The sequence below is a fragment of the Gardnerella nova genome, assembly GCF_049244055.1.
Taxonomy (GTDB): domain Bacteria; phylum Actinomycetota; class Actinomycetes; order Actinomycetales; family Bifidobacteriaceae; genus Bifidobacterium; species Bifidobacterium vaginale_H.
The window spans coordinates 576,235-633,905 of sequence record NZ_CP058369.1; the positions used below are offsets into that span (position 1 = coordinate 576,235).

Sequence of the window (57,671 nt, forward strand, 5' to 3'; positions counted from 1 at the left end):
ATTTACCTCTCGTTTATTAGCTTAGGCTTGCCTGATGCCCTTTTAGGATCTGCTTGGCCAACTATGAGCCGCGATATTGGCGCGCAAATTTCTTGGGCTGGCGGCATTTCCATGGTTATTTCCGCCGGGACTATTATTTCTGCATTGCTATCCGATAGGCTTACGCATAAGTTTGGTCCAGGAAAAGTCACTTTGGTATCGGTTGCGCTGACGGCGTTGGCATTGCTCGGTTTTTCGTTTGCGCCAAATTATCTTGTACTTATTATGCTAGCTATCCCATACGGTTTGGGTGCTGGTGGTGTGGATGCTGCATTGAATAATTATGTTGCCGTGCATTATGAAAGCTGGCATATGAGTTGGCTTCACTGCATGTGGGGTATTGGCGCATCTACTGGTCCGTACGTTATGGGTTTTGCGCTTTCGCACGGTCAGCGTTGGCCTGCGGGCTACCAGTATATTGCTGTCATACAAATTGTTTTAACTTTTGTTTTATTCGCAAGTTTGCCATTGTGGGGAAGAAAGAAAGCGCAAGAATCGTCTGAAAAAATTCAGGCGTCGCCGCAATCTTACAAAACTTTATCTTATGCAGAAGTTTTGCGTATCCCTGGAGCGCTGAACATTCTTATTATGTTCTTTTGCTATTGCGCGCTTGAACAAACCGCAGGATTGTGGGCTAGTAGTTACATGGTGTTACATGGGGGAGTAAACCGTGTTGTTGCGGCCAGTTGGGCGAGCCTGTTTTATGTTGGCATTACAGTTGGTCGTTTTATAAGCGGATTTTTAACTATGCGATTAAATGATGCAACAATGATTCGTATTGGCCAGTGTGTAATTCTTGCTGGTATCGCCGTGCTGTTGTTGCCTTTGCCAAATCACATTGCGTTGGTTATAGGTTTTGTGATTATTGGTCTCGGTTGTGCTCCGGTATATCCGTGTATTATTCACTCAACCCCGCAATATTTTGGTGCAGATAAGTCGCAGGCTATTGTTGGTATGCAAATGGCAAGTGCGTACATTGGTTCTATGCTTGTGCCTGCGATTTTTGGTGTGCTTGGTCAGAACATATCTATGGCTTTGCTGCCAGCGTATCTGCTTGTGCTGTTGGCATTAATGACTTTTATGCACATACGTTTGCTTCGCGTGTGCGCAAGTCGCGCATAGATTGTTTGTGAGCTACATCACATTTATCATATTGATATAAGGTTATTTGTACAATATAGATGTACGCTGCTTGCGATGCTGCGAGAGCAGAGTGCGTAAGTTTTTATTGAATGAGTTGTGTTTTTGCTAAAAAGAGGGAAAAATGAACAAGAGAACTATGCTTGTTTTGTCGACGACGATGATGAGTATTGCTACAGCTGCTTGTGCTTTTTGCGTTGCGCAGAGTGCGAATGCGGCTGAGGCTTCTACTCCTACTATTTCTGGTGTTTCTACTGCAAAAGTCACTACCCCCCCCCCAGTTGTAAATAGCGATTCTCAAGAAACAGATGCTTCTGGGAAGAATGCCATAAAGTCTTCTGATTCTTCCGATTCTTCTGACAAAGATAATGTAAAACCTGAAACGGATTCGAAATCAAATTCTGATACAAAAACTGAACCAAAGCTTGAAACTGAGAGTAGTGTAAAGTCTGATGTCAAGCTTGATACAAAGACTAAGGGTAAGGAAGACTCAGTTTCTCCAACGATTTTTAATCAAGCGCTTTTTACTAGCGGTAAGCCAGATCCTAATAAGCCAAATCCTCAAACACAAACGACTGAGCTTAAAGTAAGCCTTTGCTGGGAAACTATGAACGGCGATAACAAAAACGCGTTTATTACAGAAAATAGCGATTTTGGTCAATTGAATTTTGAGAATTGGGACTTTGGCTCTACGCTAGACTCAAGTAGACAAGACGTAAAGGACGCGTTTAAGAAAATTCAGTTTCAGATAAAAGATATAACCGATAACAAGGTAGTAGCAACGACTGCTGGCACTTATGATCCTAATACTGCTACATATGCAACTAAAAGCTTGGGTAGCTATGATTCAAGCCATACATACATAGTGTCAGTGGTAAACAGCACAGTTCCAAGCCCGTATTACGTGACGTACAATAATGTTTCTACTAATGAAGACGAAGCTTTTGATCCCGATGCCACATACTTTACTTGGACTCCATCTAAAGGGTCTGATAAAAAGTCTCAAAACAAATATTTCCGTTTGAACGCCTTGGAAATTGTTTATGCCAAGGATGAGGATGTAGCAGCTAAGTGTTTTTCATATACTCAGCCTCAAAACGCTAATAAAGAGTATCAATCTGATGGCGATTGGAAGTTTACTTACACAAAGGAAAATATTTTTGAGCGTATTCGTGTAAGAGATAATGCTATTCAGTTCCCGAAAACTAATCCTAAAAAAGTGGGTTACAAGTTTGCTGGCTGGCAGTTCTATGTTGCTAGAAAAGCAACAAATAAACGTCCATATACATCATATGACCGTATGTTTGATGACGATAAAAAGATAATAGATAACACAACTGTTGACTATGTACCATTTAACGAACAAACTACTAACTACCCATATTTATTTGCTGTGATTAGAGATAGCAAGGGTGTAAATACGTTTGGAAGTAAACTAGGTACACAATATTGCACTACAAACCACACTTTCGTTGTGTTCCCGAAGTGGAAAAAAGAAGCTGGTTATACAGTTACTTTTATGAATGAAGGTACTCAGTATGCACATGTAAAAGTGCAAGAGGGTAAGTCGATCGATAGCGATGATTTAACTGACCAGTCTATGCCTGCTAATCCTTCGAAGTATGGGCATTCTTTTATGGGGTGGAATACTAAAGCTGATGGATTGGGTTCAGCGTTTCTTGCTAGCACTCCAGTAAAAAACGATATGACGGTGTATGCGATTTATACGAATTATCCGCCAACGCTTACTTTACAAGATAAGACAATCACTGAAGGCGATTCGTTTGATTTGAATAGTCTTATCGTGTCTGCAACTGATTCTGAAGATGGTGACTTAACCAGTAAAGTAAAACTCACTAATAATGGTGGTTTTGATAATACGAAAGTTGGCTCGTATAAGATTACGTTTAGCGTAACGGATAATGGCGGTGCTAGTGCAACAGCGTCTGCTACTGTTACGGTTGCGAAGAAACCAGTGCTGCTTACCAAACTTAATATCGCGCCAACGCTTACTTTACAAGATAAGACAATCACTGAAGGCGACTTGTTGGATTTGAATAGTCTTATCGTTTCTGCAACTGACCCGGAGGATGGTGACTTAACTAGTAAGGTAAAGCTCACTGATAATGGTGGTTTTGATAATACGAAAGTTGGTTCGTATAAGGTTACGTTTAGTGTTACTGATAGTGGTAAGGCTAGTGTGGTGAAGTCTGCTACTGTTACGGTTGCGAAGAAACCAGTGCAGCCGACGCCTGAGGAGCCTATTCCGGATATTGATTGGGATGATATACCAACACCGGATACAACGCCGGATACTGAGCCAATCCCAACCCTAACCCCAATTCCAACGCCGACGCCGGTTCCTGTTCCACAGTTAACTCCTGCTCCCGCAACACCAACCCCAGAGCAGCCTGAGCAGCCGACTCAGCCTTTTTCGCATACTCCTGCGCATGCGGCTAAGCATCTTCTTCAAACAGGCGCTTCCACGGCTTCCATCCTGGCTGCCGCAATCGCCTCACTCTTCGCTGGGGTTACAGCGCTTTCGGCAACGACTAAACGCAAGCGCAGAAACTAGACTTTGTGTGTTGTGAATGTTTTGCACAATTGCTAGTAATTTTCCCCTGTTGTGTTTATGCCAGCAGGGGAAAATTCTTATTTAGCGTGTTACTTGCTTGAAAACATGTCTTGCGCATACTGGCGAATGTCGTCTGGGTTTATCATATTGTATTTTTCTTTTATTTTCGTAAAATATTCGCCGATTATATTTTTGCTGATTATTTTATTTGATGAATCACCAGTTTTTAGATTGCCGCGAGTAAGTATCCAAGGTTCCTCATGGTGCGTGAATCGTTCAAGTTCTTTACCGCTATAGCAGCAAAGATTGTCAATCACACCATCGCATACTGCTTTTTCCGTAGCAGATAGTGTAGTTGTTAGTTCTGCTGTAAGTCGTGTGATATCGCTTTTTTGAGCGTATTTGTAATCAGCTAATTTTTCTGATGATTTAATTCCTGATATTTCTGTTGCTGGCGAATCGATTGGACTAAAAGTGTAGTCTTTATAGCGCAAATAGATATCTTTATATACAGGTCCATGAACCCAAGCCTGACAATCGTCAGTAAATAAGAACGATTTATAGAAGGCAAAGTGAAAACCTTGTATGTAGTACAACGATTTTTGCAAGGCTAGAGGAGTAATGTCCTCACATTTTACGAGTAAGTATTGTATTACATCGTTTATTTTTCGACTTGAATCTGCACTAATATGATCGTTACTTTTTGAAGCATTGTTGGACTTAAGTAATAGTTCCTGGGTTGCCTTATAGCTTTTCTCATAGCTAAGCGCGGATTTAAGATTATTCTTATTGCTTATTAGCAATTGCAAGTAATATTCTGGGTCATTATAAATGCGTTGCAAAGTGTCAGAATATTGTTTTGAAGGAATGTCTCCGTCTGCAAATCTAGAAAATGTTTGTTCGCCCCAGCCAAGTAGTAGCGAAAGTGGGCGCTTACCTATTGCGTATTTAGTAGGTATTTCGTTGATTTCATCAAGCGGAATAATATTGTTTTCTTTGCGATATTCGTCATACAATGCTCGAAGATTCGTGTCTATAATTTCGGGTACATATACGGCAGAACCGCATTCTTTGCAGCGTGCTTCTGTGCCAGTGTAGGAATACTGTTTTCCTTTAATAGTTGCGGTCATTGGAACGGAGTTTGCTGAGTACTCAACATCATTCCTACATTCTTCGCAAAATGTTTTATTATCTTTCATTATGAGCCTTTTATTGAGAATTAGCAGATTTATTATTTTTGAGTTGTTTATTAGATTATTTAAATAAATAATCTATCTGTTTATTTGCTTTATGGAACGAAATAACAACTGTTCTATTTTGCTGAGAAATAGTAATGATATTAAACTTCGTGTAAATGTTTACCATCTCACATTTACCTACGTGTGATAGTTTTACTCGTGGTGCGAATACGTAAAGCGTTTCATATTCATAGCCTCTTTTTTTGTTTTTTAACGAATGACAAAAATCTTCCACTTCTATGTTGAGAAGTATATCTTTCTGAATATCTGATCGTATGTTGTATTCTCGAATGAAGTTTATGTTTTCTTGACGATTGTCGTTTAATGAGATGGTAAAACGGCCATTTTTTATGCAGTCTTTTATCTTTGCAAGTATTGCTGAAATTTCTTCTTTTGTGTAATTCTGATTATAATGCTTGTTCATATACCACCTCCACTCTTATGATACAAAAAATAGGTGCATTTATCAAGAAAAATGCATCTATTAATGCATAAATAGTTTTATATAGATTTTGGAATAAAATCTATTAGTGCAGTATTTTTGTTTGATTTGTTTTTATCCTTTAAGATTATCTTCAAGAAAATGTAAATTGAAAACTTTTATTTAGTATAAATAAGATGTTCATCATTTGGTTATTTACAGTATTGCTTATGCTGTTGAATATTGTATTATTTTTTTATTATTGCTATTTTGTCTTTACTGGTAACACATATTTGCAGTAGGAGGGTTGTATGCCTGATTTAGATGCTATTTCTGATCTATCTACAACAGATTGTGCTCTTTGCAAGAAATATCATATTCCTAATGCTGATACGCTTGCTGCATTTGAAGAAGCTAAGCAAATGAAATATGATCCTAATGTGAAAACATACAGTTCATTTGCTGAGTTGTTGAAAGATATTGAAGATGAATGATAATAAGCAAGAGGTCTTTGACAAAGATAAGCTTGATTTTGCAATATTTTGTATTGAAAATGTTGCTAAGAAGCTTAATCAAAACCCTCGCGATACGTATGATGCTTTGACTAAGAAAAGTAATATTCTTATGTCTTATATTGTGCCATCTTATGATGTTTTGCACACTCAAGGCAAAGAGTATATTACGAATGACATTATTTCCTTCATGCGCGAAAAAGGTGTGACAAGTTTTTAGGGGAGTGATGGATTTTGAAGGCGAATCCTGTTTTGTTGCAAAAGAAGTATGCGAGGGTTGTAAGTCTTCTTGCTGAGCGTGCTGGGTTGAGTTATGAGCAGGCGCTTGACGTGTTTTATCATTCTGTTACTTACGATTTGATGCGTAATGGTATTTCGGATATGCATTGCATGAGTGATGAATATTTAGTGCAAGATCTGTTAGAAGAAATGCAATGCGGACGACTTTGATTGTTCCAAAATAGATACCTGATTTTGTTATAATTTTGCACCCTTACAATACTGCCCTTTGCTAAAGCCTTAGAAATAGCATGGTTTTTTTGAGCAACCTACGCAACCGACTACTCAGCCAACGCAGCCGGGTTCGCATACTCCTGAGCATGCGGCTAAGCATCTTCCTCAAACAGGTGCTTCCATGGCTTCCATCTTGGCCGCCGCAATCGCCTCACTCTTCGCAGGGGTTACAGCGCTTTCGGCAACGACTAAACGCAAGCGCAGAAACTAGTTGTAAGTTGTAAGTAATACGTAGTTTTAATTGCTTACGTTTTAATAATTAAGGCTTCTGAGTAAATGTTTTATAGCATAAAGTCAGAAGCCTTAATTTATATGCGATTTTAAACTATATTCTGCAAATCATTCAAACGATATTGGCAAATTATAAGGTTTTTGCATTGTGAAAATCCGACCAATTAACCGGATTTTCAACTTTGTAGTAAGCGTTGTCATCATCTGGCGCAGGAGCAAAAGGTATTGCCTTATGTTTTTTGGTTGGAACAAATGGGCTTGTATCATTATCTGGTCCAGGCTCCCTATCATCAGGAATAGGAATCTCTGTCTTGCTATAAAGCTTTGGATCTCTACGCAAAATAAACGGACGATTTAAATCTGGAGTATGCTTACCAGTACCTCTAAAGTAGCCACTTTTTTCAAGTTCTTCTAGTTTAGCGTTGACTGGTATTAATACGAAGAAATCTTGCATTCTGTAAACTAAACCAGTGCCAATATCGTCTTGAGAACCCAGATATTGGCCATTCTCATCAAATTGGTCAGGATTATCCGTTATATTGACAAATTTACCATGAACGCAGAAAGCAGCAGGCGCTCCCGCAAATCCATTTACTTTTCCACAAGACGGTAAATCAGATCCTTCATAAAATTCGGCCGCTCCAGTATCTCCAGATAGCAAATGATTTTTCATCATATCATCTTCTGGAACTTTAGGATCAAATAAAATTGCTCCAGATATGTCTTGTGAGAAATTAGTAAGTGATAGATCTTCGTCATTAATGCGAGTTTTTTCTGGTAATTCATCAACACTGCGAAGTTTCATGGGATGATCTTCTAGTAAAACGTCTGAATATGAATGATTGTCGTTATTCGGATAATATTCATTCAAATATATGCATTTCCCAGAATTTGTACACCATTCTCCGGCCATTGGTCCAAGATTATTTGCTAGACGCGTGCTTGGCGGTAAATCTGATGAATCCCAATTAGTACCTGTTATAGGTGTTGTAAGAGAGTTCTTAGTATCTTTAGCATCAATACCATAATATAGTGTAACTTTTTCGTTTTCTTCTGTAACCTCGCTACCCAAAGCAGGGTAGGAGGCCACAATTTTACCAATAAGTTTTCGAGAAGAGAATCTTGGCTTAAACTCAATATTATTTATGCCATAATTTGCAAGTTTATTTTTTGCTTCATCTTTACTTCTACCGAAAATATCAACAGGAATAACGTTCTTATCACTGTGTACGCCTACCGCAATGCGCATTGCATCATCGTCACCAGATTTTTCAAAAGCCTGACCAGGCAAAGGATAGGTTGCAACAACGGTACCTGGTTTTGAAGTTGCAGCAACTTCGTACACTTTTACAGGCAAGTCCATAGCTTTTACTTCGCTGGTGATACTTTCTAAAGTTTTTCCAACAACGTCTTTAGGCATTCCAGGACCGAGAGATTCAACGACGGTTACAGTAGTGGAAGACTTGACTTGCGTACCGGATTTAACACCTTTTAATGATACAAAGGATCCTTTTTTGCGTCGATTTGGTTCTTGCACAACTCGCACCGTGAAACCTGTTGCGCGTAATTTTGTTGCTGCTTCTTGAGCATTTGCAACTTTGATTACTGGAACTGTAATCATATTTGAACGTGAGTTTACTTGGGTAAAGTAGTAAATTACTCCAGCGGTAACAGCTATAGCGGCAATAATTACTGTGCAAATAATATGTACAATTAAAGCCGTTTTGTTATGCTTCTTTTCCTCGTTTTTATCTACTGTATCTGCGCTACCTACGCTATTATCCCTATATTCTTCCTTAACTACTTGCTCGTTACTATTAATCTGTTCTTGCCAACTATTCTGATTGTTAGTCGTATCTTCAGTAAGAATTGGCTGCTGTGCAAAAGTATCCTGCTTAATATTTAGAACAAGTGTTTCTTCTGGTTGTTGTGTTGCATACGTTTCATTACTATTTTCTGAGTAATTTTGCGCTTGTTCACCTGAGTAATTTTGCACTTGTTCGTTTACTTGAGTTTGTATAGACCTATTTTCGTACAGTTCGTTAGGTGAACCGCAATGTTCGCAAAACTTTGCGTCATCCTTTATACTGTTGCCACAATTAGTGCAAAATGCCATAATCGCTCCCTCTCACTTTCCTTTATAAAATTTATTGTTTATTATATTACGGTTTATATTCATATCGGTTTATTTATATTCGTCTTGTTTGATTAATTCAAAAGCAAGGCGTCTAACCAATATGTGCAATTGGAGACACAAGCTCGGTGCCGGAACCATCTCTGCGCATATCTGGTTTAGGCAATTCCACTCGGTTTCCTTTAGCAGTAACAGCCTGAAGCGGATAATACCCAACGTATGCGTGAATCAGTGTATCTTGTCCTTTGAGGAAGCGCTGCGAGCGCACGCCGCCGGTTCCACGTCCCTTTGTTGGGTACATGTCGAAAGGTGTAAGTTTTGCAGCACCATTTTCGGTACCAGGCAGTGCCTCACTGTCTCCAGCTACGGTGAACACGACTGTGCCAGATGCGGAGAAAAGCCCGTTTTCTCCTTCTTCATAATGCCATTCAATATCTTCGTGTGGCACTACTGCAAACGCTGCCACGCTTTCGCCTTCTGCTAAGCGAATGCCAGCCATACCGCCTGCGGTGCGACCTTGTGGGCGAACTTGTTTCGCTTCAAAAGTGAGCAGCGAAGAATCAGTACTAATAAACACGAGCCTATCGTCGTCTCGTGCCGGCGCTGCCGAAACTACTGTATCGCCATCTTTAAGATCAATAATGCTCCAAGAATCCATAGTTGTTGGTGATTCACCATTCCAACGTTTTACTACGCCATTGCTGGTTCCTAAAGCTAGTGGAGTAGGAGATTCGGCAGTGTCTAATGGCATTGCTGAAATAACACGCTCGTTTGCAACTGGTTCAGTACTTTCTGTTGAAGCGAGGAGTTCTTGCGCTATTACGCCGCGCGTAAGCAAGGCTGGTTTTCCTTCTTCAACATTGATCTGGGGGAGATCTGCAACGTGTGCAAGAACTAAGCGTCCTGCTGAAGTAATAAGAGCGTATGTTGAGCGAGTGGTTGTGGCGAACATTGATGCGCAAGGAGTGTCGAATACGTTGTCTCTATGCTCTTTCCAATGTTCTAATATTTCCACGCTTGTTCGCGCAATGACTCCTGAAGTACTTAATGCTACGGCACAAGGTTCGTCACTTAACTGTAGTGCTACGGAAGCAGCTTCCGTTTCCCCGGCTTTAAGGGCTGCGTTTGCTGCTGCAATGTCTGCCTGTGCTGAAGTTAGCTTGTTTGCTGATTGTACAGCTTTCAACGCTACTTCTTCATTGTGCTTACTTCCCTTGGTTTCTACGGGTACGAAACTACCGTCTTCTGTTTCGTCTAGGAGGACTGTTCTGCGCGGAGTACCCCATTGACGCACCGCCTCATTCATATCTGCTATAACAACGCGGTCAAGTTCCGCTTCAGATCCTAAGATTTGGTTGAGTTCGTCGATTTTTTTCAGTAAATCTTCCCGTTCGCTTTCGAGTTCGATGCGACTCATTTTAGTAAGTCTGCGCAAACGTAAATCGAGAATGTACTGGGCTTGAATATCGTCAAGATCAAATACTGTTATCAGCTTAGCTTTGGCTGCGTCCGCATCATCTGAGGATCGGATAACTTGAATAACTTCATCAATATCGAGTAATGCGAGTAGCAAACCGTCTACTAAGTGCAGTCGTTCTTGAGCTTTGGTGCGTCTGAATTCGCTGCGCCTGCGAACTACGGTCCTGCGGTGTGCTATCCACACGTCGAGTAGTTCTTTTAGTCCCATAGTGCGAGGCCTGCCGTCTACTAGCGCAACGTTGTTAATTGTGAAGCTTTCCTGCAGTGGAGTGTGCTTAAATAATTGTGCGAGTACGGCATTAGGGTCGAAGCCTGTTTTAATTTCTATGACGAGACGTGTGCCGTTATGCCTGTCGGTGAGGTCGATTGCACCTGAGATGCCGTCAAGTTTTCTAGCTTTTATGCCTTGGGAAATACGTTCGAGGACTCGTTCGGGACCTACCATAAACGGAAGTTCAGTAACAATAATTGCTTTTTTGCGAGCGGTAATATTTTCAATATGCGTGGTTGAACGGGTAGTGAAAGCTCCTCGTCCTGTTTCGTATGCTTCGCGGATTCCGCTTCGTCCAATAATAATGCCTCCGCCCGGCCAGTCTGGTCCTGGTACCAATTTCATGAGGTCGTCGAGGGTGGCGTTAGGATGTTTCATCACGTATTGTGCTGCTGCAACAACTTCGCCAAGATTGTGCGTTGCCATGTTGGTGGCCATGCCAACGGCAATACCGGAAGCGCCATTTACCAGCAGGTTTGGTATCGCAGCTGGCAGTACTGTTGGCTCCTTGAGTTTGTTGTCGTAGTTTGGGGTAAAGTCAACCGTATTTTCGTTAATATCAGCATTCATGCCAAGTGCTGCTGGAGCTAAACGTGCTTCCGTGTATCGAGAGGCTGCAGGACCGTCGTCAAGCGAACCGAAGTTACCGTGGCCGTCAACTAACGGCAATCGCAATGAAAAAGGTTGCGCCAAACGCACCATGGCCTCATATATTGCTGAGTCTCCGTGAGGGTGCAGTTTACCCATAACTTCGCCAACAACGCGAGCAGATTTCATATACGCGTGTTCCGGAGTAAGGTTCATGTTGCCCATTTGGTACACGATGCGTCGTTGCACTGGTTTCATGCCATCTCTAGCGTCTGGTAGCGCTCGCGCGTAAATAACAGAGTAAGCGTATTCGAGGAACGATTTGCTCATTTCCTCATTTAATGGTGTTTCAACAATATGCTCTTTTACTTTTCTAGGGTCGAAAGCTGGTTGCGTTGTATGACGGCGTGAAGGCATATTCTGAACTCCTTGAATGACTTTACGGCTCTCAATACTAGCAATTTCTATGCACAATCGCATGTGACAGGTGATATTTGCGCGGGCTTGCTCGCTTATTTTGTGTTGCTGAGCAGTAATGATTCATTGTTGTGTCGTTTGCGATGCGGTGTCAGTGGTTCAATAGTGAGTATGAGTGTTGATGTGCCGTCAAAAAAAGAGCTGTTTCAGTTTGTAGATAACGTTACCTACGGTGATTTTTGTGATGTTGAAGTTTCTCAAATTTCTGAAGATTCGCATCGAAATCATGCGTCAAATCCTATACAGCAGCGAGGTGGCGCGCTTCATATTTCTTCTCTTCTTCCTGCGCTTAGTGATGTTATCGGCGCTCCGGTGAGCACTGCTGTACACAAGAATCCGGGTTTCCTTCGCGAATCTCTCGGCATTCCGAAAGCTCGTGCCGCAATTGTTGTACTTGTTGACGGCTTGGGTTACTGGAATATTCTTATGCGTCAGGGGCACGCCCCTTATCTGCGTTCTTTGCTTAACGAACCAATCAATCAGCGTCCTATTAGCACGTGTGTACCGAGCACTACGGTTGCAGCGATGGCCACTTTTGGTACTGGCACTTGCCCAGGTCTTACATGTATGACTGGTTATACGCAGAAAAATGCGCAGACTGGTAATCTTGCTCAGTTGATTCAGTTTAAGGATGCGCCGGATCCTCTAGTTTTGCAGCAGCAGCCTACTCTTTTTGAAAGTCTTGTTGCTCAAGGTGTTCGTGTAGACAGTGTGAGCTTAGCGAAGTTTGAACATTCTCCGCTTACTCAGGCTGCTTTTCGTGGCGCTCACTATGTTACGGCTGGCACACCTCGAGCTCGTATTATGAAGGCTGCGGCAAGTACGAAATCGCCTGGGCTGACCTACTTGTATTTGCGTGATACAGATAAAGTTGGTCACAATTATGGTTGGGATTCTGAGCAGTGGGTTGCGGCTTTTGAGCAGGTTGATGAGCAGTTGCGTTTGCTGCAGCGCAATTGCGCTCCTGGTACCGTCATTGTTATTGCTGCCGACCATGGGATGATTCAAACGGATCCTGATGCTTGCGTTGACATTGCTAAGCAGGCTGATTTGATGCGTGATGTTGCCATGATTGGGGGAGAGCCGCGTTCGGTAATGGTGTATGTGAAGGATGGTGTTGAGGTAGAGGAAGTAGCTAACCGGTGGAATACCGTCCTAGGGGACCGTGCTTTAGTGAGGACTAAGAAGGAAGCCATTGCGGATGGAGTTTTTGGTTGCGTTTGTGAGCGCGCTGAGGCTGTATTAGGTGACGTTTTGGTGCAGGCCCGAGGCGCTTGCACTATTGTTGATTCGCGTACGCAAACTGAAAAAGCTATGAGTCTTCCAAGTGTTCACGGATCTCTAACGCATTTGGAGATGGATATTCCGTGCTTGGTTGATTTAGTTTGATTTAGTTTGATTTAGTTTGATTGTGTTTAATTTGGTTTGATTAGAGAATTAACCCGTAATTTGGTTGATTTTCCCGAAATATAATTGTGTGGCACCCAAAGTGAGGATGCCACACAACAATTGTTATAGCGAAAATTGTTATAGCTAGAGAACAAACGTTTTTCGAAAGGGTACTTACTCAGCCTTCTCCAAATAGGATTTCATCCCAACTTGGTACGGCAGCCCTCCCGCTTTTACGTTTGGTGTGTTCGCTAGAAGATTTTTCGTTTGACGGCGCTTCCTGAACGCGGTCAGCATTTTTTGCTGATATTTGAGACGTTGAAACAGTACGGTCGCTCGTTGCTTCTTTTTCTTTTTTCTCACGGCGAGCGTCAGCTTGTTCTGCTTGCTGCACTTTTTGTGCTAGCGACTGTTGTGCCGCGTTACTTTGGGCAGCGAGTGCGCTTTGCTTCGCGCGTTCAGCTTCTTGCGATGGTACGTCACCTTGTTCAGCATTGTTAGCGGCTTGTTTTTCGGTTTTGCTTTCCGTCAAAGGAGATGCTGTGCGAGCAGTTTTGACGTCAGTTTCAACGGCACTGTTTTCTTCTTGCAGATCATTGCGCTGCTCGTATGCTGGAGTGTTTTGCTGAATTTCAGAAAGTTTATCACTGTTTCTAAGTTCCCACTGTGATACAGCGCGTTCGATTCGTGCCGAACGAATTGAATTTCCAGGTAGCTCTTCGCTAGTAAATGGGAAATTAATGCTTACAGTATCACGGTAGTTTCCACCGTAAGCTGCTTGCTTAGCAGCCTCTGAAGCGTTGGCGTCTTCTCCCAGAAGAAGTCTTGAAGAAGGATTAGCACACGTCACCGTGTTGTCATGCATATTCCACGTCCACTCAGCTTTGATAGTGCGAGTTGCGGTTTTGAAGGTAGCTGTTATACGCCATGGTTCTAATCCGCGTCGTGTTGCACGCCAAGTGACGGTTTCCATTCCTATGTGAGCTTTAGCAAGCGTTCTTTCAATGAGATCGGCAAGCGTACGCATATTGCTTTGCTTTGGTGCAGGAACGAGAAGGAATTGTTCTATAGCATACTGTTTTTCTGTTTCAACGCCGGCAGAAAAACGTCGAACCTGCGCCTCACTGACGTTGTAGCGTTGCGCAACATGTGAAGGGTCCACGCCTGCGCGAATCAACGCTTGAATTTGTGAAATCGGCAAAGTCGCCGTAACTGGCGTAGCAGACGCGTGAGAATTTGTCTCATTGTGTTCATCGCCGTTCTTACGAATAATCTGTTGAGATTCAGCGATAGCGCGTTCCAGCGTGTCGTCCACCTGAACACGTAACGGCGTGTTTTCGCAAATAAAAATTAAATCGCCGTTCGCGTCCACATGATCGAAACTCGCCTCTTTTGGCGGATTTTCAAGCATTGTGCACCACTTTCTTCGCTTGTAACAATACCATGTATATACTTTAGTCCATACACTGCATTCTGTACCATTCTAAATAGGATAAAAAGAGAGTATTCTATGCGGGGTGGCGTTCATGTATGCTATGCGCGTAGGTAGCTTTAATAAACGAAAGGACCATAATGGCACAGGATTATGATTCTCCTCGTAGCAAGGATGAGGATGAGGAGTCGTTGGAGGCTTTGAGTAAAAGCTCCCAGAGTACATCCAATGACATTGATGATGATGAAAACGCTATTGCTGAAGATTACGAATTGCCGGGTGCTGATTTAAGTAACGAAGATGCTTCAGTAACCGTGATTCCTATGCAGGGCGACGAATTTATTTGTTCCGAATGCTTCTTAGTGAAGCATCGTAGTCAGTTGGCTGAAACTACTGCTGACGGACAGCCGGTTTGCAAGGAGTGCGCAGCTTAAATGGCATACGACGAGACCTACACTGGCCCCGAACAGGTTGAGGTGCTTATTCGGTATCTCGATAATGAAACGCCTACACTGCCACCGCTTTGTTATGCTCACGCTGGAGATGCTGGTGCCGACTTACGCACTACTGAGGATGTTACGTTGCGTCCTTTTGAGCGTGCTTTAGTGCCAACGGGTGTTGCCGTTGCACTACCTGCTGGCTACGTTGCTTTAGTGCACCCTCGTTCTGGTCTTGCTGCCAAACAGGGCGTCACTGTGTTGAACGCTCCTGGAACCGTCGATGCAGGTTATCGAGGAGAAATTAAAGTTCCTCTTATTAATCTTGATCCTGAACATACCGTGCAATTCCACCGTGGTGATCGTATTGCACAAATGGTAATTCAACGTTACGTAGAAGCGCAGTTTATTCCAGCTGAAAAGTTGCCTGATTCTGATAGATCCGATAAAGGTTTCGGTTCAACAGGAGTGCAGTAATAGCATCATAAATCCGACCAGTTATGTGCTGAGTCGGATTTATTGTATGTGTTTATTTGATTTGTATGTGCGATTTGGTATATCTTGCGCACATTTGAGGGTAGGATAGTAAACAAATCAGGAGGTGGTCGCGATGGGTGAACTTCAAGACGATGTGAAAGGTTCTCATAGGCTTGGATGCGAAATCAGTGAGGATTCCCGTAACCCGCTGTCACCAATATTGAATATGTGCCAGTGGCACCATCCAGACGAAGACATGAGTATTCTTCACCGCGCTTATGATCGCGCAGTGAAGCAACATACTGGACAGCGTCGAAAATCTGGAGAGCCATACATTATTCACCCTCTTGCGGTTGCTCAAATTCTTGCCGATCTTGGTATGGGACCGATTGTTGTTGCAGCAGGCTTATTACATGACACGGTAGAAGATACCGATTATACGCTTGAAGAATGTCGCGCAGAATTTGGCGACACGGTGGCCGGTTTAGTAGACGGCGTTACCAAAATATCAAAAATGGAATATGGCGAAAGCGCCCAAGCTGAAACCATTCGTAAAATGGTTGTGGCAATGAGTCGCGACGTGCGCGTGCTAGTTGTTAAACTCGCTGACCGTTTACACAATGCTCGCACTTGGCGTTATGTTAAACCAGCAAGCTCCCATAAAAAAGCTCGTGAAACCCTCGACGTATACGCTCCTCTCGCAAACCGTCTCGGTATGAACGCTATTAAAACCGAGCTTGAAGAGTTGAGTTTCAAAGTCCTCTATCCAAAAATTTATAACGAAATTGTGGTCCTGGTAGCGCGCAGAGCAGGACAGCGTGAAGTCTATTTGCGTCAAATCCTTGAAGAAATCAATGCCGATTTAGCTGAGCAGCACGTAAAAGCGTCAGTAAAGGGTCGTCCAAAAGATTATTTCTCAATTTATCAGAAGATGATTGTGCGCGGACACGATTTTGCTAACATTTATGACTTGGTTGGCGTGCGCATTATTGTCGATTCAATTCGTGATTGTTATGCTGCGCTTGGTGCCGTTCACGCACGTTGGAGTCCTGTTCCTGGACGTTTTAAAGACTATATTGCAACTCCTAAGCTTAATATGTACCAAAGCTTACACACTACGGTTGTCGGTCCTGGTGGCAAGCCTGTAGAAATTCAGATTCGCACCTGGGACATGCACAGGCGAGCAGAATTTGGTATTGCAGCGCACTGGAAGTATAAGGCTAATGGTCAAGCTGGGCGAGCGTTAAGCAAGCCGGATAGTGACGATCGCAAACGCGAAGGTGAGCTTGAAGACCGCAGAGAATTGAGTGAAGCTGATAATCTTAAGTGGATTCAGCAGCTTGCCGAGTGGACGAGTGAAACCCCCGATTCTGACGAGTTTTTGGGTTCGTTAAAACAAGATCTTGGCGCCTCTGAAGTGTATGTGTTTACTCCAAAAGGCCGTATTGTTGCGTTGCCTCAAGATGCCACTCCTGTAGATTTTGCCTACTCAGTGCACACAGAAGTCGGTCACCGTATGATGGGTGCGCGCGTTAACGGACGTTTGGTGCCACTCGATACCAAACTTGTGAACGGCGACACTGTTGAGGTATTAACTTCAAAATCGGATACTGCCGGACCATCTCGAGATTGGCTAAGTTTTGTAAAAAGCCCTCGCGCTCGCAATAAGATTCGTCAATGGTTTAGCAAGGAACGCCGCTCTGAGGCGATTGAAGAGGGCAAAGACGAGCTAACTCGCGCTATGCGTAAGCGAAACTTGCCTCTGACTACTTTGATGACTCAGCAGGCCTTAATTGGCGTTGCTGACGAATTGAATTTGCCAACGAATGTGGAATCCTTATACGCTGCTATTGGCGAAGGACAAGTTTCTACTCAAAATGTTATTTCGCGATTAGTTAAAGACGCTGGAGCGGACGAAGTTGCGGAGGAAGTCGAGCAGGAGGCATTGCCTCTTCGTCGCGTAGAACACAATCGCAAGTCTAATGGGGCATTAGGAGTGTCAGTTAAAGGCGTTGGAGATGTGTGGGTAAAACTTGCTCGCTGCTGCATGCCTGTTCCTGGAGACAACATCGTTGGATTTATTACGCGCAACCAGGGCGTATCTGTGCACCGCACCGACTGCCAGAATATGATTGATTTGCAAAAAACTCAGCCTGAACGCGTTATTCCTGTGCAGTGGACTAGCGACAAGGGATTGTTCTTGGTGAAAGTTCAAGTGGAAGCGTTGGATCGTCAACACTTGCTTTCAGACGTTACTAGGGTTCTTTCAGATCATGGAGTAAATATTCTTTCTGGAACGATTGCAACTGGTGACGATCGTGTAGCAACCAGCCAGTTTACTTTTGAAATGGCTGATCCGCAGCATCTAAACACGCTTTTGGCTGCTATCCGTAAGATTGAAGGCGTTTTTGACGTGTATCGAATTACGGGTGCAAAAGATAGTGCGGAGCCGCGTTTGCGAAAGATGGAACGCGGAGACATTTAAACGGAAAACTACGAAAACTACAGGGGCTGCGTTAACTCGCGTCCCCGTTTTTTGATACCTGTTATCTTAAAAACCAGGGGCCATAGCCCAAAACTACATGCGCATAATAAGAAGGACGCTCCAGCTTCGGAACGTCCTTCTTAATTTTCTGCACATACTGACACTAGATGAGTGTCAACGCCTCATTTCAGGCAGTAACAGCCTTCTTTAACAAAGAGCCAGCAGAAATACGCACGCCGTAAGATGCTGGAATCTTGATGGTTTCACCGGTACGCGGGTTGCGGCCAGTGCGCTCAGCGCGCTTTACGCGCTCTGCGGAAAACAGACCAGTGAGCTTCAAACCTTCACCAGACTGCAAAGCCTCAACGAACACATCCTGGAATGCGTTGACGGCGGCTTCGGCCTGCGCCTTGGTCAGGTTGGACTTCTGTGCGATCTTCGAAACGAGATCAGACTTGTTGTATGCCATGCAGCATCCTTTGTGTTAGGGGCCTTAACTTTACAAGGCCACGTTCATACTTGATATTAGTACATTTTCCCTACAAATGTGGCCTTTTTCCTATATTTTTCCCTATATTTTTCCTAATTTTTCGCAAAAATACAAAAAGTACCCCCGTAACGGTTACAAAGTACTAAAAAAATGGCGTATTTCTTAGAAAAACTACAATATTGTTTACTACGAGATCGTTATATAAGATCGCGACTACTGAGCCATTTCATAGCGAGAGCACCCATAGGAATACGCACCCAGTAGAACATGAGTCGATACAACAGAGTAGCAGACAATGCGATAGTAGGGGGGACGCCCACTGAAGTGAAAGCAAAAGTAAGCGAAGCCTCAACCGCACCTAAACCACCCGGTGTAGGTATTGCAGAACCTGCAGTATTCGCAAGCAGAAAAAGTAACACGGTCTCCCAAGGGTTAGCGTAATATCCAAAAGCAAGCAGCGCAATCCAATAGCCTAATCCTATAGAAGTAACCAGCATAAAAGCGCCAAAAGATCCTGTAACAAGCTGAAGTGGGCGCGATACTAGCTCTTTAATTTGGCGACCATAATCAGAAAGAATTGGTAAATAACGTTTGCGAATAGCTTTACGAGCAGCCGGAATGGCCATAAGAGTACAAAGAATAAGCGTAATAATACCAATCGCAGCAATAAGCATGTGCGTTGGAATCATACCGGAAAGCACGTTTCTTCCAGTAAAAATACCTATAGCAAGAAGAACTAGAGTAGTCATCAAAGCTTGGATAAGCCATACAGCACTAGTAATCGCTGTCGCCTGAGCTGAAGTATAACCGTTTTTTCGTAACACTTGTACGTTAACAAAAGCAGGACCAACTCCAGCGGGCATAGAAACGGCAGTAAAGCCGGAAGCAACTTGCGAAGCAAAAAGTGCCGCTGGAGAAGGTTTCTGATCATCCATAAAGGAGCCAAGCGTAATAGAAGAACCAAGCCAAGCAAGCATGCTACAAACAAAGCACATAAGTACCATAACATCGTTTGCGTGACGCAATGCGGCAAACACTTCCTGAGGATTCCACTGAGTGATTACAACCGCAATAGCAACAATCGTAAGCACAAGGCTCACAAAGAACCGGATGCTAAAGCGTGCAAGCCGCACAGTATCGTAGTCCTCTTCATCCGTATGTAGCGCCACTGTTTTGCCAAGATTATCGCACAAGTGCTTAAAAACTTGCTTATTCCACGAAGGAAGTGCCCTAGTAGAAGCTGGAATAGCAGCTTTCTGCATAAATGGCAAAATTTCGGCGAGCTTATCTGCACCCCACGAATCCAACGCTGCCTTAATAGCAGTTTCGGTATCAGTGCAGGCAGCAATAAGCGTTAATAACTGTACTTTATCGAGCGCAATATTCGTCACATCGCTCGCAACATCGCCATTCTGCCATCCAGCAATAACAGGAGTGCCATCTTCAAGACGGGCAAGCGTTTCAGGAGTGATACGCCTATGAGTAATACCGCGCACGTTTGCAGCATCAAGATAACGCATAAGGCGAGCAGCATCATCAACCGTTAACGTATTAAGATTGCACGGCAGTAAGGCATTTGACGCGTGAAACACCATAATAGAAGACTTATCGCTATCACTTACGCCATACACGTTAGCTGTAGGTAAATGCAGGTTGCGCAACACCAGCAACATAGAAAGATGATGGTGCACAGAATGGCGAGCCGAACGGTCACGCCTAGTAGGAATATCAACCAAACGAACCCATTGCCATAACTGGTTCAAATATCCCGGCAAGTGCACTTGATTATCCAATACAGAAATCACATAACGCATTGAATGAATATCGGTGGCATCGTACAGCCTAGAATTCTCAATCAAATCATCATCTAAACTTGACCGAAGCACACCCGTATGATCATCCTGCTGAGTTCTACGCGATAATTGTGTCAGATTATCAATGCCAATATTTTTCAACGCAAGAACAATATCATCGCCCCAAGCACCCTTGCTTCGCGTTCCCTTAGCAAAACGGAAAAGCGTTCCAATAGCCCTTCCTAAACAGCATGAAACAATAACTCCCGGATACGAATCCCAAGAGGAAAGCAACAGGATTGCAGCAACAATAAACAAGGCATTCCAGCCCCATCTGACGTGCTTATACTCACGTCGAGGTCCACTCACCGTAAGAAAAGCAACCAAAACCGCATACATATCCGGCAACAAATCAGTCCACGCTGACGTAGGCTGAGAATGAAACACTTGAAGCAAAGGAGCATAATGCGTTGCAGACAACGCACCAGACAACAGCCAAACCGCACCGTAACTTATAAATAGCGTAATAACAGACAGTGCAGTATCAACCCAACGTTTAGCAGTAATCATGTAGGCAATAACTTCAGCAACAACAATAAGCGTAAGTGCTTGCTGAATAAGCGCACAAGGAACGCCATTAAACATGAAGCCAATAATTTTACCGGCACTACGGGCATCAATTTCAACTCCAGCAGTAGTCGCAGAGAACCACATGCTAGTGAGTATAGTGAGCACACCAATTACTACCGACGAAAGTGCGTACAGCAAATCCGCCCAATTGCGCACTAAACTCGGTTGAGTGTCCTCAATAATAAGATTGGGATTGACTTGAGACTGCATAATCGCTATCGACTACCTATTGAATAAAATCCACCAATCGTGAAGCAAAACCGGTATAAGAAGCAGGAGTCATCGATTGCAATCGGGCAGTAGTAGCCTCATCAAAACCACGAGAAGCAATAAACTGCTCAACATCATCGTGCGAAATATGGCGACCACGCATCAATTCCTTCACCTGCTCGTAAGGACGCTCCATTCCAGGGACGCCAGCAATTTCTTCAGCACGCATAGCAGTTTGAATCGGCTCGCCAAGCACTTCCCAATTATCGTCCAATTCTTGAGCCATAAAATCAGCGTTAGGATGAATAGAATTCAATCCTCCCAAAAGATTATTCAGCGCAAGAAGAGCATAACCAAAAGCAGAACCAATATTTCGCTGCGTAGTCGAATCAGTAAGATCCCTCTGCCAGCGGCTTTCCGTAAGCGTTGCACACAACGTATCAAACAATGAGCAAGAAATCTCAAGATTTGCTTCGGCATTCTCAAAACGAATAGGATTAACCTTGTGTGGCATAGTAGAAGATCCAGTGGCACCCTTTACCGGCACCTGCACAAACACGCCGCGAGAAATGTACATCCACACATCTACAGCAAGATTATGCAAAATATGGTTGATATGACTCACCGTGCTGTACAACTCGGCCTGCCAATCGTGGCTTTCAATTTGCGTAGTCAAAGGATTCCAGTCAAGACCCATACGATTCTCAACAAATTCTCGTGACACGCCAACCCAATCAACCTCAGGGAATGCTGCTAAATGCGCACCAAAAGTACCAGTAGCACCATTAATCTTGCCTAAATACTCCTGAATATCAAGATGACGAAGCTGGCGCTGCAAACGGTACGCAAACACAGCCAATTCCTTACCCAGCGTAGTCGGAGTAGCAGGCTGACCATGAGTTAGAGACAACATTGGCAGATCACGGTACTCTTTTGCGTGCTCAACCAAATAATTAACTATTGCTTCCAAGTTAGGACGATACACCATCGCGACCGCTTGCTTTACACAACGCGCAATAGAAAGATTATTAATATCTTCACTCGTACACGCAAAATGCACAAGAGTCTTTAAAGAAGACAATTGCGTCGCATGATTAAGCTTACTTTCAGCTGCATCAAGCGCATCATCAATGTAATATTCAACCGCCTTAACATCATGATGCGTCACCGCTTCATGTGCTGCATGGCGAGCAATACCAGCAGAATCAAACTCCTCAGGAATAGAACGCAAGTACGCACACTCTTCCTCAGTAAGAGGGGCAACACCGTTAACGATAGGCTTGTAATGATTCCCTTCGTAACCATTAGCAAGAAGAATCATCCACTCAACTTCAACGCGCATGCGCTCGCGATTTAACGCAGGCTCACTTAAATATTCAACAAGCGCTGAAGTTTGATTATGATAACGACCATCGAGGGGAGTAAGAGCTATTGCAGGAGAAATATCAGTAAGCTTCATAATTGCAAGATTACAACATGCCACGAATTAGGCATTGCGCATTGCGCATCGTACACTTGCACACTTACAATTACGCCTCATCGCATGACTCCCTGCCACACGAAGGTACTTTGAAGCTCTCCGCGAATCGTGTTCTGAAAATGCTGCTCTTGCGACCGTATTGCTGCAGAACCTAATTGCGATGCATCTTCATACGCCGCTTTATGGTAGTGCAAATCGTGGGTGAGAGTTCCTTCTTCTGGCACATCCTCCACAAGTACGCCGTTTTCATCAAATTTCCGCTTAACTCGCGGCCCTCCTATAAAGCGCGCTACTCCACTAGGAGACATGCGTTGAGCTCCTCGAACCTGCGTAGCACGACCATGAATAGTAATCCAGTTTTTCCTCATAGGATTGTTTTTGCCATCAAGCGTTGGCACAAGCTCATCCTCCATTTCAATACTCGTAACCCATGTGCGCTTAGGAATAGGATGATTAGCAATAGGAGAACCGGCAGTGACCACATGCTTAATGTTGTACTGCTTTGCATAATCGCTTGCAATGCTTGCCGCAACAATACCACCCTGTGAATGTCCGACTAAAACTACAGGATCCTGCGGCTTAATTCCGGAACGACGCATAGCTTCAACAACCATCCTCGTACTATCAGCTTGCTTTCGCATGGAAGCAGCATTACTCATTGCTTCCAAATTTTGTTCCCACCCGAACGGGGAGTGAGGCTTCCCGTCAGTTCCTGGTATTGTAACCAACCAAGACGTAGTACCATTAGCACGCTTAAAACGTTGAACAGCAATGGTTGCGGCATCCGGATTGACGCGAGGAGGATGCACTCCAAAATTCCCATCAGCTAACTCAGTTAAGTTATCGAGCGCCTCACCCAAAGTGGCACCTTTTTTCGTAAGAACGAACTGAGGATTGCGCGAAAACTGCTCAATCTTAGTAAGATGCAGAGTATCACCTTGCATAAGGTTGTTAATTTTAGCGGTGACAAGACTTAACGCACCAGCAACGGTTGGAACTGGGGAAGTCACGTACCGCTTAGCATACTGCTTAGCTTGAGCTATAGGATTATTTTTGACAGTACCCTTCAGATTTGGTGCGATTTTACCGTGGGTACCTTGAGCACTTCCTGCAAGAAAAATAGGAAGCCCAGTAATAGGATTCAACATTATATGCTGACTGAGACCACGAATTACTCCTTGCTGAAGAGGAGCTGTCGCATGCGACCATTTAGCAACATGCTTTAAACCGGTATGTTGTCGAGCGTCATTTGCACCCGCAATAACAGCACCACCAATAATAGGTGTTGCAATCCAAGGTGCCAAAAGCGTTACTAGTGCAACCTGCTGATCGAATCGTTCCCTAGCGGCCGCTTCAGCATTAGCATACAAATTGTTCGCACGAATAATAAGAGAGGCTAAATCTTCTACAACATGCGACAAATGGCTACATTGCTGCGCATAGTGAGTGCACAAACTTGGCGTCAATTTAGACCGCGCAGCATGTGCAGTAAACACTGACGACGGATACTTGCCTACGGTATTGTTTGCCGCCGATTGCAATGCCGTGCTTTGACTTGCAATAACCATAGCTGCATGATGCCACGACGAACTTAACGACGCTAACTCTTGCGCAATGCAATACAGTTTTCTAGCAAAACCGGTGTACGCATGACTTGTTGCGGTAGCAAGTTTTACTCCGCCCACAACCGTCGATTTAACTTTCCAAGGCATAACTACATACCTCCACGAACGTCGTAGAGCGTACGAGCTTGACGCGCAAGATTTTGCATTTGTCGCCGAAAATGCTCGGCAGCAAGACCTTGCCAATCATGCAATTCTGGCGCCGTGGATTCGCTAAGAATTCTCCTGGCGCATTGTTGAGTGTTTTGTATAAGCCACTGCCATTCATAATATGTGTTCATACATAGTATTACACACACTAATTTAAGTAATGTCACGAAAAAATAGGCATTGTGGATAAAAGCTTTCTCACGAACGCTGCGCTAGGAAAATCCTACTTCAACAACACCAGCAACGCACTTTACCAAGGCTTAGTATCTTCATCGCCACTTTGTGTACGTTTCGTTGTCTTTTCTTGATTACGCTCGTCCTGCAACGATTGCTGGTCAACATGATTATTTTGCTGCAACAAGTGTTCTACCTTATTGCGCTGCTCATCGTTTAATCGCGGATCCTGCTGTGTTTGAGAATCCTTATTCTGCTGAGAAGGTTGAGAACGTTGGGAAGACTGAGTACCGTTCTGACGCTGCTGCTGGTTCTTGCGTTGAGATGAAGACGTATGCTCATTATAAATTTTTTTCTTCAACAAAGCAGTAAGTTCATAAGACAATGCGGCGTTATGATCAATATTGCTTACTAGTTTCGGCATAAGTATTATCCGCTGCGCACGCGCCTCTTCAAATTGCGCATTAGTTTGTTGCTGCTGCGTCAACAAAACCTCTTTGTCACTGTCGATACTCCTGGCAGCTTTCATATTGGCAATAAGATTATTAGTTGCAGCGTTATACGTGCATTGCGCTCGCCAATTCACAATTGCGTAGTACGCAACTACTATTGCAACAAGTATGCAAAGAGAGGCAACAATGCGTATTATTACGCGTTTAGATATACGCTTCATACTAATTTCCTCGATGTAATAAGCCACGCTACAAGTTCCCACAGTAATAAAGCCGCCGCAAGTGCCGCAAATGGCCAAATAACAGGTTCCGGCCTCAAACGAGGTTTAGCGGTTTCGTTCATGCGCCATTGGTGAGAAAGAATAGATTTTGCTTCACCGCCAATCGTTGCGTTACGCACTATATGTACGTATTTTCCGCTTAACTCGTCTGCTATGTTGCGCAGATTTTTCTCATCCAGTTTTGAAATGCCAGGCTTGCCTGTTGAGGGATCAATAACCCAGTCTTTTGATTCACTCGCATCAGTGTTCTGATCTGTGCTATCGTCGTCCAACGTAAGTTCTGTACGACCTATCGGTATGCGAGCGCCTTGAGCAGAGCCTACGCCAATAACGAAGGCATGCGTAATATAGCCTCGCAATGATGAGAATGTGCGTCGTTTGCGCTGAGTTGTTTCTTCGCCATCACTTATTACATATAAGACGGTGGTGTCGTCAGGATGAGCGTCGTGAATAGCTTTTGCGGTAAGTAACGTTTGGTCAATAGGCGCGTCAAGACTTGTTCCTTGCGCTACGTTGGTTGGTTCCGTACGAAGCGTATCTATCCAATTGTCTACGGCTTTAGCATCTGGTGTTAATGGCACATCGACACAGGTTGATGCTCCGAAGGAAATTGCAGCATAGCTTGCGTTAGCGTAGGATTTCGTGATTTGCTTTACTACTTTTCGAGCAGCGTCAATACGCGTCATGCGACCATCGTGACCATATTGCGCATCATTAGCTCGCATTGAACCGGTAATATCGAGGGCAATAATCACGTTGGTAGCATTGACTGCACGCTGTAATGTTGCTCGCATAACGCTAGGAGAAAGTGCGCAAACCATAAGCAGTAAGCAAATGACGATTCGACGTATTCGCATTGCTAACGTTTCATTAGTAAGTGTCAGGTTCCTGCGTAACGGCACTATTTCGAAGCAGATTGCAGCAAATAGCAGAAGTATTGCAATCCCTGCAACAATCCATCCGTAGGAAGGAGCGAGCACAAGTTGCCCGGCTTGCGAAGTATCAGAAGCACGCAATTGTGCCAAATTTAGTAACGATGCGGTAGAAAACATTGTTATACTCATCGCTTTATCCTCTTTGAAAGGGCAAGCCAAATTAACAAACTGACAATAGTGAGCAGCACCCATATTCCTGGATCGTCACTAAAAGCAGATTGCATATTCCCGTGAGGAATCGTGCTACGCCTCCGTTCGATTTCTTTTACCAGCGTAAGCACCGAATCCGTGTCATGTTGCGTTAGGAAGACACCGCCTTGAGATTCGATAAGATTTTTCATTTCGAGAGTAGTATCGCTGTTCTCGTTTTGTTTTGCTCCGGAATATAATCCGTCAACCCGTATTCGAGCTCTAGCAGTTAAGTCTAAAGCCTGTTTCAAAGAATATGTTGGCTTACCAGAAACTACATTATCGGTAGCAAGAACTATAGAAGCGCTGCGATTAAACCTGCTTTGAACTTTGCGAGCGTTATGAGCGGAGCCGTAAATAAATCCCGGTAGCATCGCAGCACAACTAACTAAACCATCTCCAATAAGCGACGTTGCATTTTTACGATTTTGCGTACCGTCAAGCCAATCTGAAATCTGCTGATACTGACGCTCTTGCAAATGATCAATACGATTTTGCGATTGAACGCCGCCAAGTAGGTTAGCGGCATATTGCAGCTGCTTTTTTGCCATACGATAATCGTCAGTAAGTGGGAAAACAGTTCTTGACGTCGAGTTGAAAATGCTGAGTCCAATACGTTCACCTTGAAAATGCTCAATAAAATTGAGGTACGCTTGGATAACTTCGCGATCGTAGGGGAGGGCAGATCCGGAAACGTCTAAGCAAAGCACTATATCGCGAGAGCTTACTTGTTCGTCGGCATTCAGCACTCGAGCTGGTCTGGCAGCAGTTACAAGAGCACCAACCAGCGAAATTGTAAGCATAACACTTGCGCAACGTTTCATTATGCGCCACTCATGCCAAATGCGACTCGTAACAGCACCCTGTAAATCGTCGTCAAGTGTAAAAGTATAAAAGTTGTTACTCTCACTGTGCTGATGCTCGCGATACTGTTTTTTAAGCTTTCTTTCATGCAGCATATCGCATACGAGTACTAAACCGATAAGCACTGCACTCAAAACTACTCCTGCAACCAAAAGTAGTGGCCACTGCCATTTCCAAGGCCATAATGCTTCCCACCAATTTTTACTCATCAGCGTTGCCCCCTGGCATTCCACCCCTCGAGTAACGCCAACACCCAGCCAGCAGCCTGCTCAACACTGGTATTTCGCGCCTGCTCGTTTTCTTCACTGTCTGCAAATTCCGGAGGATACAATGCTGCTATGGTTTGTCGCAACATATCGGCACCTTTTTTGTTACGCCATTTAAGACGAAGTGAACTTAATTCGCCCAACGTGTGCGTATTAATATCCTCCCCACTCAACAGGGAAACGTAAGTTCTTGCCACAGCTGCTAATTGTGCGCAAGCTTGATCTTGGCTCAACTCGTTTTGATTGTATTGCTGCACAATATTATCTATTTCTTTGCGCCATGCTTGTTTATGAGCATTGTGAACGTGCACAGCGTCTTGTGTAGCGTGAGAATTATTGCTCAGCGTCGTCGATCTCTTGAAGGTAAAGTACAACAATACGCCCGCGATAATTATTACTAGCAAGGTCGCTGCTAAAAGGCTTACGAATAATGTTTCGTCGTGGAGTTGACCGTGAATTTGTGACATACTCACTACTATTCGTCCTCCTTGCGTAACAGGGAGACACTGCGAGTTGAAGTTTGACTTATGACTTTTGCGGCCGCATAGAATACTTCTTCGCTTGTTTTCCCGCAAATAAGTGAAGTGTTGGCGTTAAGTAACATGTCGTGCAAAGCATTGTTGTTCATTTCCCTGCGCGCTTCAATTTCCTTCTTAGTGTACTGATTTTGCAAAAAAGCAGGGATTTTGCGCAAAGTTACGCCATCGTGCAACAGCATTGAGCAAGTTTGATCGCAAGGATTAACCGGACATAGCGAAACAACAATCAGTTGGTGCGTTTGCGTAAGTTTTTTCAAAAGCTCAGTATGATGAGCTTTGATAGCGTACTCGTCACTAATAAATACTATGAGGTTGTTACGGCCGGCGGTTTTTTCAGTAGCAGTAATCAAAGCCTCAATATTCCTGGCATTGCTACGAGCCTTGAATAGTGTGCAATCAAGATTGCGTTCAAAGTCTGAAAGATTTCTAGCAGCTTTTACAGTAAGCAAATTGTCGCCGTCTGCACACAGTAGTGAGACGGCGTCGTGTCGCTTCAAACTTAACAAAGCAAAAAAACATGCAGCATTAGAAGCAACCTCATACAACGTTTCCTGAGAATTGCAAGCTCCATTCATATTGATGCTCGCGTCCATCACAATCCATGTTTGTGAAGACGAAGTTCTTTCGCGTGAGGAAACCATAGGCTGACCGCTTCGTGCACTGGCAGACCAGTTCATCATGCGAGCCTCATCTCCAGGCTGCCAAGCATGAATGTCAATAACGTCACCGTTGCCGAAGCGCTTATGAGAGGGATGGTCACCTTCTAGCAATCCTAAAGCTTTACGCGCAATAGGTAAATCGATACGCTGATCTAGAGACTCAATTTTACGGCGTACTGCTGCAGCTGGCTTTGACAACGTCAGTCGCCTAATACGAGAAGATACCGATATTTGATCCACACTATTAGCAACCATTGATGGTATCTTTCCATGATTCTTTAAACTTACTGCAGCATTAAAAGATTGTGTCTTTTGCTTACGAGCAGCTTGTTTTCGACTCATAGATATCATGGCACAGGAACCGTCTTTACCAGTGCGTCAATAACTTGATCAGTGCTGATAGCATCTGCCAGCGCCTCAAAAGTTAAAAGAATACGGTGTCTGAGGACTTCGTGCGCAAAAAGCTTCACATCTTCGGGAATAACATAGTCTCGTCCCGAAAGTAGTGCATGAGCTTGAGCAATGCGAATAAGAGCGATTGATGCACGCGGGCTAGCACCCATGCGTACGAGCGAACTAATAGTTGGTAGTGGGTGTGTGCCCTTGCCACGAGAAGTCGCAACAAGATCGACAGCATATTTCATTACTGCTTCAGAAACGTGAATATGGCGTGCTGCGGAACGCATAAACACAACGTCTTGCAAACTAATACGTTGGCTACTTAACGTTGCGGGATCCACAACATCCGACCCACGTTGAGTGAGCAACTGCAACATTCGCACTTCCTCATCAGGCTGAGGATAGGTCATAACAGCTTTCACCATAAAACGATCCATTTGAGCTTCAGGAAGATTAAACGTTCCTTCTTCCTCAATCGGGTTCTGCGTAGCAATAACCATGTATGGTTGAGGCAAAGCAATTCGTTCGCCGCCAATGGTGGTTGCGCCTTCAGCCATAGCTTCCAACATTGCTGACTGAGTTTTTGCGTTGGAGCGGTTAATTTCGTCGAGCAAAATAACATTGGCGTGTATAGGGCCTATTTGCGTAGTAAAACGTTGCGACGCAAAATCAAACACTTGCGTACCAACTAAATCAGCCGGCATTAAGTCAGGAGTGCACTGAACTCTTCGGAAACTTCCCGACATTGCGGTAGCAAGCGTTTGTGCCGCAGTAGTTTTTGCAAGACCAGGCACAGATTCAATAAGAATATGACCCCCTGCAATAAGCGTAAGAATAAGGGATTCACGCAATGATTCTTGTCCAACTAAAGTCTGCGCAAAACGCGAGCGCAAAACGTTAGCAATCTGCTGGCAACGGCGTATATCTTCATGTGAAACACTCGTTGGCGTCTGCTTGTGTGCAGTAGGAGGTTGCAGTACCGATGCACCTGTAAGTGGGTTAGCAGTCATGTCTAATGAGCTACCTGTTGATTGTTTTTTCGGTTGCGGTGGAAATAATGCCATGTTCCCCATGGTAGACGATATGCAGTACCGACACCTGCAAAAATCAGCATTACACTGAGCAATACTGCAGTGACGCTATGGTGAAATGTAAGAACTTAATAGTACGAGCCTATACCTCTTGGGAAGAAAGAGACCAGTCGATTGGTGAAGCTCCCATGTTTATAAGTGCTTGATTTGCTCTTGAGAAGGGGTGCGAACCAAAGAATCCTCTCATTGCAGAAAGAGGACTTGGGTGTGGGGAAGTTATGAGTACTGCGTTAGTAAGTAACGGAGCTAAGCTTTGTGCGTTTCGTCCCCACAGAATAGCTACTAACGGTAATGGTTTACCGTTGGCATCGCTTCTATTGTTAAGTGCGCGAATAGCTGCGTCCGTTACTATTTCCCAGCCCTTTCCTTGATGACTGTTTGCTTTCCCAGCTTCTACAGTGAGGCAACGGTTGAGTAACATAACACCTTGCCGAGTCCACGGCGTTAAGTCTCCGCTTTCCGGAGTAGGTATATTAAGATCCGTAGTTAATTCTTTATAAATATTGATAAGACTTTTTGGCAATGGGCGAACTTGGGGAGCAGTGCAAAAACTTAAGCCCACCGGATGCCCCGGAGTAGGATACGGATCTTGTCCAACTATTAAAACTTTTATGCTGTTGAGTGGAATACTAAACGCTCGCAAAATATTGCGACTTGCGGGAAGAATATGATGTCCCTGAGCGATTTGTTCGCGTAAAAAATCTCCCATCGCTCGTATCTGAGGCTCTACAGGCGTTAAAGCCTTCGCCCAATCCGGGTCCATAAGTTCTTCTAACGGTTTAATATGCTTAGCATTCATATTGCTACTGTATGTCATGGCATATATGTGCCTAAACAAATCATAATGGTTGTGTCTTTTATGAAATTCCAATTGTGCTTTGTGCTCAGCATTCGGTAGTATGGACACATATTGTTTGATGATTTTGTTGGAGGAATGCAATTATGGCGCGAAATAAGCAGAACGTGTCGTATACGCCTGACGCTTTTGATGAGCCACCGGAGGGCCCTGTCGGCGTGCACCGCGGAAATCTCGCATGGTATGCCATATTGCTTCCTTATGTTGCGGTGTTGGTTTCTGCTGCTGTAGCCGGTTTTATTGTGTGGGCAGTGTTATCTGGTGAGATTTCGCATCTTCCATTGCCTTGGAATCATACTCAGCAAATTTCGCAACAAAAAACAGTTAAAAAGACTGATGCTGAGAAGCCAAAAGATGATGAAGATGACGATGATTCAGCTGACGCCGACACTAACAGCAGTGACAATTCGCAAGCCAATAGTTCAACTAAGGCAAGTAAAAAAGACGCTGACAGTGCTAATAAAAAAGACACTGGCAACACTAAAGACACTGCTGCAACTCAATCTTCATCTCAAGCGCCTATCGATAAGTCTGTTGCAGTTCGAGTAATCAATGCAACTAATATCACAGGCCATGCTGCACAAAGTGCTAACAAGTTGAAGCAAAATGGATATACGAACGTCACTGCAGCTAACCCAACAGGTAAGGTTCCTACGAATTCTGTAGTTTGGTATAAAGACGAGTCTCAACGAGCTGCTGCACAAGATATTGCAAAAGCTTTGGGCATTAGTGCTGTTGAAAGTTCTCAAGACATCGTTATGCCAGTTGTGGTTGTGCTGTGCAAGTGATTGTTTTCCAAACTTACTTTTATAAATAACTTATTATTGTTGCCGGTTGGTGTTTTCCAACCGGCTTTTTTATTAATAAACGCCAAAAAGTTGGCACTCGGGGGCAGAGAGTGCTAATCTTCAAATTAGCACTCAAGTCTCGTGAGTGATAACGAGCAGCTGACGGCTCGTAGCTCAAGACTGCAGTGAATAGTCCATAAATAACGTATGTGGAGGAATAATGGCAAAGATTATTGCCTATGAAGAGGACGCCCGTCAGGGTATGCTCGCAGGTCTCGATAAGCTTGCAGATACAGTCAAAGTAACACTTGGCCCAAAGGGTCGCAATGTTGTGCTTGACAAGGCTTATGGTGCTCCAACCATTACTAACGATGGTGTTTCTATCGCTAAAGAAATTGATCTTGAAGACCCATATGAGCGTATTGGCGCCGAACTGGTGAAGGAAGTTGCTAAGAAGACTGATGACGTTGCTGGCGACGGTACTACTACCGCTACTGTGCTTGCTCAGTCTTTGGTGCACGAAGGTTTGAAGAACGTTGTTGCCGGTAGCAACCCAATCGCGCTTCGTCGCGGAATTGAGAAGGCTGCTGAAGCAATTGTCAAGCAACTGCTTGCTTCTGCTAAGGATGTAGAAACTAAGGAGCAAATTGCTGCTACCGCTACTATTTCCGCAGCAGATCCTGAAGTTGGTGAAAAGATTGCTGAAGCCTTGGATAAGGTCGGCCAGGACGGTGTTGTTACCGTTGAAGACAACAACAAGTTTGGTCTTGACTTGGACTTCACTGAAGGCATGCGTTTTGACAAGGGTTATATTTCCCCTTACTTCGTCACTAATGCTGACGATCAAACCGCTGTGCTTGAAGATCCTTACATTTTGCTCACTTCCGGTAAGGTTTCTAGCCAGCAGGATATCGTTCATATTGCTGAACTTGTTATGAAGTCCGGCAAGCCTTTGCTCATCATTGCTGAAGACGTTGATGGTGAAGCGTTGCCAACTTTGGTACTCAACAAGATTCGTGGCACTTTCAACACGGTTGCTGTAAAAGCTCCAGGATTTGGCGATCGTCGTAAGGCCATGTTGCAGGATATGGCAATTTTGACCGGTGCTCAGGTTGTTTCTGACGATCTTGGCTTGAAGCTCGATTCTATTGATGCTTCTGTATTCGGTCACGCAGCTAAGGTGATTGTCTCCAAGGATGAGACGACTATCGTTTCCGGCGCTGGCTCTAAGGAAGATGTTGATGCTCGAGTGGCTCAGATTCGCGCTGAAATCGAGAACACTGATTCTGATTACGATCGCGAAAAGCTTCAAGAGCGTCTTGCTAAGCTCGCTGGCGGCGTAGCTGTTATTAAGGTTGGCGCTGCTACTGAAGTTGAAGCTAAGGAACGTAAGCATCGTATTGAAGATGCTGTTCGTAATGCTAAGGCTGCTATTGAGGAAGGCTTGCTTCCAGGTGGCGGCGTAGCCCTTGTTCAGGCTGCTGCAAAGGTTGAAAAGACTGCTGCAATCACCGATCTTAAGGGTGAGGAAGCTACTGGCGCTGCCATCGTGTTCCGCGCTGTAGAAGCTCCAATCAAGCAGATTGCTCAGAACTCTGGTGTTTCTGGTGACGTTGTACTTAACAAGGTACGTGAACTTCCAGAAGGCGAAGGCTTTAATGCTGCAACCAACACTTATGAAGATTTGATGGCTGCTGGCGTTACTGACCCAGTGAAGGTAACTCGCTCTGCACTTCAGAACGCTGCTTCTATTGCTGGCTTGTTCTTGACCACTGAAGCTGTGGTTGCAAACAAGCCTGAGAAGCCAGCTGCAGCACCACAAGCCGGCGCTGACATGGGCTACTAAATCGAAAGCTGATTTGCGGTTAGCTTTATAAATACTATTTGTTATTTGTAAAGTAGTGAATAGAAAAATGGCGGCACGCTTTTAGGGGCGGTCGCCATTTTTATTTCGTTTTATTTCGTTTCACACATGCATATTGTGATTTCGCATGCGTCAGCCCATGCCGAATAGCGATGTCGCTTGCGTTTCTGCGTCAAGATACACTCCAGACGCTTGCTGCATAGCTTGCTGAATCGCTTCAAGAGACTGTTCCATCTGCTGCTGTGCTGCACGCCATTGCTGTGCTGTTGATGCAAACTGTGTAGCTGCGCTACCTGTCCACACACTTTGCAACTGCTGTAAATTGGCATACATTCCGTTAACGGCTTGTCTAATTGAGTTAACCGAAGTGCCAACTGCTGCAGCAGCTTGCTGAATTTGTTCTGAATCAACCCGAAATTGTGCCATATTTCCCCCTAATATTTAGCTTGTGTAAGCGTTTGTGTATTTACTGCAGCACTACACTGGCAAGACTCAAAAGGTATAGTGTGTTGTGTCTGCTTGTGTAATGTCACGGTATGATGAATATATGCCATCAACAAAGTATGCGAAAGATTTTTCCGCGCATGTGGTTAAAAGCTTGTCACTTATCCACATTTTTAACTGCTGCCCACACAATACTCACACAGCACCCATGCGTACAAGAATCATACTTATTGCCGTCGTATCATGCTTACTTAACGTTATTGCATTACTTCCTTTAGATTGCATAGTTTCCGCAGTATCGTTGTCCGCACACGTAACAACAGCAGAACGAACAGCTACTTCGCAATTGCCAATAAATTCATTCCTGTCAGGAACGGCTTACGCTGCCGACAATTCGCAAAATTCCGGTATTGTTGCAACCGATTCAATTACCGATACAGAAAATCTACTAGGTGATTCGGTAACTAAAGTTTCCGACATGATTGCTGAAACAAAAAAGCGTACAGGAGTTACGGTAAAGCTGCTCTACTTATCGACTTTTGGCAATACGAATAATCCTTCACAATGGGCGAGTGATCTTCTTACAAGCACATTACCTGCCCGAAATACAGTGTTGCTGGCTGTAGCTACTCACGACGGGCGACTAGTAGTTGCAGTATCTCCTAATTCTGACGAATGGTTGAAAAGTAAAAGAACAGCTGATACGCTATCCGACGCAGCATACCGACCATTAGTGAGTACATCCGGATCTCACTGGGATCAATCCGCAATAATGATGATGCAACAGATTATTCGTTCAAAACGTACCGCTACCACTACGTCAGCAAGCCTGTTGTCTACTCTTGTTATGTTGGTAATACTGCTGGTGCTGTGCGTTATGGTGACGGTTCTGTTACTTCGTAAGCGTTATATTCAACGCCAAATTTTAGCTGGCAAAAGAAAAGCTCGCAGGCGACACGCAAGACATCGCTAAAGTCGTTTTATGCGGGGAATTTACCTGTTTTTAGAAAATACCTCGTTTTATTTTCAGTATTTATTCAGGAAACATTCAGCTTCATAAGTGATGCTAATCAGTATGAGTAAGAACGTTGAAGCATCTATTGTTGTGGTCGATGACGAACCATCAATTCGCGAGCTTTTAGTGGCATCTTTACATTTCGCAGGTTTTGAGGTGGAAACAGCGGCATCGGGGTCTGAAGCCGTTGAAGTTATAGAACGAGTAAAACCTGACCTTATCGTCATGGATGTTATGCTCCCAGACATTGATGGTTTCACTGTCACAAGGCGTATTCGTCAAAACGGCATCACAGTTCCTGTGTTATTCCTCACAGCTAGGGATGATACGCAAGATAAGATTATGGGTCTGACCGTTGGTGGAGACGATTACGTCACTAAACCGTTTAGCTTGGAAGAACTAGTAGCAAGAATCCGTGCTATTCTTCGCCGAACCCAAGAACAGGATGAACAAACTCCTGTTATTCGTGTAGCAGACCTTGAGATTAACGAGGATTCCCACGACGTAACGAGAAGTGGCGTACCTATCGAACTCAGTCCAACAGAATACAAGCTCTTGCACTACTTAATGGACAACGAAGGTCGCGTATTATCAAAAAGCCAAATTTTGAACCACGTTTGGCAATATGATTGGGGCGGTGACGCAGCTATCGTAGAATCCTATATTTCGTACCTTCGTAAAAAAGTTGATGGTATTGAAATCACTGACGAACATGGCAATCTTCAAAAAGTGGTCCCACTTATTGAAACCAAGCGCGGCATTGGTTATATGATTCGCGAACCGAAGGCAGGTCAAGCCTGATTATGCGAAGCAATAATCAAAAAGACGACAAGCAAAGCAAACCTAAAGGTAGTGGAGCTGAAAGTAGCGCAGACAAAAACAAGGATTCGCAAAAAGCTGTTGGCAAAAGCATAATGGTATTACCGGGTTCAGTTGCCACTGCGAACGATAAACCCCGCAAAACATGCTGGCTAAAAAGACGCATAAGCACAATCCCGCTGAGCACTCGTTTGGTAGCATGCACGTTGGTAGTGTTAACTGTGGCAGCGTTTTGTATTTCTTTGTCAATTCGTCAGTTGGTTGGTAATTACTTGCTGGAAAAAACTGACGCCCAGCTCACTGACCAAGCGCAGCTTATTTACGACAATATTGGCATGCTGCGTACGAAAGATAGTAACCAATCGACAGCGGGGCCTAACGATTATTTCCTACAAATTAGGGATACAAATAACAAAATTATAGCTACGCCGTTAATTCCTAAACTCAGGGGAGACTTGGTAGCCATGCCGAAACTCCCAGCTAACGGTTCCGCTAACAAAGGCGTCGTTACCCGCAAGCCTTATACGGCTCCATCTCGCATAAAAGGTAATACCAGTGGTATTGACGAATCTACTATAAAAGCTGCTCGCGCACCATGGCGAGTACTCGTATTAACGTGGGGGTCACCAAACGAGTACAATTCAGATACGCATATTCAAGGTTTTGTCTATATTGCGTTATCGCTTAGCGATCAGCTCGATACAGTTAATACGCTTACACGCTACTGCATTATGGTAAGTATTGCCGTCATTTTGCTAGGAGCAGTATTCGCAGCACTCATAATCCAGTCTACTCTTGGACCGTTGAAACGAATTGAAAAAACAGCTTCGAAGATTGCTTCAGGCGATTTAAGCAGGCGAGTTCCTGCAGCGCCAGAAAACACTGAGGTTGGATCTTTAGCGGCTTCTCTTAACTCCATGCTCGCCAGAATTGAGCGTGGCTTTAACGAGCAAGAAGCAATGACTGAAAAAATGAAACGATTTGTTTCTGACGCAAGCCATGAATTACGAACGCCACTTGCAGCAATTCACGGCTACGCGGAGCTGTACACAATGTGGCGAAGCATGCCTGGTGAACAGGAGAGAGCTGACGATTCTATCGCTCATATTAAAGCCTCTAGTGAACGTATGACCGAACTTGTTGAAGATTTACTTTCTTTGGCACGCTTCGACGAAGGACGTGGCATTAATATTTCTCAGCAGGTGAGTTTGTCTCCAATTCTTTCTGATGCAGCTAATGATTTACACGCATTAGATCCAGTTAGATCAGTTCAACAAGGTACGCTGACACTTTCTGATGAGTGGAAGCTTATGAATTGTACCAACTGCAATTTTGAGCGCAAACTATTATTCCACAGCGGCAAACTTCCTAACGTCACTCTTTTGGGAGATGGCGCAAGACTACGTCAAGTAATGACGAATATTGTTGGAAATATTCATCGTTACACGCCAAGTGATTCTCCTGTAGAAATTGCCATGGGTGTGATGAAAGCTTCTATTTCGCCTGATGACTTGTCGCGTATGCCTTCTGTAAGCCAATCCTTAAAAGAATTTTTGGAAGCTGCCGAAGTAAGTCAGTCGACTAATACCGGTAATAATTACGCCGTAATTCGCGTAGTTGATCATGGACCAGGCGTTCCGGAAGAATCACTTTCGCGCATTTTTGAACGTTTTTATATTGCTGATCCTTCTCGAGCGAGAGAAAAGGGCGGTACCGGCTTAGGCATGGCTATCGCTCAATCAGTAGTTAAAGCGCACCACGGGTTTATTTGTGCAACAATTTCTAATCCTTTGACTATTTGTGCCACAAACGCAGAAAACGCTACGAATTCCGACGATGATACCATGGATGGTTCTGAAAACCTCGACATTACGCAGCATGGTCTAACTCTTACGGTTGTGTTGCCTGTAACTGAAGTTGAGGATACAACGAAACAGTCGTAACGGCATGACTAAATGCTGTTAATTCGTGCGTGTAACGCGCCTGTTTCTTCGTTACTCATAGCGAAAGGTTCGTTTGCCCGCGTGTATGCGCTACAATGATATAAGCGATACAAGTAATAACCAATATTTGGTACACTGTCCATAGCCGTTTCACGCATCAAACGCAGGTTTTTCTGCTTCGCGTAGCGCGCTGTGAGATATGAGTGTGGATATTATGTGAGTGAGGTGTGTTATGCCCAATGGGCGTGTGCGTTGGTACGATACGCGGAAGGGGTACGGCTTTATTGCTAGCGACGACGGGAAGGATGTTTTCCTGCCTGCCGCAGCGCTGCCTGCTACCATAAAAACATTGCACAAAGGTACCCGCGTTGAATTTTCGGTAATTGAAGGACGCAAAGGCCCACAAGCCATGGGTCTTAATGTAATTGCCGCTACACCCTCATTGGTAAAAGCAACTCGTCCTAAAGCAGAAGATATGGCAGCCATCGTTGAGGATCTTATCAAACTCCTCGATTCAGCTGGCAATGGATTGCGTCGTCGTCATTATCCTTCGGCCGCCGAAAGCAAAAAACTTGCTACATTGTTGCGTGCTGTAGCCGATAATTTTGACGTTCAGGAATAGTGTTCAGGAAATAGTATTGATGACTGATGAAGTGATGGATCCGCAAAAGCTTGCGCTTAGCGTAGCTGTGGAAACTTCAGAACGCACAGACGCTGTTGGCGATTTTGTAACTTCGATAGACCTTGGTGATGGAGTTACCGATTTTCGTTTTGTAAGCAAGCTAGTTGGTTACGAAGGGTGGCAATGGTCCGTCACCTTGTATCACGATGAAGAATTGCAGCGCTGGACGGTTAACGAATCCACGTTAATTCCTACAGATGATTCGCTGCTGCCACCTCCATGGATTCCATGGAAGGATCGTTTAAAGCCAAGCGATCTTTCAGTTATGGATACTATGGGGACAGAAGAAGACGATCCTCGCCTTGAAGATGGTTTCCGTCCAACCCGTCGCATTGAGCTCGAGCTAACAAACTCTAGCGAAGACAGTGAAGCAAAAACTGAAGAAGGAAACGACAATACTGTTATTTCGGAAGGCAATGCCACCGTTTCAGACGGCGTGGCTTCAGAAAATAGTGTTTCAGAAGATAGTACTTCAGAAGGTGACGTTTCAGAAAATAGTGCGGAATACCCAGCCACCGATGAAAATCAGCCTGAAAAATCTCAAAATCTTACTGAGCAGCAGGATTCTCAAGTACTATCCGATGAAGACGAAGATCTTGAGGAAGCAGTATCAACTCTGCGATTGTCTCGCAGACGAGTGATGACAGCTGAAGCCCTTTCACAAACGGCTAAACGCTGGTATTCCGGGCAGCACGGACCAAAATCGCTATCAACAAAAGTAGCTGATGGTAAAGCATGCTCTTCCTGTGGTTTTATGATTCCGCTAGCCGGAAGCTTAGGTTCCATGTTTGGAGTGTGTGCAAACATGTGGAGTCCGGACGATGGGCGAGTGGTATCACTCGATCACGCCTGCGGCGAGCATTCAGACATTGAACCTCCTGAACCGTCTCAGCTATGGATACAGTCGGCACCAGCCTACGACGATTATCATATTGACATTCTTCAGCAAGCACCTCGCGATGAACGTGCAGATGTTGAACTTATTGAGGAAGCTATTGAGGATAGTAAAGAAAATCGCCGCAGAAAGCGTAAAGTAGCCAATAGAACTCATGACGAAAAGTCAAGTGCTAAAAAAGTATTAGCGGAAACTTCTGAAACCGCTGAAACCACTGGAACAACTGATAAAACAGTTGACGCAGAAACAGCAACGACGACTAAGACACCAGAGCAGCAGTCTGTAACCCAAACAGATTGCAGTAGCGACAGCAATCTTCACACAGTCGAAGCTCAAGGGTCTAAAGAACAATCGGAACAATCGGAACAGCTTGTGCAGCAAGATCGTGTGGAAACTGTAACGCAAGATGCCGAAGTTGACAGAGCTATCGATACTGTCGATATTAATGACACTATCGATACTCAACAAGTTGACGAAACCACGCAAACGAAAAATCGCGCTCGTTCTACAGCTTCTGCGGCAATGCACTTATACAAAAGGAAATCCCGCAGGCAACACAAGTAGATAGTAAGTATTGGTCTATTCGCATACATAGCACGTACATAGTCACGTACATAGGGGGTAACTTCGCGTCATGGCGACTCGTTACCATAGAACGAAGGAAAAGAACGGAAGGCAGTTATGTTTGAACGGTTCACTGACCGCGCACGACGCGTAATTGTGCTAGCTCAAGAAGAGGCTCGCTCGCTTCAGCACAACTATATTGGCACTGAGCATATTTTGCTTGGGCTTATTCGCGAAGGCGAAGGTATAGCAGCAAAAGCGTTAAGCTCAAAAGGTGTAGATTTAGAAGGCACGCGCAAGCAGGTTGAAGAAATGATTGGGAAAGGAACAGTAGCCCCAAGTGGCCACATTCCTTTCACACCACACGCTAAACAAGTGTTGGAATTGAGCTTGCGTGAAGCACTACAGCTTGGACACAGTTATATTGGTACTGAGCATATCCTTCTAGGCTTACTTCGTGAAGGCGAAGGCATTGGCACCCAGGTACTCATAAAAATGGAAGTCGATCTTGGGGACTTGAGAAGCACTGTAGTCGATTTAATTCGTGGAACCACTGATTCCAGCAACAATGGTGAGAAAGGCGAATTAGCGAACGCCGGTAGCGTACAAGATAAGAGTAACAAGTCCGGTTCTGCGTTACTCGATCAATTTGGACGAAATTTGACGCTCGAGGCTCAAGAAGGCAAGCTCGATCCAGTTATTGGTCGTTCCGAAGAAATAGAACGAGTGATGGTTGTGCTTTCTCGCCGCACGAAAAACAATCCTGTGTTAATTGGCGAGCCAGGCGTTGGTAAAACCGCAGTAGTTGAAGGTCTTGCACAAAAGATTGTTGCAGGCGATGTGCCAGAAACCTTAAAAGGTAAGCAGGTATATTCCCTAGACCTCGGCTCAATGGTTGCAGGTTCGCGTTATCGCGGTGATTTCGAAGAGCGCTTGAAGAAGGTGCTGAAGGAAATCAAATTGCGCGGAAACATTGTACTGTTCATCGATGAAATTCACACCATCGTTGGAGCTGGCTCTGCTGACGGAGCGTTGGGCGCTTCCGACATGCTTAAGCCAATGCTTGCACGAGGCGAGCTACAGACTATTGGTGCTACTACTACTGATGAGTATCGTAAATATATCGAAAAGGATGCCGCATTAGAGCGTCGTTTCCAGCCAATTCAGGTTCCAGAACCTACTATTGCTGAAACGATTGAGATTCTTAAAGGCTTGCGTTCGCGTTACGAGAATCATCATCACGTAACAATTACGGACGGCGCTTTGCAATCCTCCGCGGAACTTTCTGACCGCTATATTCAAGACCGTCACCTTCCAGATAAAGCTATCGACCTTATCGACGAAGCTGGCGCACGCTTGCGAATTAAGCGTTTGACTCAGCCGCCTGAGCTTAAAGAACTCAATCATAAGATTGCTAAACTTTCTGAGAAGAAGGATGAGGCAATTAAGAGGCAGGACTTTGAGGAAGCTGCAAATCTTCGTGACGATCAAGAAAAACTTGAAAATGAGGCTGCGGAGAAAGAAAAGGCGTGGCGAGAAGGCGAATCTAACGTCAAGATGGTTGTTGACGAAGACATGATCGCTTCCGTCGTTTCAAGTACTACGGGTATTCCGGTAGTGAAACTTACGCAAGCTGAATCTCAGAAGCTCCTTCAAATGGAAGCTGAACTGCATAAGCGTATCGTCGGACAGGACGAGGCTGTGTCAGCTTTGGCTCGTTCTATTCGTCGCGCGCGCGTTGGTTTGAAGGATCCTAAGCGTCCTTCTGGTTCATTTATTTTCGCTGGTCCTACTGGCGTTGGTAAGACGGAACTCGCTAAGGCGTTGGCAAACTTCCTGTTTGACGATGACGATGCTTTGATTCGCGTTGACATGTCTGAATTTGCTGAAAAGTATGCTGCTTCTAGACTTTTCGGCGCACCTCCAGGATACGTCGGTTACGAAGAAGGCGGCGAACTTACAGAAAAAGTTCGCAGAAAGCCGTTCTCCGTGGTGCTTTTTGACGAGATTGAGAAAGCTCACCCAGATATTTTCAACACGCTGCTTCAGGTGTTAGATGATGGTCACTTAACCGACGGACAAGGCCGTAAAGTGGACTTTAAGAATACGATTATTATTCTTACCACAAACCTTGGCACGCGAGACATCGCTAAGACCGCTAATACTGGTTTTACGCTCGGTAATAATTCAGATTCTAACTATCAGCGTATGAAGGATCAGGTTAATTCTGAATTGAAGCGTCACTTCCGTCCAGAATTCCTGAACCGCTTGGACGATACTATTGTGTTCCGTCAGCTTACGGAGCCGGAAGTTCGTGAAATTGTCGATATGGATGTGAAGCAGCTTAATGCTCGCTTGTTCGATCACCATATGACACTTGAACTTACCGATGCAGCAAAGAATTTGCTCGCTCAGAAGGGCTTTGATCCACTGCTCGGTGCCCGTCCGCTGCGTCGCGTGATTCAGCGTGACATTGAGGATACGATTTCTGAGAAGATTCTTCTTGGTGATTTGACGGACGGTGAGCGCATAGTAGTTGACTCTGAAGGCGAAGGATTGCTAGGGGAGTTTACTTTTAAGAGCCAGCAGTTTGATGTTGCGGAGTTGGATGAATCTAGCGACGATTCTAGCGATAGCAAGACTTCTAGCGACGATTCCGCAGATAACCCTGCAAACAACTCTGATAACGAAGCTGCTGATAAAACTGGCAGCGAAACAAAATAATTCTAAATAACGAAAAAATCCCGGCGCGTAAATCTCGTCGGGATTTTTGTTTTTATGGGTTTGCTTACATAGTTTTTTACTTAGTAGCTATGTCAGAAGCCATGCACATTACATTAGCTGCTGAACCAGTTGCACTCTTATGAGAAACCTGCTTACCGTCAACAGTAATTGAGCACTCAACTTGGTAATTATCTGGCGTTGGATTATTAACGTCCAGCTTTGGAGTAGCCATAATCATCCAATCCTTTTGAGCATCCTTACCAGTCAAAACTTTCTCCCAAACACCATTGTCAGAACTTTCATTACTGCTTGAACCAGCAACCGTCAAGTTGATATCTGTAGGAGCAGTGCCCTTAACTTCAATCTTCATTTCTTTGGCGTTCTCATTAGCAATCCCTTTTGCCATGTTATCCATCTTTTTACTTGCTTTGTTCATGGACTCTGTGGCTTTGTTTAGAAATGTGGTTGTAAGGACTAAATGTTAAAAGGTTTAGCGTGCGACAATATTAAGGTGATTCATCGCGATTTTTGAGTGCGATTTTGTTTTTATCAGTTATAACTTATAAATTATCGATTTTGTCATTAAATTTCACTTATAAGCGATGAGTGCGGTGAAAAGTTTTGGTTCTGGTTTTGTTTTGGCTCTGGTTGTGGATATTTGTTAATCGTACATTTTTTGCGATTACAGGTTGAAGAGGTCTGCGTGACTGCCAGTGTCGATAAGAGTGAGGGTGAGAATATAAGCATTCGTAAACTTAACGTTGTACATCAGTCTTGCAACAACGCTTTCTTAAGGTCTTCCATAGAAGAATACGATGGTACGTTAGGGTCTCTGGAAATTCTTTTGGCTTCTTCCATAGCAGCCAGTGTTTCAGCGTTAAACTTTGGGATTTCTACTTTAAAAGGAAGTCCTCCATGCAAAACGCATTGGCGTAAGAAGATATTCACAGCACTTGACATATCGATGCCGAGTTCGCTAAACAGTTCATTTGCTTCTGTTTTTACATTACTATCAATACGAATTTGAGTAGGACTTGTTGCCATAGTATTAGCTCCTTTTAAGACGATTATGATACGAACGGTATACGTTGTCAAGCATAAAGAAGAAATAGTAATATTTTGCAACTGTTAAACAAATGTTTTGTGATTGCTTATATTTGAGTTTTTTGCGGAATGCTCATATAATTTTTCACGTAAAGCACATTTAAGTTTATGAGGTGTTGCGCTATGACTGCCCAAATGATCGCTAGTCTTAAGAACGGTTTGAAAGGCATATAAAAGCACATAAAACAGCTTAAGATACATATTCTTTAGCAGTATTAAACACGCATTGCACATGGTGTTTTGTCATTATGTTTGCACATGCGCGCTAGTTTTGCATGTTTTTGCGCGTTCTTATCGTTCTTGTAAGCAAGCGTTATCTTTTTATCTAACTGATTTTCATTGTTGAAATTTATTCAATAACAGTAAGAATTAAGCTTTAATAACAAGTAAGAACGAAGCAATAATAATGAATAATAATATAGAAAACGCGACTAATAGTCTCGGCAACCAGAATAAGCAGTCAGCTAGCAACTTAATATTGCGCATTGATAATATAACAAGATCTTATTCTCGTGGATTCGGTCGTAAGAAAACAACTCGCCAAGTTTTACATAACGTATCTTTTGATATTCATTCTGGTGAAATATTTTGCTTGCTTGGCCCGAATGGTGCAGGTAAAACAACTACCGTGAAAATTGTTGGCACGTTGTTAGCTCCTGATAGTGGTAGTGTTCGTATTGCCGATATTGATGCTGTGAGTAATCCTCGAGAAGCACGCAAGCACGTGTCGTTGCTTCTTGGAGGTGAGCGAGGATTTTATCAAAGGTTAAGTGCATTAGATAATCTTCGTTATTTTGCGGATCTTTCTGCTGTTCCATATAGGGAGCAAGGAAAGCGTATTCACGATGCTCTTGAGCAAGTTGATTTACTTGATAAAGCTCATGATGCTGTTCAAACTTTTTCAAGGGGAATGTGGCAGCGATTGCATATTGCTCGATCGCTGGTTGCTAGAACGGATCTTATGCTTTTAGATGAGCCTACCACTGGTTTGGATCCTGAAAATGCTAGGAAAGTACGTGAAATTATTCATGCTTTACGAGATCAAGGAATAGCGATTTTGCTAACTACGCATGAGATGAGTGAGGCTGAGAAATTAGCTGATACTGTTGCTGTAATAAATCACGGTAATATTATCGCTCAGGGAAGTGTTCAGCAGTTGGCTTCTTTGCAGCATATTGATCATGTAACAATGTACGCGTATGACGGTGAAGCATCAAGCGGAACTCCTAGTGTTAAGGAAGAATTGCAAAAACTTGATGGAGTGTTGTGGTGTGATGTTTTTGAATCGCATGGAGTGTTAAATATTACTATCGCGTGGAGTAAAACATTATCTCAAGAACGAAATATTAAAATTCCTGTTGATGGGATTACGCGTTTAGGTGATCGCGCTGCAAGTTTGGAAGAAACGTATCTTGCTATTGTGCAAAATGATAATATTTCTGCGTCAAATACTTCTACTTCTTCTTCTGCTGCTGCTACGCCGTCTTCTTCGTCTTCTTCACCTTCATTGAGTAAGTAGGAGGCTTAATATGAATACTTCTGCTCATTCATACGCTTCTGTGATTCGTGGCTTATGGTTTCAGCTTAAGAGCTTAGCAAAAACAACGTTTTTCTTGCAAAATGCGATACTTGCTCCAGTATGTTTTGCGTTGATGAAAATTGTTGCATACTATGGTTTTTCTCATGATTGCGCTAATTGTCTTAGTAATATTTGGGTTGATTCTTCTATAGCTGGATTATGGTCTGCTACAACTACTGCTGTTGGAATTATTGGATACCAGCGTTATTTAGGAACATTACAATATTTAACTTTAAGTGTTATCTCACCTTCTGCAGTGTTTCTTCCTATTGTAGGATCCGCAGCTTTACTTGGGTGTATTGGTATGCCGCTTGCGATTATTACCGTTGCTGTTTTCTGCCATGGGTTTTTTATGATAACATTCACGCAGTTAGTTGGATACTTACTTTCTATGCTTGCTTGCGTAGCTTCTGCTGCATTATTATCTGGAATTTTTGTATTATGCCGTAAAGCTACAGTTTATGAAGGTTTGATTTTAATTCCGGTATGGATGCTTTGTGGAATAGTGATCCCTGTAGAATCAATGCCATTGCCTGCTCGCGTTATTGCGTTTATTCATCCGCTTACGTCTGCAGTGTGGGTGGCTCATGCGCAATCGTTTAATGCTACTACTGTGTTAGCAATTGTGTTATGTGTTGTATTATCCAGCGTTCTGCTTGTTATTGCAGGTTTTATGTTACGTCATGCTATTCGACTTGCAACGCTTAATGGAAGTTTGAACATAATATGATACGAAATAATAATCAGGTTGAAACTATGCGAAATAAAATTATTCAAAATAGTAATCAATATAATCAATATTCTCAGTATGGTCACGTGAGCGTGTTATCTAGTATACGAACTGGTACAAGAGTGAGTATACAGAGTATACCTAGCTTAAATAGTTGGAATACTGCTGTTATTCGTATGATTATTGAGCCTCTTTTATCCACGTTCTTATACGTTTTTCTAGCTGGAGCTGTAAGTGGAGGATTTAATGGAGCAGCTAGTTATGCGACTAGCGCGGGTTTTAACCATAGTTTGATTGCATCAACTCTTGCTGCTGTTATGGGAGCGTGTTCTATTTCCACAAGTATGACGGTGTCAGAAGCACTAGCATGGGATCGTTTTGAAGGCACAACACCATTCGTGCTTACAAGCGCAAAAGTTGCATTACCATTATGGTTCGGTCGTATTATTGCGCTCGTGACTATTTCTTTAGTGAGTGATGCTGTGACTTTGTTTATAACAATGCTTGTAGTAAGCCCGAGTGCTTTCTTTGTGATTAATATGAGTGCGTTGATGCTGTTGTTCCTTATTGTTCCTGTTGCTTCTACGGGATTTGGTATTGCTATAGCTGCTATAAGCATGATGATGAATGATGTTTATACTATTTCTAACGCGCTTAGTGCAATACTTCCTATTGTTTGTGGTGTGATTGCTCCAATTAGCGTATTTCCTAAGATGATGCAATACGTGTTATACGTGATTCCAGTAACTCATGTTACTCAAGCATCTCGTAGTATAATTGATGGTTCTGTAAATGTTGGCGTATCGCTACTTGTGATTCTTATTGTTGGCATGTTATGGGCAATTGTTGGTGTGATCATATGGAATGTTGGTGTTGCGGTTCAACAGCGTAAAGGTACTTTAACAAATATAGGATTTTAGGTAATAAATATGGGATTTAGTTAATTAAATAAGGATTAGATTCGCGTATGGAGAGTGGGTGTAAGACTAGTGGCATGTTGATTATTGCGTAAGATTGTTCAGCAAGCTATTAAGCCAATCTTAAACCTTTTAACGATAGCTTTTCCTATCGTTAAAAGGTGCACCCAATATCCATAGTGTGCACTCAAAAAAGTGTAGCTATACTACCGTTCTCTCAATCCAACTGGAACAATTCTAATATTACAATGTACCAATTAGTACAAACCCCTTGATTTCTGAACAACTTTTAGTACAATAGTACACGAAGGGAGTTAGGGGGAAGTCGATGATTTTTGTCATAGTCTGCAAAACATGAAGATAGGATACGAGCGCGAAGTTCTTTATGTTTTCGTTCCTAGAATAACATTGGCTAATGCGTTGGGAAAACAAGAGTTGGTAGACATATATACGAAGTTTAACGTGATTAAAGGTAAGAATGGAAGAAGAACAATTGTGATCTCTTTTCATAAGCGCAATAAGCCTATTAGTTATCTGTTTAGATAGAGAGTTTTAAAGGAGGAATTATTATGAGTGTAAGAGTTGTATTTTGTGAAGAATGTAGAGATGAAGTTTCATATACTGTTGAAGAAAAGGAGATGACTGGAACTATTCGTGGTGTTCAGTATCACTATGTTGGCCGGGAAGCAAAGTGCGCTAATTGTGGAGCATATGTAGATGTTGAAGAAATTAGTGGATCTAATTTGAAAGCGCTTTATGATGTTTACCGAAGAGAGAATGGAATTGTTTCTCTTGAAAAGATTAGAGCAATTCCTGAACGTTATGATATTGGTAAGCGTCCACTGTCAATACTTTTGGGATGGGGAGAACACACGTTTACTCGTTATGCAGATGGCGATATACCGACTCGGCAATATTCTGAAACTTTGAATCGACTATTTGATGATCCTGCTTATTATCTGAGTATTTTGGAGGAAAATAAGGGTCGATTGATTTCTCAGCAGACTTACGAGAAAAGTTATAAAGCTGTTACAGCTTTGATTGGTAATAATGGCATGCTTGATGGGAAGATAAGTGAAGTTGTTGCATATCTTCTAAATCAGTGCGAGGATATCACGCCATTAGCGTTGCAGAAGAGTCTTTATTATATACAGGGATTCTTCTATGCATTTTTCAAAAAGTACATTTTTGTTGAGGATTGTGAAGCTTGGGCGCATGGGCCTGTTTACAGGGATATTTATGCGAAGTATTCGGATTATCATTTTGATCCGATTTCAAAGGTTGAATCATTTGATTCTTCTATATTTACCGCTCAGGAGAAGGCTGTTTTAGATAGTGTGATTCGAAATATTTGTTGTTATAGTGGGAAGATTTTGGAAGACTTCACTCACAATGAGTCTCCGTGGATTAATACTAGGGGGGATCTTCCAGATGGTGCTTCTTCAAATAAGATTATTGATAAACAGATGATTGGGGATTATTTTATGAAAATCAAAGAGCAGTATGGCATGAATTCTCCTAGAGATATTCAGTTGTATACAAAAGCTGTGTTTGCCAGTCTGTAAGGAGGCTTTTATATGGAACGAAGCGAACACCATGTAGTTCATAACCCGAATGGTGGATGGGATGTAAAACGGAATGATTCACAACGCGCAAGCATTCATACTGCAACAAAAGTTGAAGCATTAAAAGCTGGCAGAATAATCAGCAGAAATCAGGGTACTGAATTTATTGTTCATGGTATGGATGGCAGAATTCAGAATTCTGATAGTCATGGGAATGACCCGTGCCCTCCTCGTGATAGAAAATAATTTTGGATTATAACCCGTCCTATAACCTATAGCACTGAATCAGCTGAAAAACAAAAAGAACCCCCCAGGTTTGAGTACTGTTAGTAGGCTTAGGGGCTGCTGTTATCAATCACTCTATCACTATTTCTAAATATTTGCTATTTCTATCCAACAACTCAAAATAAAAGAGGGAGCCGAAACTATGTCAGCTCCCACAGGTGTGTGTCCGCAAACGCACACCGCAATTACATTCTCACTGTACTTCATAGTGCGTAAAAGCTAATTATCAAATATAATTTTTAACTTTGTCATCCTTTTCAATCTTTCTTAATAACCGCTTTTACAACGTTTACATTACTTTTGGCAACAGCCTTTTGTTAACACGTTAAAAATTGCAGTGGGGTAGTACAAAAGTATTACATATCAGTTTTCTGTCTCAACGAATTTGTACGTACGTTGATTCTATTAAAATAGTTTCATAATCTGTGCGCACTTTTAAAGAGGAGAGTGTTTAGTTATGGGATATTCAGTTACACAACGCATTAAGAGTATTAAACAACCTTATGGTGGATATTTGCCACGAAAAGATTTTGTTGAAGAATCGTTAGGCGAAGGAATAGAAGACTTATACGATAAAGAAAACATTCACCCAAGTCGAGTTGGTACAGTAGTTGACTACATGACTCGTTTAATGTCTGGATCGAGTGTAATAGACGCGTTTAAAATTTCCTTACTGGGCGCAATGATTATAAACGAACGCGATAATGCATTGAGACTTATGTCCGGCATTAAAGGACTTGGCGATGAAGATATAGTTAACGCCGTCAAACTTGTTGGATTCGACGTATGCTATAGATACAGTCCTATTGCCTACAGGCCTTTTGACGAAATCAATCCCGATGAGCACACAATACAGAACATCAGAGTTATGGTTCAGCGCTCGCTTCATTTTCTTGAGTGTTACGGTCCGAAAGTGCTTGACGGTTTTACGCTAGAGGGTGGTTACACTGATACGGTAAGTGCTGGCGATGGTGATTTTATAACAGCTGATACTTTGTGGGATTTCAAAGTTTCTAAAGAAAAGTTGGATAAGGATCAGACTCTTCAACTGCTTATGTATTGGCGTATGGGTTTGCATTCTATTCATCCAGAGTTTCAGAATATTAAATACTTGGGTATTTATAATCCGCGTATGAATAAGGTCTATCGCATTGCTGTTGAAAACATATCCGAAGATGTTATACGAGAAGTTGAGAAAGATGTGATTGGATATTAGGATTAGACGGTTTTGCGTACTTTAGGCTGTTTTTAGTGCTTTAGACGGTTTTGAGTACTTTAGGCTGTTTTGCGTACTTAGTGAAAGCTATCGCTAAAAAGTTTAGCGCGCTGCGGCTTTAAGTTAGTTGATTTAGAAAAGTGATACGTGGTAATCGTCAAACACCGTTACTTTTTCAGTTTGTTGACTGAGTTAGTAACGGTGTTTAGATCTCGGCTTATGCCTCCAATAAATATTCACCAGATTGGCTTTGCACACTTTTTGGCCTATAACCCCGAAAGCCCTAGGTTTTTGCGCCTAGAGCTCTCCGCCGACGAGTACTCCCAATCAATTTGTTCTAGTGTTCTATCATCATTAATCAAAAACGGTTAATAATTTAACCAAACTTCATATACTTACACTGTGATTAACCTATATGAGAATCATCTAGCGTATTTCTATTAGCTAAAGGACTATAAACGCCAAAATACTTAGCAAATAGTGTTTTAAGTTCTTCAGTAACACGCTTTTCTATTATTCTTCGCCTCTTACCTGCCTCTCCAAATCGCGAAATCGCAGGAAGAGTGGAGTCAATTCCAGTTCCGAATGTTTTTAACTCGCCATCATTAAAAGCATCTCGAATAACGTCATACGTTTTTGTTCTATTAAGATTTTCTTTGTTAATCAAGTCTGCTAAATCTGCTTTAAATTGTTTATCAACAAAATTGCTCCATTCTTCATTAATATCTATATTCTCTATATTTCTTGCATTTTCTACATTTTTACTGTCATTGGTATTTAATTCAAGGTTGTAAATACTACCGTCTAACTGTTCAATAAATTGTTTTATAAGTTCCTTTTTACTGCGCAATTTTGTGCTGGACCCTATTGCTTTTTCAATATCAAATTTTTGCTCTCTGTTGTTACAATGACTATTTTTATACTTATTTACAAGAGCAAGAATGTAATCAATATTTACTTCCACTTGTTGTACAAGTTCCATTTCAAACACAACATCGTCTACAATGTCGGCCGCTTCGTCTTCTTTACTCTTCCATTCTTCACGTAAATCTTGATATTCGCTCAAGTAATTTTGCATATCACGTTCGGAGACTATTTCTTTGCCGCCATACTCGTCAAATGCTCTTAGCATATTTTGTGCTCGCAAAATTTTACCAAGTAGTATTACAAATTCTTTTTGTCTAAACTCGCCTTCCAATCGTAAATTGTTAAGTGGGTAATCATCTTTAAGCATGTTAATAAGATCAAAATACCCTAAATGATGTTTTCCATTGCTATCGGTGTAGCCGTAATATAATTCGTCAAAAGTAGGGCATAGCACAATTCCTTGCGCATCTTTATCTCCAAAAAGACTAATAGCTTTATTAACCTGATTATGCAAGTCCCTAAAGCAGACAATATTTCCAAAAGTTTTGATTGAGTTAAGCGTACGATTTGTTCTGGAAAATGCTTGAATAAGACCATGCATTCTCAAATTTTTATCTACCCAAAGCGTGTTTAGAGTTTTTGCATCAAATCCAGTGAGGAACATGTTTACTACAATAAGTATGTCAATTTCTTTGTTTTTCATCCGCATTGACACATCTTTATAGTAACTTTGAAACTCATTGTTTGACGTATCATAGTGCATTCCAAACATTTGATTGTAGTCGTTTATAGCATTTTGTAAGAATTCTCGCGAATTTTCGTCAAGATTTGCCGTGCTTTCTGGATTCTCTTCTCCAAGAACATAGTCTCCCATGCTTCTTGCATCTGTAGAATCAGAATATTTTTCATTAGGAGAGTAACTAAAGATAGTAACAACTTTTAAGCGCTCATCTTGAGGTAAGTTTTCTTGCTGTTTTTTAAACTCCGTATAATACAATTTTGCAAGTTCAATGTCGGAAACAGCAAAAATTGAGTTGAATCCACTTACTACAGTATTTTCTTTTATCGTTTTAACCTGAGTGTTATTGCTTTTGCACCTATCAGCTTTGCCACTTTTACTTTTAGCAAGTTCTTCAACATTCACAATAATTTTGTGATTGTAATTTTTCTCATTTCTGTATGTTTTTCGGCTAAAATTATTGAGAATATACTCCGTAACATTATGTATGCGCTTAGGGTTTATTATTACTTCTCTACGCTTAATGTCGTTTACTAATTCATCTGTTTTCTTTTCAAGTACGCTAGATGTTTTAACAGTAGATACGTATTCTACGCGGAAAGGCAAGACGCTTTTATTATTAATTGCGTCAATAATCGTGTAGCTGTGAAGTCTGCTGCCAAAAGTTTGCTCAGTCGTAAAGCGATGAGCCATATCTGGACCAAAAGCATTTTCTTCAAAAATCGGGGTTCCAGTAAACCCAAACATAAGGCTTTTTTTAAAATGATTTTCTATATTCGAATGCATATCTCCAAACTGGCTACGGTGACATTCGTCAAAAATAAACACAATATGTTTAGCGTACACTTCGTGAGTTGGATTGGAACTAATAAATCTTGTTAACTTTTGAATAGTAGTAACAATTAGTCTCGAATCATCTGTATTATCGGATAATTGCTCAGCTAATATAGATGTGGAAGTGTTACTATTTGCGCATCCTGGTTTAAAATTGTCATATTCTACTATTGTTTGATAATCAAGATCTTTACGGTCAACAACAAATAAAACTTTATCGATCAGATTACCGCCATTTGCATTTTTAAGTTCATTAACAAGCTGGGCTGTTTTAAAACTCGTTAAAGTTTTCCCAGATCCTGTTGTATGCCAAATATATCCGCCGCCTTCAATCGAACCATATTTATTGTAATTATCAGCATATTTTATGCGATTTACTATGCGTTCTGCAGCTGTAATTTGGTATGGTCTCATAACCATAAGCTTTTTATCTTTAGTAAATACGCAATACTTAGTGAGTATGTTTAGTATTGTGTTTCTCGCAAAAAATGTTTGCGTAAAATCACATAAGTCACTTATTACATTGTTTTTTGCGTCAGACCAATTTATAGTAAACTCAAAATTGTTTATTGATGTGTTTGCATTGCTTATTTTGCTATCGACTTGTTTTCGCGCATCGATTCTAGTGGAATTAGAATAATACTTTGTGTGAGTACCGTTTGAAATAACAAAAATTTGCACGTATTTAAATAAGCCACTTTCTGCCCAGAAGGAATCGCGTTGGTAGCGCTGAATTTGGTTGAATGCTTCTCGAATAGGAACGCCTCTGCGCTTTAGCTCAATATGAACCATTGGTAATCCGTTTACTAGAATTGTCACATCGTAACGATTTGAGTAGCTAGGTGAGTTTGGATTGGATTCGTTTGCGTTAACAGCATATTGGTTTATTACTTGCAATATGTTGTTATGAATATTTTCTTTGTCTAATAAGCAAATGTTTTTTGTTTCGCCATCATCACAAACAAAACTTTGCTTCGTACTTCCATTTTGAATCTTTTCAGTTTTTTCAGCAATGCCTTCAGCATCGTTTGCTATGCAAGAAGAAAAGAAGCGATTCCATTCGGAGTCTAAAAAATGATAGTTATTGAGCTTTTCGATTTGCACGCGAAGATTTGCTATAAGATCTTTCTCATTGTGAATATGAGCATACTCATAGCCTTGGGACTGCAAAATGTTAATGAACTCTTCTTCGAGTTGCGCTTCGCTTTGATAGCTGGCGTTTGTGCTTACTTTCGGAGTAAACGTAGACATTACTGTACTATCTTGATCTTCTAATATGATTTTCATTTTGCTTCCTTCTTTCTTGCTCTTACTCACATTTTTCGATTACGCGCGCTTGAAGTTCAGGAGTTGATCTCGATAGTACTCGTATTGCTTGCGTCGAGCTTCGATTTCTGCAGGCAAACCTTGAGTTAAATCATTGCACAATGCGTCAAAACGATTAAGAATTTGTACGATTTGGCGCTGCACTTCTAGAGGAGGCACTGGGATTTCAAGTTTTCTTAATCTAGGCATGTCAACACTAGCAAAACTAGCAGCATTCACATTACGCTTGCACCATTCATCAATAATAAAGAAGTAATAAAACACATACTTCATATCCAAATCAAAACCTAACGATTCACGTTTTGAAAAAAATGTGAATCGTTGATTCGCAAGCGAATCAACAATTACTAAAGCATGCTCGCCAATAGTAGCCGTAGTGGCCAAAATTATTGAATTAGCAGGGAAAAGTTTACCGCCTTTAACCGCTGACCTTGTAACATGCTGGATAGAATCAGACAAAACGCGACCATGCGCTCTAATATCATCCATTCTAAACCATGGAACAGTTCCATCAGTCCAAAACTCACTATTACTCTTAGACGGCGTATATCCATTCTTAATAACAAACAATTCTTCCAAAGAATAATACTCCACACCATTCGGGCAGTAGCGTGAGATAAGCGAATGTAGGGGATTATTATCGTTGAAGGTGAGTAAGGTATCTCGATAGTACTCGTATTGCTTTTTACGAGCTGTAAGCTCTGCTGTAAGCTCTGCTGTAAGCTCTGCTGTAAGCTCTGTAAACGTATCTAAAATCCGCACAATCTCCGATTGAACCTCAAGCGGCGGCACTGGAATTTCAAAATCTTCTGTTACATGTAAAGAAATTTGAGGCAACGATCCCATTCCAGAAGCTGCATCACGAAAATATTGAATGTTATTTTTTAACAGATAATATAAGAATTTTACGCTAATCGGATTATTTGAAGTATAAGCCCACATCTCATTTTTGAAGGTAAATGGTTTATCATAATAAACAGCATCAATAACACCTCGAGATTGCACTAAAACTGCTGGAACTCTCGTAATATTTGCTTTAGGTATGTCTGATTCATGAGCATTAATAACAGTTTTACCACCAGCAAATATCCTAACTTCACCATCTTCAGAAGCTATTTCTTTCATCTTACTTGCAGTAATCGGCGTACCTTTAATGCGAAGATATGTATCCTTAACCTTCTTATACTCCACACCATTCAGGCAAAGCTCAGCGATTAATTCCTCAAGTTTGCTAGTCATTGAGCCACCTCGCGATTATCAGAGTTAACGCTGCCAGCTTCAATCTCGCTTACAATCTTCTCAATCTGTTCACGCAACTCTTGCTCGCGATCGCAAATCGTTTTTAATTGCGCGTTAAGTTCTGTAATATTAATCTTTTCTCGAGTATCTTCTGCTTCAACGTATGTGGAAACCGAAAGATTGTATTTATTTGATTTAACTTCTTCTAAAGATGCAACGTGTGCAATATGCTCCACATCTTGCCTAGAAGTATACCACTTAACAATTTGCTCAATGTTCTCGTCCGAAAGCTTGTTGCTATTCGTCGACTTCACAAATTCTTGGCTGGCATCAACAAATAATATAGAAGTGTCGTTTTGCTTGTTTTTGCGCAAAACCATAATGCACGTAGCAATCGAAGTACCAAAAAACAAGTTGCTTGGAAGTTGAATAACGCAATCAACAAAATCATGCTCAACTAAATATTGGCGAATCTTCTGCTCAGCTCCGCCACGGTACATAATTCCTGGGAAGCAAACAATAGCAGCTGAACCTTTTGGAGATAAATGCGCTAAGCAGTGCATTATAAAAGCCATGTCTGCTTTGCTTTTTGGAGCAAGCACACCTGCTGGAGAAAAACGAGGATCGTTAATCATTACAGGATTAGAATCTCCCTCCCAACTTGTGGAATAAGGAGGATTAGAAACAATCAAATCAAATATAAAATCATTTTCATCTTTAACCTGATCATTATCGTTGTCTCTTGCAAACTGCTGATTAATTAAAGTGTCACCAAGAGTAATGCTAAATTTTGAAAAGTTTATGCCGTGTAAAAACATGTTCATACGGCACAAGTTGTAGATAGTAACATTCTTTTCTTGACCACAGAACTTATATGAAATATTTTCAATGCCAAGCACGGTCTTAGCTTTTAGTAGCAAAGATCCGGATCCGCACGCAGGATCGTACACGCCGTTAACTTGCGTTTTTCCAACTGTTCCAAGCTTTGTAAGAAGCATAGAAACTTCAGCAGGCGTAAAATATTCACCTCCGGACTTTCCGGCGTTAGAAGCATACATGCCCATCAAATATTCATACGCATCACCAAAAGTCTCAATAACGTTATTTTGCAAGTTTCCAAGTTGCATGTTTGCAATAACTTGTAACAATTGCACAAAACGTTTGTTTCTTTCTTCAAGAGTATTGCCAAGCTTAATATTGTTTACGTCGTAATCTGAAAATAGTCCAACAAAATCTCCATTTGATTTAGAACCTTGAGATGATTGTTCAATACTTTTAAAAACATGGTTTAGTGTAATATTCAAATTAGCATTACGTGGAGCATTTTTTGTTACATTGCAAAACAGTTCGCTAGGAAGCATAAAGAAGCCTTTTGCGTTAATCATCTCTTCTCTAAGGATTTCTGCTTCTTCGTCGCTAAGTTTTGCGTAATCAAAGTTAGGATCGCCGTTCCCCTCTTCTGCGGCTCTATGTTCATCTTCATTAATAAAATTGCATAAATCTTCAGAAATATAACGATAAAACATTGTGCAAAGAACATAAGTTTTGAAATCCCATCCATCAACGGAACCTCGCAAATCGTCGGCAATCTTCCAAATCGTGCGATGTAATTCCGCACGTTCTTCTTCTTTGCGAGTGTCCATTAGCGTGACTCCTTATGTTAAAACTTATGCAACATAAAATAATATAGGTAATTTGAAATATAAGCTACACTTGTTGCGCTTAATTATTTGATGCATTATTTATGCCAATCGCAGTGTGCGCTGCAGATTTGACTGAGTCTCTTGACGTTCGCGAGCGACAAGCAGGATTAAACAAGCTCTCGGAACTGCTTACTGAATACAACTCGCAAAATAAAGAATAGAGAATCATACCTTTTGCTAAAATTTAAGAACATTAACATTGGAGAGTTTGGGGGGAAATCTAATGGTTGACATAAGTGTACCTACACCTACAGTTGAAGTTTCTAGCAGTGCACATCCGTGGAGCACGATATATACACTATCTAAATCGTGTAATAGTTCACTATGGCTTTTAACTGGCGGACTTATGGTTCAGTTACATGCAATAATGAATGGAATTACAGCACGTCCTACTTTGGATGCTGATTTATTGATTGATGTAATTTCTAATAAGGATAACGTTCGTAAAGTTTATAATACTCTAAACAATCTAGGATTTGCATTACAAACTGGCTTAACTGGATACGCAACTAGATTAAGGAATCACAATAATGATGTTGTTGATGTGTTAATAGCTGATCATACTCCAAAAAAGTTATTCGGCTTTTTAAATATCTTTAATATTCCACTTTTATCCATGCCAGGCGGAGCTCAAGCAATAGAACGAAGTATGCTTGTAAAACTTATTGATAGGCATGAAAATAATGAAGCAATGCTAAGAATTCCAGATTTGCTTGGAGCACTAATATTGAAGAGCGCTGCTTATAATGCAGATAATATGGGGGACAGGGAAAAGCATTTGTATGATGCAGCGCTAATAGCATCTTTAATAGATGATCCAGATTTTGAAGCTAAACGATTGCACAGTAAAAATGATTATAAAAGATTAAGATTTCTAAAATCAAAACTTACTAAAGATTCAATATACTGGG

General features: G+C 42.4%; 48 protein-coding genes (2 of these 48 only partly in view). 25 read left to right on the top strand and 23 right to left on the bottom strand.

The annotated features are described in order from the left end of the window. Positions 1-1,161, top strand: the 3' portion of a protein-coding gene (locus HXT56_RS02415) for an MFS transporter (RefSeq protein ID WP_421778352.1). 24 nt of this gene lie to the left of the window's left edge; only the last 1,161 of its 1,185 coding nucleotides appear in the window; its start codon lies beyond the left edge, outside the window; its stop codon occupies positions 1,159-1,161. A gap of 142 nt (positions 1,162-1,303) precedes the next feature. Next, on the top strand, positions 1,304-3,754 hold the full coding sequence (locus tag HXT56_RS02420) for an InlB B-repeat-containing protein (RefSeq protein WP_421778353.1): 2,451 nt from the start codon (positions 1,304-1,306) through the stop codon (positions 3,752-3,754). A gap of 89 nt (positions 3,755-3,843) precedes the next feature. On the opposite strand, the gene HXT56_RS02425 is transcribed toward HXT56_RS02420, so the two are convergent. Both HXT56_RS02425 and HXT56_RS02430 read right to left on the bottom strand, forming a co-directional pair. Beyond that, complete coding sequence (locus tag HXT56_RS02425) at positions 3,844-4,953, bottom strand: type II TA system antitoxin MqsA family protein (RefSeq protein WP_421778354.1); 1,110 nt, start codon at positions 4,951-4,953, stop codon at positions 3,844-3,846. Positions 4,954-5,008: 55 nt separating this feature from the next. Then, on the bottom strand, positions 5,009-5,416 hold the full coding sequence (locus tag HXT56_RS02430; RefSeq protein WP_421778355.1) for a hypothetical protein: 408 nt from the start codon (positions 5,414-5,416) through the stop codon (positions 5,009-5,011). Between the two features lie 308 nt (positions 5,417-5,724). Between HXT56_RS02430 and HXT56_RS02435 the strand changes: the two genes are divergently transcribed. The 4 genes from HXT56_RS02435 (at position 5,725) to HXT56_RS02450 (ending at position 6,649) form a co-directional block, all read left to right on the top strand. After that, complete coding sequence (locus tag HXT56_RS02435) at positions 5,725-5,907, top strand: hypothetical protein (RefSeq protein WP_421778356.1); 183 nt, start codon at positions 5,725-5,727, stop codon at positions 5,905-5,907. Beyond that, positions 5,900-6,145: a DUF3791 domain-containing protein gene (locus tag HXT56_RS02440; RefSeq protein ID WP_250309393.1), complete on the top strand. Its 246-nt coding sequence runs from the start codon at positions 5,900-5,902 to the stop codon at positions 6,143-6,145. Before HXT56_RS02435 ends, HXT56_RS02440 begins: the two co-directional genes overlap by 8 nt. Positions 6,146-6,159: 14 nt before the next feature. Continuing rightward, entirely contained in the window at positions 6,160-6,375 is a 216-nt protein-coding gene (locus HXT56_RS02445) for a DUF3791 domain-containing protein (protein WP_119486653.1), read from the top strand. Between the two features lie 184 nt (positions 6,376-6,559). Next, complete coding sequence (locus HXT56_RS02450) at positions 6,560-6,649, top strand: hypothetical protein (RefSeq protein WP_116711688.1); 90 nt, start codon at positions 6,560-6,562, stop codon at positions 6,647-6,649. A 150-nt stretch (positions 6,650-6,799) separates the two neighbouring features. On the opposite strand, the gene HXT56_RS02455 is transcribed toward HXT56_RS02450, so the two are convergent. Both HXT56_RS02455 and HXT56_RS02460 read right to left on the bottom strand, forming a co-directional pair. After that, the gene (locus HXT56_RS02455; protein WP_421778357.1) at positions 6,800-8,785 is read right to left on the bottom strand and encodes a PASTA domain-containing protein; all 1,986 of its coding nucleotides are present in this window, start codon (positions 8,783-8,785) and stop codon (positions 6,800-6,802) included. A gap of 112 nt (positions 8,786-8,897) precedes the next feature. Beyond that, positions 8,898-11,558: a DNA gyrase/topoisomerase IV subunit A gene (locus tag HXT56_RS02460; protein ID WP_421778358.1), complete on the bottom strand. Its 2,661-nt coding sequence runs from the start codon at positions 11,556-11,558 to the stop codon at positions 8,898-8,900. Between the two features lie 171 nt (positions 11,559-11,729). Here HXT56_RS02460 and HXT56_RS02465 point away from each other — a divergent pair, with 171 nt between their 5' ends. Then, positions 11,730-13,007 carry an alkaline phosphatase family protein gene (locus HXT56_RS02465; RefSeq protein ID WP_421778469.1) on the top strand — a complete coding sequence of 426 codons (1,278 nt, stop codon included), beginning with the start codon at positions 11,730-11,732 and terminating at the stop codon, positions 13,005-13,007. 178 nt (positions 13,008-13,185) lie between these two features. Here HXT56_RS02465 and sepH read toward each other — a convergent pair whose 3' ends face one another. After that, positions 13,186-14,418, bottom strand: coding sequence for a septation protein SepH (sepH, locus tag HXT56_RS02470; protein WP_421778359.1), 1,233 nt, complete (start codon positions 14,416-14,418; stop codon positions 13,186-13,188). A 161-nt stretch (positions 14,419-14,579) separates the two neighbouring features. Here sepH and HXT56_RS02475 point away from each other — a divergent pair, with 161 nt between their 5' ends. The 3 genes from HXT56_RS02475 (at position 14,580) to HXT56_RS02485 (ending at position 17,838) form a co-directional block, all read left to right on the top strand. After that, a complete protein-coding gene (locus HXT56_RS02475; RefSeq protein ID WP_116711692.1) occupies positions 14,580-14,873 on the top strand; it encodes a DUF4193 domain-containing protein in 294 nt (97 codons plus the stop codon). Further along, the gene (gene dut, locus HXT56_RS02480) at positions 14,874-15,353 is read left to right on the top strand and encodes a dUTP diphosphatase (RefSeq protein ID WP_250309397.1); all 480 of its coding nucleotides are present in this window, start codon (positions 14,874-14,876) and stop codon (positions 15,351-15,353) included. A 133-nt stretch (positions 15,354-15,486) separates the two neighbouring features. Continuing rightward, complete coding sequence (locus tag HXT56_RS02485) at positions 15,487-17,838, top strand: RelA/SpoT family protein (protein WP_116711694.1); 2,352 nt, start codon at positions 15,487-15,489, stop codon at positions 17,836-17,838. A 187-nt stretch (positions 17,839-18,025) separates the two neighbouring features. Here the strand turns inward: HXT56_RS02485 and HXT56_RS02490 are convergent, their stop codons facing one another. The 12 genes from HXT56_RS02490 to HXT56_RS02545 form a co-directional block, all read right to left on the bottom strand. Next, on the bottom strand, positions 18,026-18,307 hold the full coding sequence (locus HXT56_RS02490; protein WP_004119480.1) for an HU family DNA-binding protein: 282 nt from the start codon (positions 18,305-18,307) through the stop codon (positions 18,026-18,028). A gap of 218 nt (positions 18,308-18,525) precedes the next feature. After that, positions 18,526-20,961 carry a lysylphosphatidylglycerol synthase transmembrane domain-containing protein gene (locus tag HXT56_RS02495; protein ID WP_421778360.1) on the bottom strand — a complete coding sequence of 812 codons (2,436 nt, stop codon included), beginning with the start codon at positions 20,959-20,961 and terminating at the stop codon, positions 18,526-18,528. Between the two features lie 16 nt (positions 20,962-20,977). Next, positions 20,978-22,420, bottom strand: a complete 1,443-nt coding sequence (gene purB / locus HXT56_RS02500) for an adenylosuccinate lyase (RefSeq protein ID WP_116711696.1) — start codon at positions 22,418-22,420, stop codon at positions 20,978-20,980. Positions 22,421-22,497: 77 nt separating this feature from the next. Continuing rightward, positions 22,498-24,153 (bottom strand): esterase/lipase family protein, encoded by a 1,656-nt coding sequence (locus tag HXT56_RS02505; RefSeq protein WP_421778361.1) that lies wholly within the window; start codon positions 24,151-24,153, stop codon positions 22,498-22,500. Positions 24,154-24,155: 2 nt separating this feature from the next. After that, positions 24,156-24,344, bottom strand: coding sequence for a hypothetical protein (locus tag HXT56_RS02510; RefSeq protein WP_116711698.1), 189 nt, complete (start codon positions 24,342-24,344; stop codon positions 24,156-24,158). 119 nt (positions 24,345-24,463) lie between these two features. Next, a complete protein-coding gene (locus tag HXT56_RS02515) occupies positions 24,464-25,060 on the bottom strand; it encodes a DUF6466 family protein (protein ID WP_421778362.1) in 597 nt (198 codons plus the stop codon). Next, a complete protein-coding gene (locus tag HXT56_RS02520; protein ID WP_421778363.1) occupies positions 25,057-26,184 on the bottom strand; it encodes a vWA domain-containing protein in 1,128 nt (375 codons plus the stop codon). Before HXT56_RS02520 ends, HXT56_RS02515 begins: the two co-directional genes overlap by 4 nt. After that, positions 26,181-27,317 (bottom strand): vWA domain-containing protein, encoded by a 1,137-nt coding sequence (locus tag HXT56_RS02525; RefSeq protein WP_421778364.1) that lies wholly within the window; start codon positions 27,315-27,317, stop codon positions 26,181-26,183. Before HXT56_RS02525 ends, HXT56_RS02520 begins: the two co-directional genes overlap by 4 nt. Next, complete coding sequence (locus HXT56_RS02530) at positions 27,317-27,841, bottom strand: hypothetical protein (RefSeq protein WP_421778470.1); 525 nt, start codon at positions 27,839-27,841, stop codon at positions 27,317-27,319. The genes HXT56_RS02525 and HXT56_RS02530 overlap by 1 nt, the downstream gene beginning before the upstream one ends. Positions 27,842-27,849: 8 nt before the next feature. Beyond that, positions 27,850-28,914: a DUF58 domain-containing protein gene (locus tag HXT56_RS02535; RefSeq protein ID WP_421778365.1), complete on the bottom strand. Its 1,065-nt coding sequence runs from the start codon at positions 28,912-28,914 to the stop codon at positions 27,850-27,852. Between the two features lie 5 nt (positions 28,915-28,919). Beyond that, positions 28,920-29,981, bottom strand: a complete 1,062-nt coding sequence (locus HXT56_RS02540) for an AAA family ATPase (RefSeq protein WP_421778471.1) — start codon at positions 29,979-29,981, stop codon at positions 28,920-28,922. 163 nt (positions 29,982-30,144) lie between these two features. Beyond that, a complete protein-coding gene (locus HXT56_RS02545; RefSeq protein WP_250309518.1) occupies positions 30,145-30,861 on the bottom strand; it encodes a uracil-DNA glycosylase in 717 nt (238 codons plus the stop codon). 143 nt (positions 30,862-31,004) lie between these two features. Here HXT56_RS02545 and HXT56_RS02550 point away from each other — a divergent pair, with 143 nt between their 5' ends. Both HXT56_RS02550 and groL read left to right on the top strand, forming a co-directional pair. Beyond that, positions 31,005-31,706, top strand: coding sequence for a LytR C-terminal domain-containing protein (locus HXT56_RS02550; RefSeq protein ID WP_250309405.1), 702 nt, complete (start codon positions 31,005-31,007; stop codon positions 31,704-31,706). A 220-nt stretch (positions 31,707-31,926) separates the two neighbouring features. Continuing rightward, entirely contained in the window at positions 31,927-33,552 is a 1,626-nt protein-coding gene (gene groL, locus HXT56_RS02555) for a chaperonin GroEL (RefSeq protein WP_421778366.1), read from the top strand. A gap of 150 nt (positions 33,553-33,702) precedes the next feature. On the opposite strand, the gene HXT56_RS02560 is transcribed toward groL, so the two are convergent. After that, positions 33,703-33,996, bottom strand: coding sequence for a WXG100 family type VII secretion target (locus HXT56_RS02560; RefSeq protein ID WP_116711708.1), 294 nt, complete (start codon positions 33,994-33,996; stop codon positions 33,703-33,705). A 121-nt stretch (positions 33,997-34,117) separates the two neighbouring features. Here HXT56_RS02560 and HXT56_RS02565 point away from each other — a divergent pair, with 121 nt between their 5' ends. The 6 genes from HXT56_RS02565 (at position 34,118) to HXT56_RS02590 (ending at position 42,656) form a co-directional block, all read left to right on the top strand. Beyond that, positions 34,118-34,987 carry a TPM domain-containing protein gene (locus tag HXT56_RS02565; protein WP_421778367.1) on the top strand — a complete coding sequence of 290 codons (870 nt, stop codon included), beginning with the start codon at positions 34,118-34,120 and terminating at the stop codon, positions 34,985-34,987. A 102-nt stretch (positions 34,988-35,089) separates the two neighbouring features. Further along, a complete protein-coding gene (locus tag HXT56_RS02570) occupies positions 35,090-35,830 on the top strand; it encodes a response regulator transcription factor (protein WP_165846018.1) in 741 nt (246 codons plus the stop codon). Positions 35,831-35,943: 113 nt separating this feature from the next. Continuing rightward, complete coding sequence (locus HXT56_RS02575) at positions 35,944-37,791, top strand: sensor histidine kinase (RefSeq protein ID WP_421778472.1); 1,848 nt, start codon at positions 35,944-35,946, stop codon at positions 37,789-37,791. Positions 37,792-38,023: 232 nt separating this feature from the next. Beyond that, a complete protein-coding gene (locus HXT56_RS02580; RefSeq protein ID WP_421778368.1) occupies positions 38,024-38,413 on the top strand; it encodes a cold-shock protein in 390 nt (129 codons plus the stop codon). A gap of 19 nt (positions 38,414-38,432) precedes the next feature. Then, a complete protein-coding gene (locus tag HXT56_RS02585) occupies positions 38,433-39,932 on the top strand; it encodes a DUF3027 domain-containing protein (RefSeq protein ID WP_421778369.1) in 1,500 nt (499 codons plus the stop codon). 117 nt (positions 39,933-40,049) lie between these two features. Beyond that, a complete protein-coding gene (locus tag HXT56_RS02590; protein ID WP_421778370.1) occupies positions 40,050-42,656 on the top strand; it encodes an ATP-dependent Clp protease ATP-binding subunit in 2,607 nt (868 codons plus the stop codon). A gap of 76 nt (positions 42,657-42,732) precedes the next feature. On the opposite strand, the gene HXT56_RS02595 is transcribed toward HXT56_RS02590, so the two are convergent. Beyond that, positions 42,733-43,071 carry a hypothetical protein gene (locus tag HXT56_RS02595; RefSeq protein ID WP_421778371.1) on the bottom strand — a complete coding sequence of 113 codons (339 nt, stop codon included), beginning with the start codon at positions 43,069-43,071 and terminating at the stop codon, positions 42,733-42,735. A gap of 353 nt (positions 43,072-43,424) precedes the next feature. Continuing rightward, the gene (locus tag HXT56_RS02600; protein WP_421778372.1) at positions 43,425-43,700 is read right to left on the bottom strand and encodes a type II toxin-antitoxin system RelB/DinJ family antitoxin; all 276 of its coding nucleotides are present in this window, start codon (positions 43,698-43,700) and stop codon (positions 43,425-43,427) included. 466 nt (positions 43,701-44,166) lie between these two features. On the opposite strand from HXT56_RS02600, the gene HXT56_RS02605 reads away from it, so the two are divergent. The 6 genes from HXT56_RS02605 to HXT56_RS02630 all read left to right on the top strand — a co-directional run bounded on the left by HXT56_RS02605 (position 44,167) and on the right by HXT56_RS02630 (position 50,052). Next, positions 44,167-45,279, top strand: a complete 1,113-nt coding sequence (locus tag HXT56_RS02605; RefSeq protein WP_421778373.1) for an ABC transporter ATP-binding protein — start codon at positions 44,167-44,169, stop codon at positions 45,277-45,279. A gap of 10 nt (positions 45,280-45,289) precedes the next feature. Then, a complete protein-coding gene (locus tag HXT56_RS02610; protein ID WP_421778374.1) occupies positions 45,290-46,069 on the top strand; it encodes an ABC transporter in 780 nt (259 codons plus the stop codon). Continuing rightward, on the top strand, positions 46,066-46,989 hold the full coding sequence (locus tag HXT56_RS02615; RefSeq protein ID WP_421778375.1) for an ABC transporter permease: 924 nt from the start codon (positions 46,066-46,068) through the stop codon (positions 46,987-46,989). Before HXT56_RS02610 ends, HXT56_RS02615 begins: the two co-directional genes overlap by 4 nt. A 566-nt stretch (positions 46,990-47,555) precedes the next feature. Continuing rightward, on the top strand, positions 47,556-48,551 hold the full coding sequence (locus HXT56_RS02620) for a type II toxin-antitoxin system antitoxin SocA domain-containing protein (protein WP_421778376.1): 996 nt from the start codon (positions 47,556-47,558) through the stop codon (positions 48,549-48,551). Positions 48,552-48,563: 12 nt separating this feature from the next. Then, positions 48,564-48,797: a DUF2188 domain-containing protein gene (locus tag HXT56_RS02625; protein WP_004134747.1), complete on the top strand. Its 234-nt coding sequence runs from the start codon at positions 48,564-48,566 to the stop codon at positions 48,795-48,797. 496 nt (positions 48,798-49,293) lie between these two features. Continuing rightward, positions 49,294-50,052, top strand: coding sequence for a hypothetical protein (locus HXT56_RS02630; protein ID WP_421778377.1), 759 nt, complete (start codon positions 49,294-49,296; stop codon positions 50,050-50,052). Positions 50,053-50,458: 406 nt separating this feature from the next. Here the strand turns inward: HXT56_RS02630 and HXT56_RS02635 are convergent, their stop codons facing one another. The 3 genes from HXT56_RS02635 to HXT56_RS02645 are packed head-to-tail and all read right to left on the bottom strand — an operon-like array spanning position 50,459 to position 56,700. Continuing rightward, entirely contained in the window at positions 50,459-53,779 is a 3,321-nt protein-coding gene (locus HXT56_RS02635) for a type I restriction endonuclease subunit R (RefSeq protein WP_421778378.1), read from the bottom strand. 39 nt (positions 53,780-53,818) lie between these two features. Further along, positions 53,819-55,057, bottom strand: a complete 1,239-nt coding sequence (locus HXT56_RS02640) for a restriction endonuclease subunit S (RefSeq protein WP_421778379.1) — start codon at positions 55,055-55,057, stop codon at positions 53,819-53,821. Continuing rightward, positions 55,054-56,700 (bottom strand): type I restriction-modification system subunit M, encoded by a 1,647-nt coding sequence (locus tag HXT56_RS02645; RefSeq protein ID WP_421778380.1) that lies wholly within the window; start codon positions 56,698-56,700, stop codon positions 55,054-55,056. Before HXT56_RS02645 ends, HXT56_RS02640 begins: the two co-directional genes overlap by 4 nt. A 406-nt stretch (positions 56,701-57,106) precedes the next feature. Here HXT56_RS02645 and HXT56_RS02650 point away from each other — a divergent pair, with 406 nt between their 5' ends. Continuing rightward, positions 57,107-57,671, top strand: the 5' portion of a protein-coding gene (locus tag HXT56_RS02650) for a hypothetical protein (protein WP_421778381.1). 71 nt of this gene lie beyond the right edge of the window; the window shows 565 of its 636 coding nt (coding positions 1-565); it begins with the start codon at positions 57,107-57,109; its stop codon lies off the right edge, out of view.

Bases quoted from the DNA above. Each gene is read 5' to 3' on its own strand.
- sepH (WP_421778359.1), bottom strand. From the start codon at position 14,418: ATGCTTGAAAATCCGCCAAAAGAGGCGAGTTTCGATCATGTGGACGCG.
- HXT56_RS02560 (WP_116711708.1), bottom strand. From the start codon at position 33,996: ATGGCACAATTTCGGGTTGATTCAGAACAAATTCAGCAAGCTGCTGCA.
- HXT56_RS02475 (WP_116711692.1), top strand. From the start codon at position 14,580: ATGGCACAGGATTATGATTCTCCTCGTAGCAAGGATGAGGATGAGGAG.
- HXT56_RS02465 (WP_421778469.1), top strand. From the start codon at position 11,730: ATGAGTGTTGATGTGCCGTCAAAAAAAGAGCTGTTTCAGTTTGTAGAT.
- HXT56_RS02610 (WP_421778374.1), top strand. From the start codon at position 45,290: ATGAATACTTCTGCTCATTCATACGCTTCTGTGATTCGTGGCTTATGG.
- purB (WP_116711696.1), bottom strand. From the start codon at position 22,420: ATGAAGCTTACTGATATTTCTCCTGCAATAGCTCTTACTCCCCTCGAT.
- HXT56_RS02495 (WP_421778360.1), bottom strand. From the start codon at position 20,961: ATGCAGTCTCAAGTCAATCCCAATCTTATTATTGAGGACACTCAACCG.
- HXT56_RS02525 (WP_421778364.1), bottom strand. From the start codon at position 27,317: ATGAGTAAAAATTGGTGGGAAGCATTATGGCCTTGGAAATGGCAGTGG.
- HXT56_RS02485 (WP_116711694.1), top strand. From the start codon at position 15,487: ATGGGTGAACTTCAAGACGATGTGAAAGGTTCTCATAGGCTTGGATGC.
- HXT56_RS02620 (WP_421778376.1), top strand. From the start codon at position 47,556: ATGAGTGTAAGAGTTGTATTTTGTGAAGAATGTAGAGATGAAGTTTCA.
- HXT56_RS02585 (WP_421778369.1), top strand. From the start codon at position 38,433: ATGACTGATGAAGTGATGGATCCGCAAAAGCTTGCGCTTAGCGTAGCT.
- HXT56_RS02640 (WP_421778379.1), bottom strand. From the start codon at position 55,057: ATGACTAGCAAACTTGAGGAATTAATCGCTGAGCTTTGCCTGAATGGT.
- HXT56_RS02510 (WP_116711698.1), bottom strand. From the start codon at position 24,344: ATGAACACATATTATGAATGGCAGTGGCTTATACAAAACACTCAACAA.
- HXT56_RS02630 (WP_421778377.1), top strand. From the start codon at position 49,294: ATGGGATATTCAGTTACACAACGCATTAAGAGTATTAAACAACCTTAT.
- HXT56_RS02515 (WP_421778362.1), bottom strand. From the start codon at position 25,060: ATGAAGCGTATATCTAAACGCGTAATAATACGCATTGTTGCCTCTCTT.
- HXT56_RS02565 (WP_421778367.1), top strand. From the start codon at position 34,118: ATGCCATCAACAAAGTATGCGAAAGATTTTTCCGCGCATGTGGTTAAA.
- HXT56_RS02505 (WP_421778361.1), bottom strand. From the start codon at position 24,153: ATGCCTTGGAAAGTTAAATCGACGGTTGTGGGCGGAGTAAAACTTGCT.
- HXT56_RS02595 (WP_421778371.1), bottom strand. From the start codon at position 43,071: ATGGATAACATGGCAAAAGGGATTGCTAATGAGAACGCCAAAGAAATG.
- HXT56_RS02455 (WP_421778357.1), bottom strand. From the start codon at position 8,785: ATGGCATTTTGCACTAATTGTGGCAACAGTATAAAGGATGACGCAAAG.
- HXT56_RS02435 (WP_421778356.1), top strand. From the start codon at position 5,725: ATGCCTGATTTAGATGCTATTTCTGATCTATCTACAACAGATTGTGCT.
- HXT56_RS02520 (WP_421778363.1), bottom strand. From the start codon at position 26,184: ATGAGTATAACAATGTTTTCTACCGCATCGTTACTAAATTTGGCACAA.
- HXT56_RS02575 (WP_421778472.1), top strand. From the start codon at position 35,944: ATGGTATTACCGGGTTCAGTTGCCACTGCGAACGATAAACCCCGCAAA.
- HXT56_RS02615 (WP_421778375.1), top strand. From the start codon at position 46,066: ATGATACGAAATAATAATCAGGTTGAAACTATGCGAAATAAAATTATT.
- HXT56_RS02590 (WP_421778370.1), top strand. From the start codon at position 40,050: ATGTTTGAACGGTTCACTGACCGCGCACGACGCGTAATTGTGCTAGCT.
- HXT56_RS02600 (WP_421778372.1), bottom strand. From the start codon at position 43,700: ATGGCAACAAGTCCTACTCAAATTCGTATTGATAGTAATGTAAAAACA.
- HXT56_RS02430 (WP_421778355.1), bottom strand. From the start codon at position 5,416: ATGAACAAGCATTATAATCAGAATTACACAAAAGAAGAAATTTCAGCA.
- HXT56_RS02535 (WP_421778365.1), bottom strand. From the start codon at position 28,914: ATGAGTCGAAAACAAGCTGCTCGTAAGCAAAAGACACAATCTTTTAAT.
- HXT56_RS02545 (WP_250309518.1), bottom strand. From the start codon at position 30,861: ATGAATGCTAAGCATATTAAACCGTTAGAAGAACTTATGGACCCGGAT.
- HXT56_RS02450 (WP_116711688.1), top strand. From the start codon at position 6,560: ATGGCTTCCATCTTGGCCGCCGCAATCGCCTCACTCTTCGCAGGGGTT.
- HXT56_RS02625 (WP_004134747.1), top strand. From the start codon at position 48,564: ATGGAACGAAGCGAACACCATGTAGTTCATAACCCGAATGGTGGATGG.
- HXT56_RS02570 (WP_165846018.1), top strand. From the start codon at position 35,090: ATGAGTAAGAACGTTGAAGCATCTATTGTTGTGGTCGATGACGAACCA.
- HXT56_RS02490 (WP_004119480.1), bottom strand. From the start codon at position 18,307: ATGGCATACAACAAGTCTGATCTCGTTTCGAAGATCGCACAGAAGTCC.
- HXT56_RS02540 (WP_421778471.1), bottom strand. From the start codon at position 29,981: ATGACTGCTAACCCACTTACAGGTGCATCGGTACTGCAACCTCCTACT.
- HXT56_RS02550 (WP_250309405.1), top strand. From the start codon at position 31,005: ATGGCGCGAAATAAGCAGAACGTGTCGTATACGCCTGACGCTTTTGAT.
- groL (WP_421778366.1), top strand. From the start codon at position 31,927: ATGGCAAAGATTATTGCCTATGAAGAGGACGCCCGTCAGGGTATGCTC.
- HXT56_RS02645 (WP_421778380.1), bottom strand. From the start codon at position 56,700: ATGGACACTCGCAAAGAAGAAGAACGTGCGGAATTACATCGCACGATT.
- HXT56_RS02420 (WP_421778353.1), top strand. From the start codon at position 1,304: ATGAACAAGAGAACTATGCTTGTTTTGTCGACGACGATGATGAGTATT.
- HXT56_RS02460 (WP_421778358.1), bottom strand. From the start codon at position 11,558: ATGCCTTCACGCCGTCATACAACGCAACCAGCTTTCGACCCTAGAAAA.
- HXT56_RS02580 (WP_421778368.1), top strand. From the start codon at position 38,024: ATGCCCAATGGGCGTGTGCGTTGGTACGATACGCGGAAGGGGTACGGC.
- HXT56_RS02425 (WP_421778354.1), bottom strand. From the start codon at position 4,953: ATGAAAGATAATAAAACATTTTGCGAAGAATGTAGGAATGATGTTGAG.
- HXT56_RS02530 (WP_421778470.1), bottom strand. From the start codon at position 27,841: ATGTCACAAATTCACGGTCAACTCCACGACGAAACATTATTCGTAAGC.
- HXT56_RS02440 (WP_250309393.1), top strand. From the start codon at position 5,900: ATGAATGATAATAAGCAAGAGGTCTTTGACAAAGATAAGCTTGATTTT.
- dut (WP_250309397.1), top strand. From the start codon at position 14,874: ATGGCATACGACGAGACCTACACTGGCCCCGAACAGGTTGAGGTGCTT.
- HXT56_RS02635 (WP_421778378.1), bottom strand. From the start codon at position 53,779: ATGAAAATCATATTAGAAGATCAAGATAGTACAGTAATGTCTACGTTT.
- HXT56_RS02605 (WP_421778373.1), top strand. From the start codon at position 44,167: ATGAATAATAATATAGAAAACGCGACTAATAGTCTCGGCAACCAGAAT.